The sequence below is a fragment of the Pseudoalteromonas sp. NC201 genome (assembly GCF_002850255.1).
Classification (GTDB): Bacteria; Pseudomonadota; Gammaproteobacteria; order Enterobacterales; family Alteromonadaceae; genus Pseudoalteromonas.
The window spans coordinates 4053185-4110855 of record NZ_CP022522.1; the positions used below are offsets into that span (position 1 = coordinate 4053185).

General features: G+C 41.3%; 47 protein-coding genes (2 of these 47 running past the window's edge). 12 read left to right on the forward strand and 35 right to left on the reverse strand.

The window, feature by feature from the left end; all coding sequences use genetic code 11:
• From PNC201_RS17695 to PNC201_RS17710, 4 genes are all read left to right on the forward strand, one after another.
• Nucleotides 1-1217, forward strand: partial view of a LysM peptidoglycan-binding domain-containing protein gene (locus tag PNC201_RS17695; RefSeq protein ID WP_102057795.1) — the 3' portion only. Its footprint begins 70 nt before the window's first position; only the last 1217 of its 1287 coding nucleotides appear in the window; its start codon lies beyond the left edge, outside the window; the stop codon is at nt 1215-1217.
• A 23-nt stretch (nt 1218-1240) separates the two neighbouring features.
• Nucleotides 1241-1987 carry a hypothetical protein gene (locus tag PNC201_RS17700; RefSeq protein WP_010606979.1) on the forward strand — a complete coding sequence of 249 codons (747 nt, stop codon included), beginning with the start codon at nt 1241-1243 and terminating at the stop codon, nt 1985-1987.
• Nucleotides 1951-2607, forward strand: a complete 657-nt coding sequence (locus tag PNC201_RS17705) for a hypothetical protein (protein ID WP_199539668.1) — start codon at nt 1951-1953, stop codon at nt 2605-2607. The genes PNC201_RS17700 and PNC201_RS17705 overlap by 37 nt, the downstream gene beginning before the upstream one ends.
• 415 nt (nt 2608-3022) lie before the next feature.
• Entirely contained in the window at nt 3023-3310 is a 288-nt protein-coding gene (locus PNC201_RS17710; RefSeq protein WP_158299136.1) for a hypothetical protein, read from the forward strand.
• Between the two features lie 235 nt (nt 3311-3545).
• Here the strand turns inward: PNC201_RS17710 and thpR are convergent, their stop codons facing one another.
• The 3 genes from thpR to PNC201_RS17725 all read right to left on the reverse strand — a co-directional run bounded on the left by thpR (nt 3546) and on the right by PNC201_RS17725 (nt 5845).
• Complete coding sequence (thpR, locus tag PNC201_RS17715; RefSeq protein WP_010606982.1) at nt 3546-4064, reverse strand: RNA 2',3'-cyclic phosphodiesterase; 519 nt, start codon at nt 4062-4064, stop codon at nt 3546-3548.
• Between the two features lie 20 nt (nt 4065-4084).
• On the reverse strand, nt 4085-4807 hold the full coding sequence (locus tag PNC201_RS17720; protein WP_102057797.1) for a helix-turn-helix domain-containing protein: 723 nt from the start codon (nt 4805-4807) through the stop codon (nt 4085-4087).
• Nucleotides 4808-4978: 171 nt separating this feature from the next.
• Nucleotides 4979-5845: a helix-turn-helix domain-containing protein gene (locus PNC201_RS17725; RefSeq protein ID WP_010606984.1), complete on the reverse strand. Its 867-nt coding sequence runs from the start codon at nt 5843-5845 to the stop codon at nt 4979-4981.
• Nucleotides 5846-6129: 284 nt separating this feature from the next.
• Here PNC201_RS17725 and PNC201_RS17730 point away from each other — a divergent pair, with 284 nt between their 5' ends.
• The 6 genes from PNC201_RS17730 to PNC201_RS23415 all read left to right on the forward strand — a co-directional run bounded on the left by PNC201_RS17730 (nt 6130) and on the right by PNC201_RS23415 (nt 15522).
• A complete protein-coding gene (locus PNC201_RS17730; protein ID WP_102057798.1) occupies nt 6130-8784 on the forward strand; it encodes a TonB-dependent receptor in 2655 nt (884 codons plus the stop codon).
• A 58-nt stretch (nt 8785-8842) separates the two neighbouring features.
• On the forward strand, nt 8843-10330 hold the full coding sequence (locus tag PNC201_RS17735) for a tryptophan halogenase family protein (RefSeq protein WP_233525191.1): 1488 nt from the start codon (nt 8843-8845) through the stop codon (nt 10328-10330).
• Nucleotides 10331-10436: 106 nt separating this feature from the next.
• Nucleotides 10437-11702 (forward strand): MFS transporter, encoded by a 1266-nt coding sequence (locus PNC201_RS17740; protein WP_102057800.1) that lies wholly within the window; start codon nt 10437-10439, stop codon nt 11700-11702.
• A gap of 6 nt (nt 11703-11708) precedes the next feature.
• Nucleotides 11709-12584, forward strand: coding sequence for an ROK family protein (locus PNC201_RS17745; RefSeq protein ID WP_102057801.1), 876 nt, complete (start codon nt 11709-11711; stop codon nt 12582-12584).
• Complete coding sequence (locus PNC201_RS17750; RefSeq protein WP_102057802.1) at nt 12574-15120, forward strand: family 20 glycosylhydrolase; 2547 nt, start codon at nt 12574-12576, stop codon at nt 15118-15120. The genes PNC201_RS17745 and PNC201_RS17750 overlap by 11 nt, the downstream gene beginning before the upstream one ends.
• Before the next feature lie 228 nt (nt 15121-15348).
• A complete protein-coding gene (locus tag PNC201_RS23415) occupies nt 15349-15522 on the forward strand; it encodes a hypothetical protein (RefSeq protein WP_199539669.1) in 174 nt (57 codons plus the stop codon).
• A gap of 49 nt (nt 15523-15571) precedes the next feature.
• Here PNC201_RS23415 and PNC201_RS17755 read toward each other — a convergent pair whose 3' ends face one another.
• Nucleotides 15572-16090 (reverse strand): hypothetical protein, encoded by a 519-nt coding sequence (locus PNC201_RS17755; protein ID WP_102057803.1) that lies wholly within the window; start codon nt 16088-16090, stop codon nt 15572-15574.
• A 236-nt stretch (nt 16091-16326) separates the two neighbouring features.
• On the opposite strand from PNC201_RS17755, the gene PNC201_RS17760 reads away from it, so the two are divergent.
• Nucleotides 16327-17892: an NAD(P)-binding domain-containing protein gene (locus PNC201_RS17760; protein WP_102057804.1), complete on the forward strand. Its 1566-nt coding sequence runs from the start codon at nt 16327-16329 to the stop codon at nt 17890-17892.
• A 45-nt stretch (nt 17893-17937) separates the two neighbouring features.
• Here the strand turns inward: PNC201_RS17760 and PNC201_RS17765 are convergent, their stop codons facing one another.
• Nucleotides 17938-21066: a lantibiotic dehydratase gene (locus PNC201_RS17765; RefSeq protein WP_102057805.1), complete on the reverse strand. Its 3129-nt coding sequence runs from the start codon at nt 21064-21066 to the stop codon at nt 17938-17940.
• 9 nt (nt 21067-21075) lie between these two features.
• On the reverse strand, nt 21076-22281 hold the full coding sequence (locus tag PNC201_RS17770; protein ID WP_102057806.1) for a lanthionine synthetase C family protein: 1206 nt from the start codon (nt 22279-22281) through the stop codon (nt 21076-21078).
• A gap of 233 nt (nt 22282-22514) precedes the next feature.
• Between PNC201_RS17770 and PNC201_RS17775 the strand changes: the two genes are divergently transcribed.
• The gene (locus PNC201_RS17775; RefSeq protein ID WP_010606994.1) at nt 22515-22703 is read left to right on the forward strand and encodes a hypothetical protein; all 189 of its coding nucleotides are present in this window, start codon (nt 22515-22517) and stop codon (nt 22701-22703) included.
• Between the two features lie 35 nt (nt 22704-22738).
• On the opposite strand, the gene PNC201_RS17780 is transcribed toward PNC201_RS17775, so the two are convergent.
• The 29 genes from PNC201_RS17780 to atpA form a co-directional block, all read right to left on the reverse strand.
• Nucleotides 22739-24883 (reverse strand): peptidase domain-containing ABC transporter, encoded by a 2145-nt coding sequence (locus PNC201_RS17780; protein ID WP_102057807.1) that lies wholly within the window; start codon nt 24881-24883, stop codon nt 22739-22741.
• Between the two features lie 18 nt (nt 24884-24901).
• Nucleotides 24902-26146 carry an HlyD family secretion protein gene (locus PNC201_RS17785; RefSeq protein ID WP_010607022.1) on the reverse strand — a complete coding sequence of 415 codons (1245 nt, stop codon included), beginning with the start codon at nt 26144-26146 and terminating at the stop codon, nt 24902-24904.
• A gap of 163 nt (nt 26147-26309) precedes the next feature.
• A complete protein-coding gene (gene glmU / locus PNC201_RS17790) occupies nt 26310-27668 on the reverse strand; it encodes a bifunctional UDP-N-acetylglucosamine diphosphorylase/glucosamine-1-phosphate N-acetyltransferase GlmU (protein ID WP_010607024.1) in 1359 nt (452 codons plus the stop codon).
• A gap of 963 nt (nt 27669-28631) precedes the next feature.
• Entirely contained in the window at nt 28632-28775 is a 144-nt protein-coding gene (locus tag PNC201_RS23300; protein WP_157757260.1) for a hypothetical protein, read from the reverse strand.
• Nucleotides 28776-28853: 78 nt separating this feature from the next.
• Nucleotides 28854-29780, reverse strand: a complete 927-nt coding sequence (locus PNC201_RS17795) for an ATP-grasp domain-containing protein (RefSeq protein WP_010607025.1) — start codon at nt 29778-29780, stop codon at nt 28854-28856.
• 44 nt (nt 29781-29824) lie between these two features.
• Complete coding sequence (locus tag PNC201_RS17800; RefSeq protein WP_102057808.1) at nt 29825-32674, reverse strand: insulinase family protein; 2850 nt, start codon at nt 32672-32674, stop codon at nt 29825-29827.
• 39 nt (nt 32675-32713) lie between these two features.
• Entirely contained in the window at nt 32714-34129 is a 1416-nt protein-coding gene (locus tag PNC201_RS17805; protein ID WP_233525192.1) for a radical SAM/SPASM domain-containing protein, read from the reverse strand.
• An 81-nt stretch (nt 34130-34210) separates the two neighbouring features.
• A complete protein-coding gene (locus tag PNC201_RS17810; protein ID WP_010607028.1) occupies nt 34211-34393 on the reverse strand; it encodes a hypothetical protein in 183 nt (60 codons plus the stop codon).
• A gap of 619 nt (nt 34394-35012) precedes the next feature.
• Nucleotides 35013-35576 (reverse strand): hypothetical protein, encoded by a 564-nt coding sequence (locus tag PNC201_RS17815; protein ID WP_010607029.1) that lies wholly within the window; start codon nt 35574-35576, stop codon nt 35013-35015.
• 100 nt (nt 35577-35676) lie between these two features.
• Entirely contained in the window at nt 35677-38613 is a 2937-nt protein-coding gene (locus PNC201_RS17820) for a S8 family peptidase (protein WP_102057810.1), read from the reverse strand.
• Between the two features lie 292 nt (nt 38614-38905).
• Nucleotides 38906-39124: a hypothetical protein gene (locus PNC201_RS17825; RefSeq protein WP_010607031.1), complete on the reverse strand. Its 219-nt coding sequence runs from the start codon at nt 39122-39124 to the stop codon at nt 38906-38908.
• Nucleotides 39125-39251: 127 nt separating this feature from the next.
• Nucleotides 39252-40607 (reverse strand): radical SAM/SPASM domain-containing protein, encoded by a 1356-nt coding sequence (locus PNC201_RS17830; protein WP_010607032.1) that lies wholly within the window; start codon nt 40605-40607, stop codon nt 39252-39254.
• 1331 nt (nt 40608-41938) lie between these two features.
• Nucleotides 41939-42076 (reverse strand): hypothetical protein, encoded by a 138-nt coding sequence (locus PNC201_RS23305; RefSeq protein ID WP_158299137.1) that lies wholly within the window; start codon nt 42074-42076, stop codon nt 41939-41941.
• 1358 nt (nt 42077-43434) lie between these two features.
• Nucleotides 43435-43671, reverse strand: a complete 237-nt coding sequence (locus tag PNC201_RS17835) for a hypothetical protein (RefSeq protein ID WP_102057811.1) — start codon at nt 43669-43671, stop codon at nt 43435-43437.
• 220 nt (nt 43672-43891) lie between these two features.
• Nucleotides 43892-44104, reverse strand: a complete 213-nt coding sequence (locus tag PNC201_RS17840; RefSeq protein ID WP_102057812.1) for a hypothetical protein — start codon at nt 44102-44104, stop codon at nt 43892-43894.
• 14 nt (nt 44105-44118) lie between these two features.
• A complete protein-coding gene (locus PNC201_RS17845) occupies nt 44119-44322 on the reverse strand; it encodes a bacteriocin-like peptide (protein ID WP_088532202.1) in 204 nt (67 codons plus the stop codon).
• A gap of 889 nt (nt 44323-45211) precedes the next feature.
• Nucleotides 45212-45412, reverse strand: a complete 201-nt coding sequence (locus tag PNC201_RS17850) for a hypothetical protein (protein ID WP_102057813.1) — start codon at nt 45410-45412, stop codon at nt 45212-45214.
• A 24-nt stretch (nt 45413-45436) separates the two neighbouring features.
• On the reverse strand, nt 45437-45577 hold the full coding sequence (locus PNC201_RS23310; protein WP_158299138.1) for a hypothetical protein: 141 nt from the start codon (nt 45575-45577) through the stop codon (nt 45437-45439).
• A 301-nt stretch (nt 45578-45878) separates the two neighbouring features.
• Nucleotides 45879-46016 carry a hypothetical protein gene (locus PNC201_RS23315; protein WP_157782772.1) on the reverse strand — a complete coding sequence of 46 codons (138 nt, stop codon included), beginning with the start codon at nt 46014-46016 and terminating at the stop codon, nt 45879-45881.
• Nucleotides 46017-46103: 87 nt separating this feature from the next.
• Nucleotides 46104-48332 (reverse strand): peptidase domain-containing ABC transporter, encoded by a 2229-nt coding sequence (locus PNC201_RS17855; RefSeq protein WP_010604133.1) that lies wholly within the window; start codon nt 48330-48332, stop codon nt 46104-46106.
• Nucleotides 48332-49576 (reverse strand): HlyD family secretion protein, encoded by a 1245-nt coding sequence (locus tag PNC201_RS17860; RefSeq protein WP_010604134.1) that lies wholly within the window; start codon nt 49574-49576, stop codon nt 48332-48334. Before PNC201_RS17860 ends, PNC201_RS17855 begins: the two co-directional genes overlap by 1 nt.
• Entirely contained in the window at nt 49576-49920 is a 345-nt protein-coding gene (locus PNC201_RS17865) for a hypothetical protein (RefSeq protein WP_010604135.1), read from the reverse strand. The genes PNC201_RS17860 and PNC201_RS17865 overlap by 1 nt, the downstream gene beginning before the upstream one ends.
• A gap of 165 nt (nt 49921-50085) precedes the next feature.
• Nucleotides 50086-50598, reverse strand: coding sequence for a hypothetical protein (locus PNC201_RS17870; RefSeq protein ID WP_158299139.1), 513 nt, complete (start codon nt 50596-50598; stop codon nt 50086-50088).
• A gap of 18 nt (nt 50599-50616) precedes the next feature.
• Nucleotides 50617-50793 (reverse strand): hypothetical protein, encoded by a 177-nt coding sequence (locus tag PNC201_RS23320; RefSeq protein WP_157782774.1) that lies wholly within the window; start codon nt 50791-50793, stop codon nt 50617-50619.
• A gap of 217 nt (nt 50794-51010) precedes the next feature.
• Nucleotides 51011-53098 (reverse strand): winged helix-turn-helix domain-containing protein, encoded by a 2088-nt coding sequence (locus tag PNC201_RS17875; RefSeq protein WP_158299140.1) that lies wholly within the window; start codon nt 53096-53098, stop codon nt 51011-51013.
• Between the two features lie 689 nt (nt 53099-53787).
• Nucleotides 53788-54204 (reverse strand): F0F1 ATP synthase subunit epsilon, encoded by a 417-nt coding sequence (locus tag PNC201_RS17880; protein ID WP_102057816.1) that lies wholly within the window; start codon nt 54202-54204, stop codon nt 53788-53790.
• A 13-nt stretch (nt 54205-54217) separates the two neighbouring features.
• Nucleotides 54218-55603, reverse strand: a complete 1386-nt coding sequence (gene atpD / locus PNC201_RS17885) for a F0F1 ATP synthase subunit beta (RefSeq protein ID WP_102057817.1) — start codon at nt 55601-55603, stop codon at nt 54218-54220.
• A gap of 32 nt (nt 55604-55635) precedes the next feature.
• The gene (atpG, locus tag PNC201_RS17890; protein WP_017218545.1) at nt 55636-56496 is read right to left on the reverse strand and encodes a F0F1 ATP synthase subunit gamma; all 861 of its coding nucleotides are present in this window, start codon (nt 56494-56496) and stop codon (nt 55636-55638) included.
• A gap of 52 nt (nt 56497-56548) precedes the next feature.
• Nucleotides 56549-57671: the 3' portion of a F0F1 ATP synthase subunit alpha gene (gene atpA / locus PNC201_RS17895; protein ID WP_010376884.1), read on the reverse strand. The gene runs 419 nt beyond the window's last position; only the last 1123 of its 1542 coding nucleotides appear in the window; the start codon falls outside the window, past its right edge; it ends in the stop codon at nt 56549-56551.

The following is a 57671-nucleotide window of genomic DNA, read 5'->3' on the forward strand; positions in this document are numbered from 1 at the left end:
CTCAACAGGATGAACCAACGCCAGATAACTCCGTGCGAACTGGTGTAAATAAACCAAAAAATACAGTCAAAGACGAAGCTAAAACGGTGGTTAAAACGCCATATGATCCGCTCGCAATTGATGATTTATGGCTCCGCATTAAAGATCAGCTCAGCTTTGCCGATTCCGATGATAAGCGTGTAAAACAACGGATTGATTGGTATCTCAGGCATCCAAACTATATGGATACCATCAGTGAACGTGCAGCGCCGCTACTTTATTACTTAGTAGAAGAAGTCGAAAAGCGCGATATGCCAATAGAGCTTGCATTGATGCCGCTAATTGAAAGCGACTTTAATACCCAGGCCTACTCTCACAAGCATGCTTCGGGTTTGTGGCAACTCACACCGCTGATTGCAAAACATTATGATGCCAAGATCAACGCTTGGTATGACGGCCGCCAAGATATCGTAGACTCGACCCGTGTCGCATTGGACTTTTTGCAATACCTCCACAAACGTTTTGATGGTGATTGGTATCATGCCATTGCCGCCTATAACACAGGTGAAGGTAGAGTGCTTGCAGCCATTGAACGAAATAAAAAAGCAGGTAAACCAACTGACTTTTTCCATTTGAAGCTACCGCGCCAAACAAGTCACTACGTACCAAAGCTACTTGCGGCATCACAACTGCTAAAGCATGACTTAATGAAGTTTCCTAAGATCCCTAATCGTTCGTTAATCAGCGTTATAAAACTCGAACAACAAGCTATTTTATCTGATCTTAAAGGTTGGAAAGAAGTCGAGGTATTAAATCCAGGCTATGCACGTTTTCCTGCATTACTCGGCGGCCCTGAGCATATTGTAGTCCCCACAGCGCGCGTATCAGAGTGGCAAACCATGCTCACACACTTACCAAAAATGCCCGCGAATACATGGCAACATTATACTATCCGACGTGGAGACTCTCTTAGCACCATTGCAAAGCGCTACTCGCTAACTGTCGCCGAATTAAAAGCCTTTAATCAGTTAAAGAGTGACCGTATTCGTGCAGGAAAAAAGCTAATTTTGCCCATTTTGGCAGACAAACAACTGGACTATCAGATCAAACACGGCGATAGTTTATGGCGCATTGCGAAACAATTTAATGTCAGTGTCGCTAAGCTAAAGCAATGGAATCAGCTTTCGACAGATAGACTGAAAATTGGCGATACGTTACTCGTATTTCTGTCGCCCTAGGGCGTAATATCAGTTGGATAAATATGTCAGAACATAATAATAACTCACACTCTGAAGATTTGACCGAAGAGAAACGCACTGAGCGCCTAAACCCATCTCCACATAATTCAAGACAAGCGAGAGGGACATTTAAACTCTCTCGCTCTAAAATGAACACCATTTTAGCCCTGTGTGCGATGTTTATTTCCGCAGCGTCGTTTTACGCCACCTACCTGCAAGCAAAGGCTGCTCAGGAGCAAGTTTCCGCAGCCGAAAAGCAGCTAAAAACTGAAACCTGGCCATGGCTACAATTCAGCTATAGCAACTTTGATTTAGACTCCACTCAAGCAACGATTAGAGTCGATATTCGCAATTCAGGAACCGGACCTGCCATAATCCACTACATTAAGTACGAGTTTGATGGCGAAAATTACTTTGATGTTACCGAACTGATGGACGCTTGTTGCAACCTTAACGCCTATCAAGCAGCGCTTAGTGATGCTCAAGACGAAGAATCAAATATCAATTATCTAAAAAAGTTTGGCTGGTATGTTTCCAGTGCGCCACAAAAGATTTTGCTGGCAGATGGCGACACTTTCAACATTTTTACCATGCCAAAAAGCAATTTTAATCGTGGATTATGGGACAAAATTGATGCCCATAAGTCGGTTTTTAAGGCAGAGGCCTGCTACTGTTCTATACTAAAACAGTGCTATACCACGAACGAAAAAGCAGTGATCACTGAGGTACCTAGTTGTTCAACGACACCGATAAATTCTACCAAAGAGTAATACAGCACTTATTGCAATTTGAGGGTGAGGTACTGCACTTGTACTTAGATGTGAATGCCAATCCGACGATTGGTGTTGGTTTTCATATGCAAAGTGTTGAACAATTTTGCCAATTACCGATGCGAGATAGGCGTTCCAAACGCTCTGCCACCCTACAACAAAAGCGCGATGAATACCGTAACATTAAGGGAAAACCCAGCGGCTATAAAGCTTCTTGGTATGCGCAATATACCGAGCTTACCTTGCCACCAAAGGCATCTAAAAAATACCTTGTAGAGCAAATCAAAGAGTTTGAACAGTACCTCATTCATTTTCTCGCCAAACAAGAAACTGGCAGCATCCCTTATCAGCTATTACCAACACCCGCTAAGATTGCGCTGTTGGATATGGCTTATAACCTTGGTACCAGTAAGTTATTTTTGGCCTTTCCTAATTTAATTAAAGCCGTCAGCGCACAAGATTGGCACAACGCAAGTAAAGAGTGTAGCCGTCTACATATTAGCCCAGCACGAAACGAAGCCACCAAAAAGCTATTCCTCAAGTGCGAGAAATACAAACGCTATCAACTGACTTGGTTTGAAACTTTGGTTAAAAAGCTAAAGCGTTGGCTACATAGCTAACAAACAATTATAACGATTGGCAAACTGAGTTGTTATCCCTCTATAACATATAAACATAATACACTAATATTATTGAATAAATTTTATTTTCTTGGTTTTTGAACTTGTGAGTTTTTATGCTAACTTGACCAAGTCACATCTAGGATATGTTGGTTTATTGAGTGAGTCTCTGGCGAATACGGATGGCAGTCATAACTACACCTCTTGTATTTCCAGCAAGACCTCTCTGTCATGACGCTCTAGTCGCTACAGATACAGTCTGGTAACAGACCAAGTTAATGGCGCTGGATTTGTTGCTGCCTTTCTAGTTGGCGCAGCTTTGGGTGGATTAGCGAAGAAGCTTTACAATAAATACGCTTCACCTATCGGTCAGCTCCGTGTTCTGGATCTGACCTACTTAGTAGGACACGAAATCATGTTTGAGTTTATTGAGTCTCTGTTACCTGTGTTTTTCGTTTTTATTTACGTAGTACTGCAAGAGAGATGGAAGGAAAAGTGCGACTTACCTTTGAAGCAGCATATATTAATTGTGCTCGCAAAGATAACAATATGCCTAGTTTCTGTTGTGTCATTGGTGTTTATTTTTGGCAGTTGGCTTGGTGCTAGTGAAATACAAATGCTACCAATTGTTGCTATCGGATTCGGCTGCGCCTATGGATTAGCCAGTTATCTACTCGAACCCTTTTACTCTAAGAAAAGCTAAGGCCTGCTACAAACGGGCATAACAGGGGATGTATCAAACATTAGTTCTCAATAAAGCTTTGAAGAATATAGGAACTAAACTGAATGAAGTACATTGCATTATTACTATTATTAGCAACTAACCTCTCGTTATATCTTTATAACGGCGTGCCAAATTATATCTTTGTCTTGCTATTTAGCTGTTTACTTAGCAGTACACTCTATTCTATTTGGAAAAAGCATTCAAAATAGACATTTCAGCTCAAGAAGAAAGACGCTATTGGCTCATAAATCAGGCCATTTTCATTGCGGTGAGAGTGGTATAAGTAGAACTTCTTTACCGTGAGTGAGAAAGGCGCAATTGGCTTATCGATAGTCGGTTCTGGCTTACAATTTCGAAATAGCGTGATATGTGGTGAGAATGGATGCGGATTGTGATAGAGGTCACATTTTTCTCCAAAAGCACGCAATGGATTGGCTAAATCAAGCAAAGCTTGTGGTTTGTGTTCGGGCTTTAAGTAAAAAATGCCATTGTGCTGCCAGTAGCCATAGTCACCAAAGGTGAGTGTAAATTTAGGCACCGATAAACTACTAGCAAAATCACAAAGCTCAGCTACTTGTGACTCCTCCACCATAGCAAGAAACGCCAGTGTAAGATGCCAATTATTCGGCTGAGTATTGGCTTTACTCGCGCTCACACTATCCACCAGCCATTGGCCAATATGCGCTCGAGTGTCGTCATCCATGCCAATACCAAAAAATAATCGTTTTTGCATCTTACACCTATATTGATAATCTAAGGTTTAACTAACCGCTTACCTACTAAAGTTAGCATAACCCCAGCGGAGAGACACAATAAGCCAACAAATTGCAGCCAGGCGTTTTCTACACGCTCACTAAATTTAGGGCCTTGAAAACGATAATGCCTTCTACCATCGGTTACCGATTCGGTATAAGCGCTCCCTTTATAGTCTGAAAAAAATACCGTTTTTTTGTCTAAACGTTTCGCCATGGCAAGCTTAACTTGCTCCACAAATCCAATATCGCTATTCCTACTATGAGGGACAAGGAGAAAGCGCCACTTTCTATATAACTCAACGGGCTCACCGGCTTGCAATACACCTTGAGATTCATATTCAAACAGTTTTTCACTAAAAAATATCTGTTTGTAGCCACTCCAAAATAACCCGACACCGAGAGATACTAGCAAAATAGCTAATATCGCAAGTTGCTTATATTGCTTTTGTTTTGATTGTTGATGTTGCTTATACCAATATTCGATGTCCGGTATTTGGCTTAGTTCTTCACGCTTTCCTTGTGTTGAAAGGGTTTGCATACACTCATCTAAGGATAAATTCAGCGCCGTCAGTAACTTTCTAAATACCTCGTTAGAAGGCACGGATTTGTCGTTTTCTAGTTTAGATAAATAGCTTTGCTCAACACACATTTGCTCAGCTAGCTGGGGTTGGCTTAAGCCTTTTTGTGTGCGGATCTGTTTAATAAAGTGTCCTAGTGTCATCACCGTCATCCTCGTTTATTGTTGTTGCGACCCGGCACATTCTTGGCAATTCTTTGATAAATACCAAGTTGAATATTTAGGAATAAGCATGAATATCATAGCATTACGAAATATTCACTGTTTGAATTGAAGTTTTGATTAAAAAGCACAATAAACAGGCTCACGTCCAGATCAATACAATGCCTTTTGGTGCAGCCGTGCGCGAAACTCACTGGGCGTACACGCCTTCAATGCTTGAAAACGACGATTAAAATTAGAAATATTATTAAAACCACATTGATCCGATATCACACTAATGGGAGAGGCAGAGCTAATTAATAGTTTACAGGCCTTGGCAATACGCAGCTGATTGATAAATTCCGTCACAGTTCGCTCCGTGCGCTTTTTAAAGAAACGGTGAAAGTGATTGGTGCTCATGTGCACTTGCTGTGCAAGCTCATCGGCGCTTAATTTGTCGGTGTAATTATCATAGATATAGGCAATAACCCGGTCGAACTTGTCTTTCGCGGGGTCATGGCGGGCGTCAAAGCGAAAGCCGTTACTGGCTAAATGTTGATAGTTCGATGTCGTCATCCGCGTTAACATTTCAAGCAAAAGCACAAAGCGCATTAACGGCTCGGCATCCGCGATTTGCTCAAACCACTTTTTCGCTTGCCGTGCGACTTCCACAGGAAATTTGACGCCTCGGCGCGCTGCATTTAACAATTCAGATAAGCCGTGTAATTCAGGATGCTGAGCCACTAAAGATTCCAACCAGTGCGCAGGTATTTGTGCAACATGGACAACGTGAGCGGAGTGATCCGGATTCGGTTTTGACTGCCAAGTATGTGGTAAGTCAGGGCCTAGGATAACCAAATCTAAGTCTTCGTAAGGGGCGATATGATCACCCACGTGACATACACCGACACTGTTGAGCGTCAAACAGATCTCATATTCCGGATGATAGTGCCAATTAAAGGGAATTTCGGGCAATTGATACAGGCAATAACGCCATGAACATCCAGGAGATGGTAGTACTTTCTCGTACATCGCGCGCATAGCAATTTCCTTTTACATTAATAAACTTATTTAAAATCGGCATGTTATAAACTTTAAAACAACTACTCGTTACACCTAGTTGCATATCATGCAAATTCAATCACCAACCAATATTAATCTATCGAAATATAGCGACAGCCTGAAGTGCAGTGAAGTATTTTTGTCAAATTACTCTCATTTAAGCGTGAAAAGTATCATTAGTAGATAGAAATATACCGCTTAAAAAACACCCAAGGCGATACCCTAGCTTCTGCCAACAACAAATAGGAACAATGGGCAGAACAATGAAAACAACTAAGTTGAAGCAATTTAAATTGAATAAACTTGCCGCCATCGTGACAGCAAGTACCTTATCACCCCTTTTACTCACCGCTGCACCATCAGCATTAGCCGAAGAACAAAGCGCAAAAGAAAATGTCGAAGTAATTGAAGTAAGAGGCATTCGCCGCTCGCTTGAAGCTTCAATGAACACCAAGCGCTTTGCAGATGGTATTGTTGATGCTATCACCTCGGAAGATATTGGTAAGTTTCCCGACAAAAACATTGGTGATGCGCTACAGCGTATTTCTGGGGTTACAGTCGACCGTAAATATGGTGAAGTAAGTGGTGTTACAATCCGTGGTACCGCGCCCGAGCAATCGCGCATCTTATTGAATGGCCAATCGGTCGCCAGTACCGATTGGTATGATTTGGGTCCATCGACGCGTACTTTTAACATGGAGCTGTTATCAGCAGAGCAAGTATCGGCAGTTAACGTCTACAAAACGCCTGAAGCAAACCTTGAAGAAGGTGCGCTGGGTGGTACAGTGAATCTTGTCACGCGTAAACCACTGGACTTAGATGCACACACTTACATGGTGTCGGCAGAAATGGGCCGCTCTACCTTGTATGATGAAAATGACTTAAGCGGATCGTTTTTAGGTAGTTGGAAGAGTGACGATGAAAAATTTGGTGTGCTCGCAGCATATTCTGTTGAGAACCTGACTTCAGGCCGTCACGTTATTGAGTCCATTGGTGGCTACTATGAATATTTTGCGGCGGATCAAGACACGGGACAAGCATCTACAGTGGGCGCTTGGGCTATCGGCTCGCAAGCATTCAGAGCTGAGCGCGAGCGCACCAGCGCGCAACTTACCGCGCAATTTGCACCAAGCGATAACACCGAGTTTACAGTAGACTACTTTCGCTTTGAGTTTGACAATCCACATGTAAACCATAACTTTCTTACCGTAAGTGCCCGTGGTGCAGGTGCTGTTGATGTACAAAACAACGCAGCGGGCGGTACACAGCGTGCGCGTATTTTGCCAGCTTACGCGAACATTATATACAACCCCACTGTTCGTAACGCCGTAAACATGAAAGTCGATGCCTTAAACTTCAGTGGTAAATACGTCGGTGATACTTTCGAGATTAGCGGTGTTATTGGTCGCTCAACATCTGATGGTGGTACACAGTTTGGTTCCTCAAGTTGGTGGATCCCGGCAACGGATGAGGGTGGAAAAATTGGGGATCCTGCCTTCCCTAATGGTCAAAATAGTACTGATGGCGGCTTTACTTACGATGCCACAGGTCCTTATCAAATTTGGTTTGATTCGCTAGACCCAACCGATGCCTCACAGCTCAAATTTGCTCAGGAATCAAACTTCCAAACTACGGTCCAAGAGCATGAAGTGAGTTATGCACAAGCCGATATCAAGTGGATGCTAGAGCATGATTACTTCAAGAATATCAAAGCGGGTGTGAAGGTTAATAAAAACGAATTTGCACGTATCGCAATACAAAGAAATCCAGCGGATGTTGTTGGTTTTGTCCCTGATGGTAATAGCTTAGCTAACTGGAGTGATGGTATTTTTACCAATCTTCATTCGCAAACGGGCGGGCATATTCTTAATTCATACGCCAAGCTAGATGAAGATAAGTGGTGGGATTTTATCACTGGCAAATATGAGGCGGGTGAATTAATCGAGCAGCAAGATTTTGGTAAAACCTACAATGTCGAAGAAGATATGCTCGCTATCTATGTGCAAAGTGAATTCAGCGGTGAAAACTTCCGCGGTAATATCGGCTTACGCTATGTGGATACAGAACAACAGTCCAGCGGCTATGTTGATAACACGGCCTTCGATGAAACGGTTGACTACGACAACTGGCTACCGAGCATCAACTTCGCTTATGACTACAGCGACGATATTATCATCCGTGCGGCCGCATCTAGCGTTATGTCTCGAGTTAATTATAACGACTTAAAACCAGGTCTAGCGATTGATGCCAACTTTGGTTCTGCCACCGGTGGTAACCCGAATCTTAAACCATATGAAGCTGACCAAGCAGATATTGGTGTCGAATATTACTTTACCGAAGCTTCCTTGTTCTCAGCAGCCGTTTTTGTGAAGAAAATTGACAACGTTGTCTTTTCTACTGAAGCGATTGAATATGTAGACGGATGCGGTACCGACCCTTCTAAGTATGATCAATGCCGAGTCACACGCCCACGTAGTAACGGAGACGGTGACGTAACAGGGATAGAACTGCAGCTTCAACATAGCTTTGATAATGGCTTTGGCTTTATTACTAACTACACCTACGTGGATAGTGAAACCACCACACCAGATAATGCAAAAGAAATGGTGCCGGGAGTATCTGAAAACTCATTCAATGGCTCGCTATTTTTCGAAAACGAGCAGTTCAGTGCACGTATCGCTTATAACTGGCGTAGTGAATGGATTGGCGTCGGTGCAGCACAAGCGGTGCGCAACGATAGCTACCAACAATGGGATGCATCTTTGGTGTGGCATGCAATGGAAAATCTGGATGTCAGCTTAGAGGGTGTAAACCTGACCAATGAGGTTATTCAATCTTACGACACCAACTACAACTTAACGCAGAACACCATTGAATTTGGTACGCGTTATTACCTTGGCGTCAGCTATAAGTTCTAACCTCGGAGCCCCAGTCGCTTGCGGCTGGGGTCATTTGCCTATGAAAACTCATTTGCCTATGAAAACAATACAGTCACTCACCATCCTTGGTGGCGGTACCGCCGGTTGGATGTGCGCAGCCTACCTTGCTAAGCATCAACCCAATTTATCGGTCACGGTGATTGAGTCATCGAGTATTGGCAGAATTGGCGTTGGCGAAGGCTCAACGCCACATTTGCAGCTTTTTATGCAAAGCCTTGGTGTGAAAGAACGCGATTGGATGCCCGCATGCCAAGCAAGCTATAAAACCGGGATCTATTTTGATAACTGGAATGGCGACAATGGCAGCTATTTCCATCCCTTCTTCTCTGAAATGGATGCAAAAACAGCGGAAGTTTACTTTGTCAACGCCAACGCCAGACGTCGTGGTAGCGAATATATAGATAAGCCCGAACATTACTTCTTAGCCGCAGTGCTGGCCGACAAGCAACAAGCACCTCAGCCACAGCGTCCATTACCAAGGGCGCTTGAGTACGGCTATCACTTTGATGCGCAAAAACTCGCGGATTGGTTAAGGGCATATAGCTTAGCGCGAGGCGTAAAACATATTCAAAGTACGGTAAGTAGCGTACAGCATCACGCCAAAGAAATTATTGCACTGACACTTGAGTCAGGTGAGCAGGTGAAAAGCGATTTTTACGTCGATGCCTCAGGGTTTAACGCCCTACTGATAGAGAAAACGCTCGAAGTGCCCTTTATTTCCTTTGCAGATCAGTTACTCAATGATTCAGCTGTCGCGATTGCCGGCGCTAAAATCAACCCGCTACCTTCAAGTACTTCTGCTATCGCGATGCCGTGCGGCTGGCGCTGGCAGATCCCGCTACAAGGCAGAACCGGACATGGTTACGTGTACAGCAGCGCACATACCACTCCCGAAGAGGCTGAAGCTCAACTGCGCCAAGCCGCGCAACTCGATAAAGGACAAGCCAAACATCTCACCATGAAAGTGGGCATGATGGCACGCAGTGTTGAAGGCAATGTGTTTGCTATTGGCCTCGCACAGAGCTTTATTGAACCACTCGAAGCCACTGCGCTGATGGTCACAGGTTATAGCATTGAGTTATTAAATAGGCTGCTTTCGCAACAGCTCGAGGCACAAGCCATCAATCAACAACTGTCAGAGCTGGTGCTCGGTATTAAAGAGTATGTACTGGCACATTACGCCACCAGCAAGCGCGCAGATTCACCGTATTGGCAAGATGCAAAAGTCGCGGCACTGAGCTTAAACGAGCTCGATGAGCTGCTCACACACTGGCGTAGCGGTGGTGATTTTGATGCTTGGCTCAACCAACACAGGAAGCACTCACCCTACATTCGTCCCAGTTGGTATTGTTTACTTGGCGGCATGGATCATCGCGATAGCACCTGCCAAATGCCCTTTGATCAAGCACCACAGCATATCGAACAGGCGGCCAAGGCCTATCTAACGAAGCTTAGTGATGAGCATTTTACTGCCCATACAACGGTACTGGAACAATTACAGCGAGCACAAGCGTTCCGTGCATAACCCAATTGCGGGTGGTGGTGAGATTCCCCTTGATCTTTTTGTTTGTCTGCCCACAAGCGAGATCGCCACGCCATCACCCGCTCTCTAATGAAGGTGGAAATACAACATGAAAAAAAGCTACCTAGTGATTGCCTTAGTATTGGCAACCTTTTTTACGGTGTCCTTTATCACCAATATTTTAGGCGCGATTTTTCCAGCATTAATAGAAAGTTACAACATAGGTCTAACGCTTGCGGGGTTTTTCCCGTTCGCCTTTTTTATCGCTTACGGTGTGATGTCCATTCCGGCGGGACTGCTAGTTCAGCGTTTTGGAGAAAAAACCGTTATGCAGCTCGCATTTACCCTTGCTGCAATTGGCGCAACGACCTTTGTGCTAATGCCAACGTTTGCCATTGCCATGGTTGCGTTGTTTATGCTCGGCTGTGCCATGGCACTACTGCAAGTGGCTATCAATCCACTATTACGCGCTAGCGGTGGTTCAGAACACTTTGCCGTGCTTTCGGTGTTTGCGCAGTTGATGTTTGGTGCTGCAGCAACACTCGCGCCTCTGGTGTATAGCAAACTACAGTCTCAAGTCACCACCGCAGAGGGATTTGGCGGAGCGCTGTCTGGTGTTATCCCAGCAGATAAAACCTGGCTAAGTATCTATGCGGTATTCGCAATCCTAAGCGTCGTGATGCTATTACTCTCGCAATTTACACCATTTAACGCGGTACCGGAGCAGAAAAAGCAGCAGCTGAGCTGGTCACAAAGTATCGGTTTTTTTAAAGATAGAACCGTATTGAAATTTTTTGCCGCCATCGCCGCTTATGTTGCGCTAGAACAAGGCGTCGCAAACCTTATTTCCGTGTTTTTACAGCAATATCATGGCCTAGACCCAGCCACCGAAGGCGCAAAAGTGGTGAGCGAATTCTGGTTATGCCTAACCTTAGGCTGTTTACTTGGACTGGCACTACTTAAACTCATTGATGCGCAAAAGCTTCTGATTTTATTCAGCTCCGGCGCCGCTATCGCGCTCCTAAGTGCGTTATTCGGTAGCACTACGGTGGCGCTTATTGCTTTTCCAATTGTGGGATTCTTCCTCTCCATTATGTGGTCGGTCATCTTTGCTCTGGCATTAAATTCATTCAAAACCGGCCATGGCGCAATCACAGGGATTTTATGTACCGGGATCATTGGCGGTGCTTTTATGTCTCCCATCATAGGTTTTGCGGCTGAATTGAGTAACAACTTACAACTTGCTGCCCTGCTGTTACTACTGCCACTTAGCTATATTCTGAGTGTTGGTGTATGGGCTAATCCTTTGATTAAAAATAAAACTTTTGGCAATAGTCAAAAGACGCTGTCTCAACCTCTAAATGAAAATAGTTAAATTACGATGAATCACTCTTTGTTATGTATTGACTTGGGAGGCACCAAAGCGCTTGTAGCTTCGGTTGTGCACACTCAGGTCGAGCAGGTACGCCAGTATGCGGTGCCTAGTCAGGCCAACTTAGACCAAGTTAATGCCTTTGTTATCCGTTTAATCGAAGAAAACCTAACGACCGAAACAACTGGTATTGCGATTGGCGTACCAAGCACACTAGATGTGTGCAGCGGCACCGTGCTGACAACACAAAATATTCCTCATTGGCAAAATGTGCCTCTGAAACGGTTGTTAGAACAGCACTTTTCATTGCCCGTTGTTGTCCATAATGACGCAAACTGCTTTGCATTTGGTGAATACTTATATGGTGGCCACCATGCCAACAACCTAATTGGCGTATGCCTTGGCACAGGCATTGGTGCCGGTTTTGTGTTTAACGGTAATTTATATACGGGTAACCATAGTGCTGCAGGAGAGCTAGGAAATTTAAGCTATCTTGATGGAATTATTGAAGATTATGCGTCAGGACAGTTCTTTGGGCGACAAGGAATTGAAGGGAGGTGGTTGGCCGAACAAGCACGCAGTGGCGACCCATTTGCACTACAACAATTTGAGACTTTTGGCAGTCACGTTGGTCATGCACTCGCGCAAGTAGTCATGGTGCTGAATCCAGATGTCATTGTACTTGGCGGCTCCGTGACGCATTCATATGACTATTTTAACGCTGCACTTGAAGCCAAGATGCAGCAGTTGCTTGGCAATGCTTTATATCAATCCGTTCGTGTCATTCCAAGCACCTTAAATCACGCGCCACTTTTAGGGGCATACGGATTGTTTCAACACAATAAAATTAACCATGATAACAAGGAACTAGCCAATGAAGTTTAATCGGCTTATGGCCCTACTTTTTGGGGTGTCGTCACCCCTTTATGCGCTCGACCAAACCGCTGTAAACTGGTTGGGCCAAAATCTTGATGTAAAGTACACCTTGCTTGATAGCAAGCCAAGCACCTGCCCCAAGGCACAGCAAAAGTGTTATTACTCAGAGCTGAGTTTTAGCGTAGCTACAGAAAATACCAAGGCAAATAATGACTTTGCTATCTTTTTTAGCCAACTGATGCCGATTTACCATGTTGAGGGCGATAACTTTGCCATCACCCATATCAATGGTGATATTCACAAAATCACGCCTGCAGCAGGGTTTAGTGGGTTTTCAAGTACTCCCACTACCGTGCGCTTTTATACCAAGGACTCTCAGGTTACACGCTCGGAGTTTATGCCAAATTATGTTGTAACGGACGCGCAGCTTAAGCTCACCCCACAAGTGATCAAAAGCACGCAAACCCAGCGCGATAACGACACAGGACTTGAGCTACAACCTTATCTGACGCCATTTGATACGCTCAACCAGCTGCAAACCAGCAGTAAAGATGACACCCCGTGGATGGGCAGCGAATACTTATATCAACATCAAGTGCAGCCAACACTTGATGCTGCAATTGGGCTGATACCAAAACCTAAACAACTGACAGTGCTGTCCGATAAACGACTCAATCTAGCAGCCGGTATTAATCTGCAACTTTCAGGTATTTCAGCTGATGCTATCGCCATGGCACAACAGCGACTCAATACCCTTGGGGTAAAAAGCACCAAGGACGGGCTTGTAGTTAATGTCGCTGTAAAGTCAAATAAGCAATCAAGTCCACATTATCAACTGACGGTCGCCGAAAATAATATCTCAATCCAAGCCAATAACAGCGCCGCTGCATTTTATGCGCTACAAAGCCTTGCAGGACTGTTGGATATTAATGATTTGAGTATTCCCATGGTGGATATTATTGATACACCAAGGTATGACTTTCGTGGTTTACACGTCGATGTTGCCCGCAACTTCCGCTCCAAAGCCTTTATTTTACAAACCATTGAACAGATGGCAGCGTATAAACTAAATAAATTGCACCTCCATTTAGCGGATGATGAAGGTTGGCGCTTAGCCATCGACGGTCTTGATGAACTCACCTCAGTCGGTGCTTATCGCTGCTTTGATTTGACCGAAACTCGCTGCCTATTGCCGCAATTAGGCGCTGGGAATGATAAAAACGCGCAAGTGAATGGCTTTTACTCTGCAGAGGATTATATTGAGATCCTGCGCTATGGCAAGGCGCATCATATCGAGGTGTTACCCTCATTAGATATGCCTGGTCACTCACGCGCTGCAATCATCGCCATGGAGGCGCGATATAAAAAGCTGATGGCACAAGGCAAACCAGAGGATGCGCAGCAATATCGATTAGTAGAAGCTGCTGACAAGACGCGTTACAGCTCCATTCAGCATTACAACGACAACACGCTAAATGTCTGTATTGCAAACACTTATACCTTTATCGACAAAGTATTAAGCGAAGTAAAAGTGCTGCATGACCGTGCAGGTGTACCACTCAACACTTACCATATAGGTGCAGATGAAACCGCAGGTGCTTGGCTAGAATCGCCGGCTTGTAAAAAATTGCGCTCAAGCGTGAAAGATTTTACCAACTTTAACGGTTACTTCATTGAACGGATCGCAAAGCTGCTAGATAAGAAAGGAATACAGGTTGCAGGGTGGAGCGACGGTTTAGGTGATGTACGTGCTGCAAATATGCCAGCAAACGTACAGAGCAATGCTTGGGCGACATTAAGCGAAAACGGGCACGCGGTCGCGCATCGCTTCGCCAATCAGGGCTGGCAGGTGGTCTTGTCTAGCCCTGATGTAACCTACTTTGACTTTCCATATCAATCTCACCCAGAAGAGCGTGGTAATCACTGGGCAAGCCGTGCTATCGAAAGCAAGAAGATGTTTGAATTTATGCCAGACAACCTTCCTGCGCATGCAGAGATCTGGAAAAATACCAATAACCACGCCTACATAGCCAACGACAGCGACTCATCACTAAACAAAGGGGTTAAGTTTGCCGGGCTCCAAGGGCACTTATGGAGTGAAATGCTGCGCAGTGATGCACAAGCCGAATACATGCTTTATCCAAGGCTATTGGCCCTTGCAGAGCGTGCATGGCACCATGCCGAGTGGGAATTACCCTACCAAGCCGGTCGTATATACAGCCAGTCTAGCGGATATTTTACGGCTAAGTTACAAGCGCAACGTGAAGCTGATTGGCAACGATTCGTGGCTATTTTGGGCAATCAAGAGCTACCTAAATTAGCACAAGCCGGAATTGAATTTCGCATTCCCGTCGTTGCCGCAAAACAGCTATCTGGAGCAAAGCTCGACGCTTTTACCGCCATTCCGGGTTTTGTTATCGAAGCACAGCTTGAAAACGGCAATTGGGTGACCTTCAATACTTCACTAAGCAACGTACTTGCACTTAGGGCAGCTCGGTTAGGCTCCGAGCGCAAGGGAAGATCGCTAAGTTTAGACAAAAAGTAGGCCTAACTGGTTTTTAACGCTGAGTACTTTATTAGGTACTTGGCGTTTTCATTGTTGCCAAATATCCCATCACATAATCATTCGAAAGCAAAATGTTGAAAAAGTAAGCAATATGTTTTAGCTTGGCAATTGTGTTTCTTTTTTGTTCGAAAAAATCGAAACAAATTAGTTCGCGTTAATCCACTTTTGTAGCTCAATCTGAGCATCTAGTTTAGAAGGAATACTGAAATGAAATTATCGTTAAACAAAAAGAAAATCAAAGCCCTATCTGCTGACAAACAAACAGTACCTGCAGTAATGACTCCACAAATTGCAGGCGGCGCGCTTCGCTTCAGCCAAGACAGGCTAACGCATTGTGTTGCCAATACGTGTGGTCGCCACACTTGCCCTGATATTTACTAATCAAGAGTAAATATCACAGTTCAGTGCCTCATTGGAGGCACTTTAAGGCTTACTTAAATTTAACCTCTTTCTCACTTTTCGTGTAAACACGCGACTCAGGTTGAGTCCACTCGCCGTTTTTCAAATATTGTGTTGACACCGTAAATTGACCACTCTCAAATTTACTGGTTGATTTCACCTTTGTAATGCCATCTTTGTTATTAATGACATCTTCGTATGCCACAAACTCGGTCTGGCTCAGGACTTCCATCGTTCCTTGGGTGTAAAACCCTGCCGTCGTAAAATAGTAAAACACTAGACTGTTTTTACTTTTATCCCAGAAAATTAATGACTCTCCGCCGTACATGCCATCGTTGATTGAATGTAAGGTACGAACAGCCGTGCCATTTAAAGCCCGCTCCCAGTGACTCACATCCTGCATCTTTGGTTTACCTGTAGCTACATCAAAGTCCGATTGCCAAGTACCGAGATAAGGTGTAAACACCGAGAGTTCTTCATTTAATTTTTCATTAGCCCAAGATAGCGTGCTGAATACCGCCAATATGGCGAGCCCGAATTTTTTCATCATTTTTATTTCCGTTGATTGTGTCTCAGTCAGTATAAATCTTCATGCACAGGTTGCGTACTTAAGGTGAACCAGTCATCCCACCATTGGTAAAAAAACATTGCAAATACACAATTAATACACATTTTAAAACAACAATTACACAACAAATTAATATCATAACTGCAATAGGGAAAGCGGGGAACCTTACCCTGTCAGAGTAGTTGTTGCAGCACCAACACCAACAAGGAACAACGAACATGCTTGATTATCTTATTATTGGCGCAGGCCCTGCGGGGGTCCAAACTGCTTATCATCTAAAACAAAATGACTTGTCCTACCTTATGTTGGAGTCAGGCCAGCGCGCAGGATGTTTTTTCGAAACATTCCCAATTCACCGAAAACTGATTTCAATTAATAAAGTATATACTGGTTCGACAAACCCTGAGTTCAACTTACGACACGACTGGAACTCAATTTTAACTGATGACTACAGCCTAAACTTTTCAAGCTTTGACCAAAACTTTTTCCCAAGTGCAGATAATTTAGTCAAATATCTCAATCATTATGTCGACCAAAATCAGCTAAATGTTGCTTATAACCAACATGTTAAGTCCATCGAAAAAATTGCTGGGCACTTTGTAGTAACTACAACAAGTAATGATCAATATGAAGCGTCTCGCGTTATCGTTAGTACAGGCGTCCCTAAACCTTATATTCCAAAGATCGAGGGAATTGAGTTAGTGACGCAATACTCTGACTTAAATATTGATTTGGCCCCGTTTGCAAACAAGCGCGTACTTATTCTCGGTAAAGGAAACTCCGCTTTCGAAACGGCTGATCACCTTATTCCTGCTACAAGTCTAATCCATGTTTGTAGTCCAAATCCTTTAGATATGGCATGGAAGACGCACTATGTTGGCGACCTACGTGCCGTAAACAATAATATTTTAGATACTTATCAGCTTAAATCTCAAAATGCTATCTTAGACGCCGACATTAAGTTAATTGAGAAACGAGACGACCGCTTTATCGTGCACTTTAGTTATGCCCACGCAAATGGAGAGCAAGAAACCATAGAGTATGACGAGATCATTTGTTGTACAGGGTTTGCCATGGATAGCAGCGTTTTTGCCGATAGCGCAAAACCCGATTTAATGATTGAGGGCCGCTTCCCGTCTCTAGATTGCAGCTTTGAATCCATTAATGTGAAAGGTCTTTACTTTGCAGGCACGCTCACTCAATCCACCAAATATCGTAAGTCAACTTCAGGCTTTATTCATGGTTTTAGATACAATAGCCGCGCTTTAGTCGAGATGTTAAAGCAAAAACATCACGATACCGCGCTTGCATGCGATCAACACCTTGGCACACCAGAAGCAATTAGCAGCGCAATCCTCAGCCGTATCAATGAGACTAGCGCGCTATGGCAGCAACATGGCTTTATGGTGGATGCCGTCACAGTATCTGAGACCGGTATGGCCCAGTATTACAAGCACCTACCGAGTCCATACCTCCATGCTCACCTAGGTGATCACTATCATTTGCAGATAGCATTAGATTTTGGTGCGCCAATTGAAGGTGACCCGTTCAACCAGGTTCGGGTGCATAAAGACAACGCGACTGACGCGGAATTAAGTAAATTCTTACACCCCATCATTGAACTTTGCTATCAAGGTGAGGTGATAGAAACTCATCATATTATTGAGGACTTAGAAGCGGATTGGACTGACATAGAAGCGCACGTTAAACCACTTCAACAATTCATTGAGCGAGTACTGCCACAGCTTGCTGGTGAAAAAATGCAAAATAAAGCATCAGCATAGCTCATAAATGAAAAAGGTTGGCAATCAAGCCAACCTTTTCATACTCTACAAGGCTTTAGATTCAGAAAAGTATTTTCGTCTCAACATATCATGAATAACAAATTCTTGCTCTCGACCATAGGCTTTAAACATACGGTTGTTATGCATGTGTAAAAGAGAGCCCAGCAATGATTGTGTACTCAGGTTAAGCGAACCTGACTTTTCTAACGTCAGAATTTCCTTCACCACTGGCTCAGCCTGCATTTGCCAACCTTCTAACAGTGCAAGTATAGCTTGCTGAGCCTCATCACATTGCGCTAAGCTCGCAATATTAAGCTTGGTAAAGTCATCATCGAGCTGAGTTTGGTGATCGCGATAACGATTGCCGAGCTGCTTTCTCAGCGCACTACTCTCATTAAATTCTTTACCAAACCCTGCGCGCAATGAAGAGATTAGCGATAGCTTTTGTTCAGCATCATAGCTAAATAACGTTAGCAATCGATTAGTAAAAGCTAACGCGACGCGCCAACGGACATCTTCACCAAACTCTGCGACAAGCTGGCAACTTTTTGCAATAAGCTCACTGTCAAACATAAATAAGCTTTCAATCAAAGCCATAGACTGCGGACCGCCGTAACGCTCAACCTCTCGCTCATAAGTCATTAATTCAACTTTATGTAGCTGAGAGCTCTCTATCATAGGTGACAACAGCTGATTAAGTTTCGGCAATAGCTCTCCACAAAGTACTTCTGGCTTGCCTTGGAAGCGTAAGCGTAGATGCCAGTCAGGATCGCCATAACGAATAAAGAACCACTTATCGAATAATGCGCTATTTTCCTCAATAAGCGGCAATAACTGCTCATAAAGCAGCTGCTCAACAATAGTATTACCTGAATATATTTTTAAGCTAAGCCACTCGGAACCAGCACTAAAACGCCGAGAGATTGGTGTAGCCGTAATATTTTCTAACGGCTTTTCAATGTAGTGCGTGTGAGAAGCTGCACTCTCATTAAGTAAAGGAACAATGATTTCATTAGTATAATGACGACCCTGTGTATCTGTTACTCGTGGTGCAAATTGAGATGCCAACACTTCACTGAGCTCAACCGTATGACGGCCTTTGGTTTCCATCAACAAAACTTCTACCATCGCACTTTGGCTCAAACTCAAAGTTAGCACATTATCACCTGCAGCAAAGCTCACCCAATCGTCTAACAAATACTTATCTTTGAGTTGTTGAAGCTTATTTTCTTCGATGCTCTGATTAACCAGCAACGCCTCAAGCTCTTTGCGCTCAATACGCCATGTTTTCTCATGCAGAATCAGGTTATCTAACATGATACGTGGTACATAGGTTGCGTTTCTTAAGCTCGAGGGCAGTGAAAACTTGGGCGTTTCACTTTCTTGATGTTGCAACATACAAAGGAATTTATAAGCACTCAAGCTTCTGGCAGAGAAGTTATGCGCACTGGATAAGCGAGGAATAATGCGCTTATCTAACCGCTTACTCCAGAGTTTAACCTGCTGGCTTTCGACCCAAACGTATAAATCACTTAGCGGGATCTGGTATTCAGGGTCAAGTGAACTGTCCGCCATGAAGACGATTTCGTATTGTCGTAAATGTGGCCTCGCAATTACGTTACCGGGTCTTCCTTCGGGCATATGTACAATTTCAGCGAAGATAACGTCTTCACTGTGACTATGTTCTTGCTCTAAATGATGAATAACCGATTCTTTTAATGTTTCATCAAGGTGACAGAAGCGACCCAAAAGATTGGCCGCAGACGGCCCGTAACAACCGTTGAACTTAAATACGGGATTAGACTTTTCGTCCTCAAATAAACTCAACATTACAGCCATTGAACGTGGCAAGTTAAGTTCTACTTTATCCTTAACTCTTTGTTTCAACTCACTACTGGTAAGAGCCACACAGCTTGTACCTAAATTGCTTGGCAATGTAACTGCCTGCTCAATAATGTGATCCAGTTCAGTATATTCAGGGGAACTAGATTGACCGCTATTCGCTCGACCCAACTGCAAACCACCCACAAGAGGGGCATCATAACCAGTTTCTGTTGAGACACTGATACCCGACTCATCATCCAATACCATGTCCAAAGGCACAAATTGTCCTTCAAATCGCGCGTTAAACTTAGAAATAAAATTTTCAAGTGGATTCTGCTTAGTGCTGCGATTCAAACTCGCAATCAATTGCAGCTGCTTGTTCACTCTCGCAACTTCTTGTCGTGACATTTCGCAATGCAAAAACGCGCGATAAGTATCCGATTGAAACAGTTTGTTTTCTTGAACTTTTACTGGTAATTCAGAGAGGTAATTAAAAATGGTTTGATATTCTTCAGGCGTTGCATGTCCCTTTTCATCCATAATAGCAAGGTCATTAACTGCTTGCTCCACCTTAGTATAAATCTCTGCTGGCGCGATGGTTTTCAGTGCTTTAATTAGCGCGATGTCGGGGCTATCACCGGTAAGAGGTAGCGGAATATCAGGAATTAACACCCCTTCGCTAATGAGCTCTTCTAGATAGGCGCTAACTTCATCATATTCAGCTTCGTTATAGCGGTGACAAAATTGCTCAATTAGCTGAGAAAAGCTGAGCTTTTGCTTCGCAAGCTCCAACATAGTGATGAAGTATTCATCACTATCGACTGCACTTAGGCGATATTGCATCGAGTCATCAGAAAGGTAAGTTTCTATATAACGACACTGATCTGCTATGAAGTAATGGGAAGGATTTGGTAAATAGGACAAACTATCCGATTTTGCTTCCGTTTCGGCTAAATGAGAGCGAACAGCTGACAATAGAAACATATCTAAACGAGTTTTGCGGGAATCATGCTCTGCGTTATCACTCACAAGTCGAGTTTCTGAGCCAATTTTACCCGTGTGGATCCCCGAAAAAAGACCAAAAGGTGTAGGACGAGATGACATCCGAATTAAATATCTCAGCAGTGCTAAAGCAACTTTTTTACCTTGTTTAGAGTTTGGCTTTTCGCGCCACTGTTCCAAGCGTTCGAGCAACGAAGGACTTGCAACATAAAGGGCTTCCACCACACCAGGTGTGGCGAGCCAGGCACTCAGCATAGCATTAGTATCTTGTTGATTGAACAAGGTTTCAATCGGCAGCTTTGGTGTCCTTAATACAAAAAAGGAATCTGTTGATATTTTAGCTGACATAGTCACTCCTTAACTCATTAGCAAACAATCAACCCAATCTAGGTTGTCATCTAACACGCCAATTAAAGCAAGGCCGATACCAGAATAACCCATTAAAAAGCTATGATCTTCCTGATGTGCCTTTTCCAGACCGTTATATGAATATAAGGCCTCTAATCCACGCTCTTGGTACTGATTTAAACCGTAGTCAAGCCAAGTTAAAGCGGCGCCCTGTAACTTAGGATGAGGCATGATTTGGTTGAGCAGTTGATAAATGGTGACTAACCCAAAAAATCCATGACAAAGTCCAGCATCGTTAATATGGCCTTGTGTTGCATCTCTATCGACGTTAAACAAAGCGATTTCCAATGCCTGCTCAACATACCTTGGCTTATCAAGCGCATGCCCAGCTCTTGCAAGTGTCAACGCAATAGTTAAGTCACCATAGCACCAGCCTAACCGAGAATGGTGCCCATCTCCTGCACATGATCCAAAGCACGCCTTCTTATCCTCTGCATGACTTTGTTGTTCAAGCAGCCAATCACAGCCCGCAACGACCAGTTTTTGCGCCCGCAGCTTTACCTTTTGATCCTGAAGCGCGGGAAGAAGTGCGGCAATAATGCCAGGTACGCCATGCGCTAGTCCCAAATTAAACTCATGACTTTCCGTATCTTCTTTATCGAAACGATATACGGATTGTTTTGGCTGAGACCAAGCGATCTGCTGATCACTCAACTCTACAGCAACCGATTCATAACCCGTCACTAACCGATCAAATAATGTGCTTTGTTTAGTTCTCTTTGCGCGACGTGAGATATAGGGTGAATAACCAGCTAGGCCGAGCACCATTTCAATTTCTCCCGTCCAAGGAGTAAAATCAAGTGCCGTTGCAAAGAAGTGATCTATCTCCTCCAGCAACTCAGGGTCATAATCTTCGTCGTCATACTGGTTAAAATATTCAAGCACCCACGCCTGCCCAGCTAACCCTGAACTCAGTTCCGGGGTTTGTTCCGCCAATTCGTTTTGGAGCTTATCTAGCGCCAGATGAAATTTTTCCTCATCGACCCAAGCATCATTAAAGTTCGCCGCTCGAAATAAAAACAATAAGTGCCCAGCAAGACCACTGAGCAAACCATTACGGTCTAGCATTTCTAGGTCTGACTCTACCTGCTTAGCCAGCTTTTCTACCATAGCCAGGATGAGTTCTTTTTTTTCTATATCTAATGGCATTAGCATACTTATCCTTGTTCAAATTCTGTTTTTAATTTTGTCTTCACTACAGGTAAGTTAACCTTTTGTTCAGTCAAACTCAAACTTTGACACACAAGAAATACAGATAAACACAAAACAAACAAAGAATTGACATTCACCCTAACTAGAACTAGTTTTTTTGTACGCCCTTTGAGTTTGGGGGGTTAAAAGGATTGAAATAAAGGATTGTTATTAACCGCAAAAGTAAGGAACAACAAATGAAATTAGCACTAAACAAAAAGTGTATAAAAGCGCTTTCCAACGACAGCAAATCTATTCCAGCGAATATGACACCTCAGATTGCTGGTGGTAAATCTCCTGCAGCAGCCTTATTCACTGATCGCTACGGTGACTGTTGGACAGGTCGTAACCGCTCTTGCCGTGAGCACACCTGTCAGATCCCATAAAGATACATATCAAGCGAGCTCTGTGCTCGCTTTATTTATTCTGAATCAGATGTTGACGTTTGCTCCTCACCCTCACTATGCATCGGCTTTTTGAGCTTGATTTCTCTGTCAGCCGAGGCGATAGTTTCTTTACGGTGCGCAATGATCACACGGGTAATTTTCAACCGCGATACCGCTTCATTGATATCTTCTTCCAGCCCCGTATCAAGGTGGCTTGTTGCTTCATCCATAAACAGAATCTTAGGGTCTTTATACAGAGCACGCGCCAAGATGATCCGCTGCTTTTGACCACCGGATAAGCTCGACCCCATATCACCAATCAGGCTGTCATAGCCCATTGGCATATCGCTAATATCATCATGGATAGCTGCTAATTGAGCACAATGCACCACTTTTTCCATATTGATTGGTGAATCAAAAAAGGCAATATTATCAGCCACAGTACCGGATAGGAGCTCATCGTCTTGCATCACCGCAGCTATCTGCTGACGATACTGTCTTGCACCAACTTGGCTAAGAGATATGCCATCCACCAAAACTTCACCACTGGATGGTTTATTTAGCCCCAGCATTAACTTAAGTAACGTCGACTTACCACAACCAGAAGGCCCTGTGATTGCTACTGACTCACCCGCATTGATTGTTAAGTTTAGTTTTTCAATAACATTTGGTGTTGCATCAGAATACGCAAAGGAAACATTCTTCACCTCTATTTTGCCTTCAATATTCAGTTTACGATATTGATCAGGTTGCAACTCTTCTTTGTCTGTTAAAGCAATATCGGCAATGCGGTCAAAATGTAGACCCAGCATTTTAAACTCTATGAGTTTCTCGATTAGGTTAGCGGTTTTATCCATAAATTGACGCTTGTAAGACATAAAAGCAAACAGCATCCCTGTGCTAAATCCACCAGCAATAACGAGATGTGCAGCTAAATAAACGACGATGATATTCTCAACACCAAACAGTGCTCGGTTAATCGCGTCATAACCAATTTTAAAATTGCCCAAGCGGATATTGTGGTTAATCGCACTAGCGTAGCGATTTTGCCACTGCCCTTCTCGCTTAACCTCTGAACCAAACAATTTAATCGTCTGAATTCCGCGTACCGTTTCCATAAAGTTGGAGTTTTCTTCAGCGCGCGCCATAATTTCCTGCTCACTGATATTGCGAAATGGTTTATACATAGCAATTCGGATAATCGCGTAAGCAATAACGGCGATAACTACGACGGCAGATAGCATGGGGCTATAGAAGAAGATCATCGCTAGAGTGATTATCGCCATTAAACCGTCAATGATGGCTTCGATTACTCCTGTTGTAAGTAGCTGCTTTACTTGCTGAAGAGAGCCAAACCGTGAAACAACATCCCCCATATGGCGCTTTTCAAAATAGGTAATGGGTAGACGTACTAAATGGTGAAAGAGATTAGCTCCCAACTGAATATTCATTTGATTGCCAAAATGCAGTAACGTAAAGCCCCGCAGTGCATTGGTGGCTATCTCAAACAATAGTACTAAAAAGAATCCAACCGCAAGCACAGTAAGTAATGAGGTATCCCCGGTTAGTATGACATCGTCTATCACCAATTGGATATAATATGGTGCAGCAAGCGTAAACACTTGCAGCAAAATAGAAAGCATAAAAATAAGCAGTAACGAACGTTTTAAGCCAGTGATACGGCTCCAGAAGTCAGCAAATCTAAGACTCGCTTTTTGCTCTTTCTTTTCGAACTCCTTTGTTGGAGTCAGCTCCAGTGCCACTCCTGTAAAGTGTTTAGAAGCCTCTTCCATCGTATAGGTTTTTTCACCACTGGCTGGATCATGGATCACAATACGTTTTTCGTTGGCCTTTTTCAGTACCACAAAGTGATTCATGTTCCAATGTAAAATAGCCGGAGTTTGCAGTGCATCAAGATCTTCAAGTTCAATCCGAAGTGGTCTTGAGGTTAAATGAAGTTTTTCAGCAAAGTGCATAATATCGAGCAGCGTACAGCCCTCGATTGAAATACTAAAGCGCTGTCTCAGACGCGTTAAGTCAGTATGGTAACCGTGATATCCAGCAACCATAGCAAGGCTCGCAAGACCACACTCAGCAGCCTCCGATTGAATGATCACAGGTAAAGATTTCCGTGACCAAAACTCTAACTTGCTGGCCGCGCCTTCGTGTTCCATTTCCATATCAACCCTTTTTACTTCTTATAACTGACCTTTAATGCTAAATACTGGGTCAAATAACCAGCGCAACAAGGACCTTTCTTCGACCACAATATCGGCATCCAAAGTCATACCAGCCCGCAAAGCGGTGTCTTTACCATATGCTTTGACAGCTTGTTCGTCTAACTCAACCACGACTCGATAAGCGGGCTCTTGAATAATACCAGGCATATTGGTTTCTTCGGGCAAAATAACGCTGTTACTAAGCTCCACAATTTTCCCTTTGTAAATACCAAACTTTTCGTAGGGAAACGCATGATAGCGCAATTTAGTTTCCTGACCTTCTTTGATAAAACCAAAAGCTGAAGTTGGTATATAAACAATAGCTTGCATATCACTATGCTCAGGGATAAGGGTCAGTAAATGCTGCCCCATGGAAACATTTTTACCAAGCTTAGCAAGCAATCCTGTGACTATACCTGATTGGGTAGCACGGACTTCACCAAGTCGTTCCTGCTCAATGGACGAGATTTGGATCAGTAGATCAGCTTGTTGTGATTGCAGCTGAGAAATTCGGTTTTGGTGTTCAATTGGCAATTTAGCTAATTGATTTTTGATGTTTTTAAGCTGCGATTCTAGCGCTATACGCTCTGAGCGAATTGAAGAAGCTTGCTGCTTTAGTGAAAGCAAAGTGTCTTTTTGGCGCTGTAATTCAAGTTCAGAAATATACCCAGTGCCTTTTAAGGTTGCAATTTGTGATACCAAATCTTGATTGAGTAGCAGCCGCTCTTGGAACGTGGCCGCTTGGCTCTCAAGCTCTTTTAGCTTTTCTCTTGCGGTGGTTTCTTGTTGCTGCAGCTCTTCTATATCAAGTTGGTACTGTCCACGCAGTTGCTCTATCTGCTGTAGTAAGTTCTTTTGTTGAAAGCGATATTGATTCAATAATGCTTGATTTAACTCAGTGGCTTCGGTGCTATGTTTTGCGGATGCAATACGCAGTAAAGGTTGTCCTGCAGCGACCTGCTCCCCTTCTTTGACCAACACTTCGGACACCACACCTTGTTGCATTGCAGCAACGCGCAGTAGCCCACCACTGGGTTCAATAACGCCAGATACTCTTTCCTTTCTGGTATAGCTACCACTTGATAGAAACACGATGCTTAAAATCACAACCGTTAAAATGAGTAACCCCAGTGTTTTAAATACAGGTGGTTGGATTAAGCTAATTGTGCCCTCTAAGCGATGCTGCTTATGCTCAAACACCTCACGGCGAAATAAATTTTCCATAGCACTTATTGGGTAATATTATTGTTAATATTTTTTTATTGAAAATACAATGTACCACGGGCGGTAACAGAAAGGAATGAAATAAGGCAAGTCATAACTTGCCCTACTAAAAGTTAGAGAAATTTAAACCTATCTCTATGAAAGTAATAATGAAATAACATTACTACTTTTTAATTGGGCGTTGCCAGCCATCTAAGTTGCGCTGCTTTCCACGCGCTACTGCTAGCTGCTCATCTTTTACAGTTGACGTAATAACAGAGCCCGCACCAATCGTTGCCGTGCTACCGATCTCAACAGGTGCAACTAGTGATGAATTTGAGCCGATAAAAGCATTGTCTCCAATGATGGTTTTTGACTTATTAACGCCGTCGTAATTACAAGTAATGGTACCAGCACCAATATTCACTTTTTCACCTATTTCGGCATCACCGAGGTAAGTTAAGTGATTAGCTTTTGATCCTTTACCTAGGCGCGACTTCTTCATCTCTACAAAGTTACCAATATGAGAGTCTTCTTCCATTATCGCCCCAGGACGCAGGCGAGCAAATGGACCTAAAGTGCATTTATCAGCGACCAGTGCATCTTCGATAAGGGTATTGGCTTTAATTACAACACCATTACCGATTTTACAGTTTTTAAGTACGCAGTTTGGGCCAATGACGACATCATCGCCAATTTCAACATGACCTTCAAATATCACGTTAACATCAATCTGAACATCTTCGCCGGTCGTTACTTGACCACGGACATCAATACGAGCAGGATCCGCTAGACTTGCACCGTTAACCATCAAAGCTTCTGCTTGCCAAGCCTGATAGGCACGCTCTAAAGCAGCAAGCTGCACACGGTTGTTCGCACCTTCAACTTCCATTTCGTCATCAGGCTGTGCAGAAGTAATCTCTATCCCTTCACTGTGCGCCATAGCAACGATGTCAGTGAGATAGTATTCACCTTGTGCATTATTATTAGATAACTGTCCAAGCCATTTCTTTAGAAGCCCACCATTTGCCGCCATTATGCCTGTATTGATTTCGGTAATAGCAAGTTGCTCAGCAGACGCATCTTTTTGCTCCACAATACCAACTAATTTGCCGTTTTCACGTAACATACGGCCGTAGCCCGTTGGATTTGCTAAATCGACAGTGAGTACAGCAAGGCCATTATCTGGCGTCACATTTAGTAAACGCTGTAACGTGCTCTTTTTTGTCAGTGGAACATCACCATAGAGGATTAAAACTTTATCTTCATCTCCAATATGCTCTTTCGCAACCGCAACCGCGTGACCAGTACCTAATTGCTCAGCTTGATGAACCCAATTTACTTCGTTATGTGCCAAAGCAGTTTTTAATTGCTGCGCACCATGTCCGAATACTAAATTGGTCGATTGCGCCCCAAGAGACACCGCATTATCGATGACATGCTGCACCATTGGCTTTCCTGCAATAGGGTGAAGTACTTTTGGCAGTTTTGAGCGCATGCGGGTACCTTTACCCGCAGCCAGAATAATTGTATTTAATGGCATGAACACAGGATCCTTTTTCTTGTGTCAGTTAAACAGGTGTACTTTTCTATACTTACGCCTTTAACGCCATCACTTCTATGTGCATCGCGATACCTAAAATTAGCAGGCAGATAAGTACTTACTCAGTACAAATTTTGCAATATTGTAGCGGGGATTGTTCAGAAACGTAAGAGAGTATCCGGCTGAAAAAGAAACTATTGATAATGAGAGTGTTTATCCGCACACAGCTTTTTATCCGGTATCGAGAGCGTTCCTTTCAATGGGCAGCGAACAGCTCATCAACCTACACCAGCCACATATAGATGAATCTCAAACACTGTGCGCCAATTATAGTGATCCCATGATATGCATGACAACTAAGCTGACGGAAACACTGAAGATAATGAAAGAGCTCAAAAATAGCTATACAACGGTTTCGTAGGTAGAGTTACCAAAAGCATAGAGCTAATACATTGCCGGATAAGATAAACTTCACAACTCAACGGCAATTTTAGTTTTTGTAAATCTCAGGTTCGTTAAAAACAATTAACTCACTCATCTTCGGATGAAAAAACAAATATCGAGAATAGAATACCAAAACTGCCAAAAATTGAGACATAAAAGTCAAAGTCTCTTTCAAAGAAAAGAGTAAAAAGTAAGTAGAAAACATTAAAAGAGACCACAGAAAATAGAATCTTTAACAAATAACTCGAGTTCAATATCTAACCCCTCGTGTTATAAAGACAGCAAAACTATTGCTGGTCTTGGTCACGGTCTCAATCACCAGAATTTCCACTTGTAGAATGACTTGGGTTTTTATTTTGCTGCGCCATAACAATAATTTATTGATTTATATAAACTTTACCATTTTTAGTCACGCTAACTACGGTTTCATTTAAAAATCCAAAAAATAATAGTTTTAAAGACTGCTTACTTAAAAAGTATAAAAAAAGAGCCAAAGCGTACACTCTGGCTCTTTTTTAATTACATATCTTTAAAGAAATCAGGTGGAATGATACCGCCACCTTCAACACAACCAGCAGGCTGCGTCTCTTTCTTCAGATCTTTAATAGGTAAACCACCGTTTACTTTCTTTTGCTGCGCTTTATTTAATGAAAATGGATGCATAGTTTTCTCCTTATTACATCTACAAGTAAGTTTTGATACGAGAGGGCCGCCACCCGATTTATACCAAAACAGTTAAAATTATTTATTTTTACTTTCTGTCATCGCATCTATCAGCCATTTTGTGATTGGCACTTCAGTGCGTTCTTCTACACCGAGAAACATCGGTGAGGGATTAGCTTCAAGGAAATAGTACTCACCAGTCGCCGTTCGTCTCCAGTCAATCGCGGTCCAGTTAAGTTGCAACGCTTTCGTTACGGCGATCGCTTGGCTCTTTATACTTAAAGGCGTATTGACCAATCGCATACTTGCAAGATCATCTTCTCTAAAATCAACACTGTTGCTGTCAATTGCAACTGAAGCAACTCTGCCATCAACCACAAATGTACGTACATTTGTGCCTTCAATATACTCTTGCACAGTGATGGGTGACTTTTGCAGAGCAACGAGAGCATGCTCTGGGTCAATATGCTGAGCAGTTAGCCATTCCGTATATGCACCGCCATAAACTGGTTTGAATATCGCTTTATCAAAAGCCTTATATGCCGCTTGGATCGCTTGAAGCTCATTACCGATATAAGTACTAGGCACCAGGCAGCCGAGCTCTTTTACTCTGGCCAACTGCCTCGGTTTCTCCAAATGATATTGATATGCCGCCCAGCTATTAAACCAGCGAGTATTATTGTTTAACTGCATCCAAGTGCGGATAGTAGCCATGCTGTCCTGTGCTGCTAAGCTATCCAAACTGCCCACATTCTCACGTGTCGATTCATCACTCACCCCAGAAAAATTTCGCCAGTACACAGCCTCAATATCATCAAGAGAAATCTGTGTTCCACAGGCAAGGCTTATCGAATGTTTATTATCTACGAAATCAAAACTCAACTGACACTTTGACGGAAAATCATGTGATTGAAAATGGTATACCTCATCTCGACAGCGCTTTAACTGTTGAAACATATGCTGGGTATGAGCATCTTCAACTTGTCCCATAACAATAATTGCCATTTTTACTCTAAGCCTCGCAATACTGGCCTGCGTTACAGCAGAATTTATTCTTCAAATTCAAAGTATTCACTATTAGAATTCGGGCCTTTAATTTGAAGCAATTGCACTTCACCCTGATAGTCAATTAATAATTGCTGATAGGCTTGAATAATTTGTGACTTATTCACACGCTTCAGATAATGTATCAGCTCATCTCGAGAACTAAAATCGAGCCTACCACTCAACCAATCTTCGAAGTAACGCTGAGATTCAATAAATACATTTTCAGGCTGCTTTTCTAAACTGACAAGCAATCCATCTTTAACAACCTCAAACTCCTTCTCATCCATTTTTTCAAGTCCTTGATAAAATGACATAATGAAATTATCAAACTCGGACTTAATCTTTGGTAACGAGGTATTTGCACTTTCAATAAATAAACTGAAAGCAGGATAATCATGTACCTTAAACGCTTTACTCCCTACCGCATAAGCCATTTGCTTTTCAGTTCTCAAAGTATTGAATATTGAGCTATTAAAAAACTGGTTCAACACCATAAGCGCAGCATACGTGGGCGCGGATTTTTCGGCGTAAATATAACTCTCTCTATAATAAACGTTATCCAGTGAAGAGCGCTGTTTATCATTCGTCATATAACCTTTTTGAGGAGCATATTTGGTTGTAATCTGTGGCTTTTGGGTCTGGGATGTTGGACCAAAAGTTTCTCTTACTTTATACGCAAGACTTTGCACATCAACTTGGTCATAACCACCAAATGCAAATATATCGATGTAAGTGTTACTTACTAACTTATTGTGAAAACTAGCTAATTCCTTGGTATTAACTTGCTTAAGTTGTGCGATAACCTGCTCTGTTGTCCACAACATCGCTTCAGTCTTAACTTGTCGACCAAAATGCAGTTCCGACTGGTACGCAAGCGGCAATTTATCTAGATTTTCTAAAGATTCTAAATACAACTTTTTCGCAGCTTCAAGTCTAGATTCCGAAATTTCCATGCCGGTAATTTCTTTAAAAAGCTGCTCAGCATAATAATCTTGCTTTCCTGTTTTCCCTGAGAGAGTGATCGCTAAATTTCCTTGCGCATTCTGCATCGCCATCAGGTTTATCTGATGCCTTTGTTGAGCACGAGTCCCCAACCTTTGCAGCTCTCTTATCATCATCACATTTAACAAGTTCAGCATTGTGTGATTTTTCACATCTTGATTAAGTATTGCACTTTCAATGGATATACCTAAAACGCCCTGACGCTGTGTAAAATGTTCACTATTTTTCAACCAAGCACTAATACCCTTTGATGCAACAACTTGGCTAGGTAGCTCGTTACTTTGCTTAACAAGCTGTGTAGCAACCTCTTCTTCTACAGAAGGCGAATGCAACTTAAAGTTCAACCCTGAATCTGCATAACTGTTTTTCGCCGAATCGGACAAAGGAGCAACATGGTAGCTACCTTGTGCATATTGCAAAGAAGTGCCCGTTTTTTCATCGTCGCTAATGTGCCATATTCTGGCTTTCTCTAAGGTGAGATTAGATAAACTTTCGCGGATGACTGCTGAATTAAAACCTTTAAAATAAGTATCAAAATGAAGGATATCGCGAGCAGGTACAGTTTGCATCATACGACTAAACTGCATTGCCAAATGAAGCGCGGGAGGCTTTTGGTAGCTCTCAAATTGACCACTAAGCATTTGTTTTAGCTCAGCGGCATATCCTTCAGTTATCCCAGTTTCCTTAATGAGTTCAACGTAATCAAAAAATGCTGCGACTATTTTTTCCTGATGCATCTTGCCTTTTTCAGTCAACATAAATTGTACCAGCGCAGTACCCTCAAGGCCGTAGCTATTGGGTATCAACATAGGTAGCATCATTTCAATTAACCCTTGCTCAGTCAGCGTAGCAGCCAAGGACCCCGGTTCTTGAGAAGCCAATAACATTTGAATGTACGCATTTGGCTTAAATTGCCAATTAGCAAAGTTTGAAGACAATGGAAACTGTAATAGTAATAGATCGGTAGCAACTTTGGTTTGGAGCTTGATTTCTTGGCCTAGCGTAGCTTCTGTAAATACCGGTGTTGAGATAATTGGGGGTTCAACCTGTAAGTTTTTTATTTTTGCAAAGTGCTTTTTGGCTAACGATTTTAATTCGCCAGTCGACTCCCCTCCCACTAGCGTCACTGTCATTAAGTTTGCAGAGTAATACTGCTTGTAAAAGTTAGCCATCGCTGCATAGAGGTCATTCTTATTTGATTTACTCTTTAATGAAGCTTTATTGCCTGCACCGAACTTTCTAATTGGATGCTCTGGATTAACGGTTACGGCGGCCGTACGGTTAATCACGAAGCTATCTTGTTGCCTCAATCGTTGCCACTCTTGATCTACTGCATTGATTTCATTATCAATATTTTCTTTATCAAAAAGAGGATTAACGATTGCATCACTAAGCATCGTCAATGCAGTATCAAATTTATCTTGCGGTAAACTAAAGAAGTAACTCGTCATTTGCAATTCAGTGGCGGCATTATATTGTCCGCCATGCTTGCTAATAAAATCCTTCAATGCATTTGGCTTAGGGTAAGCCTTAGATCCCTGAAAGATCATATGTTCCAGAAAGTGCGCCAGCCCTTGATAAGATTCAGGGTCATGATATTGGCCAACACCAACCGTCAGACTTACAGCAGCTTCTGAAATACTGGGGTCTGAGACAACCACAACTCGTAGGCCATTTTCCAATACGAGCTCATCATAACTTCTGTCATCTTGCACACTTTTGATAAATTGAGACTGTGCAATATCAGATGGTACAGCAGAAGTCAGTTGCGTTATCGTAGTATTTTTTTGTGCTGTAGCATTAAGAGAAAGTAATGCCAAAGCGACTAAAGACAATCTGTTGTTAAACATAACTCACATACCTCTAAAATTTATCGGTGTTATAATTACTTAGGCTGGCACAGCGCTAGACATCAGTGCTTCTCGTTTGGTTTTATCGAACCAAGGAGATTCCTCTTTAGGTACAATACCTGAGTCAACGTATTGCTTCATAACAAGGCCCCTTTCAGTAAACAAACGCCTGACCAAATTGGGGTCCGCTTCAAGCCAATTTTCAGGAAATTGCGCCTGTGCTAAGCTGAATACAGAAGTATCCTGTGGATCTAAAGGTTTGAAATCTTCAACAACTAAATCAAATACCCCATGATCAAATGGGTCTCCAGACGCTTTTTCTCGAATGAAAAACCTTTCTTGTTTACCTCTTACTGCCATCTTTACAGCTCTGTGGTGGCAATATGGGTTATTTCCACGCTTGCCAAAGAATACATGAGAGGTCCAGTTACAACCGCCACGACAAACCTTTGCAAATTCGCAGGTTGCACACTCTCCCCAAAGGTGTTTGGTCGCATCTTCAGGTTTATTAATATCGTTGAATCTAAGCTCATCAGTATTTTCATAGATATCGCGTAGTGAACGCTCTCTAATGTTACCGCCAGTGTATGCATTTGTTGGTAATGAAGGACAGCCCTTAATGCTCCCATCAGCTTCTATACCGAGTGTATTCTGGCCGGCTCCACAACCTCTATAAAAAGCCCATTCAGAATGAGTGGATTTATTATCTCGAAGCTGACGTTCATAAGGTCCAAAGTAACCAATGTTATTGCCTGCTTGCACAGCTAAGCCATCACGCCTACCTCTAACAGATAGAAAGTTAATTAGAGGGAAAACGTCAAGTAACTCATTCGGCTGTAATAGCATTTCATCATTATCTGCAGCATTACCCATAGGTACTGTTAGCTGCAATTGCCATGCTCTAGCCCCCACATCTACAAGTTTCTGGTAAAGCAAAGGCAGTTGCTTTGCCGAATAACGATTTATCTGAGTATTACAACCAACATTAATTCCTACGTTGGTCAATCGTTCAATTGTCAGGAAACATTGCTTCCAAGCTCCAACTTTTCCTCGGAGCAAATCATGTTCTTTTTCTAATCCATCAATAGAAACAGAAACTGTTGAAATACCAGCCTGCTTCATACGTTTAGCTGTTCCTTCAGAAATACCAAAGCCGCCAGTTGTCATTGATGCTTTCATACCCAAGCGGGTAATTTCAGCAGCTATCATCAACCAGTCTGGGCGCATAAAGGCTTCACCACCAATCAGTGAAACTTCCTTAATGCCTAGGTCAGCCATTTGATGGACCAAATCTAATGCTTCTGTTGTGGAGAGTTCATTTACTCTGCTGTCTCCTGCTCGCGAGCCACAATGACTACACGCTAAATTACATTTCAACGTAATTTCCCATACTGCATAAGTTTGGCGTGCTTCTTTTTTTATTTTTATTCCTGCACTATCCATATTGACTGACATATTTTTAACCCCTAGTAGCTCAAGTCTTATTGGTGGCGCATAACGCGCCACCAACACAATCACGATCTATTCGAAACGTTCTTAGAACTTTTCAAATGGAGGATCGATGATTACGCCGTATAACGGCTGAGGGCAAACCCACCAGTCACAAGGTGGTAATTTGTCATCACCAGGGAATTTGATAGGTGATAGACCACCTTCTACTTTTACAAGTAGTTCTTTTGCTTCGGTAACATCTTGCATATTTTGATGTAAGTCTTTCATTTTATTATCCTAATTTATTTTTAAAAAATAACATGTAGTTTGATTACCAAGTTTGAAGCTTCAAATGGAAGGCATCGCTAGATCTTCCAACCAACACAGAACCACTGTCCTTTTGTGGCGCTGAGATTGATACTATCTCGCTTTTTTTGGTAATCGATTTTCAGACAAAGTGGAGAAGTAGAGTTGAGTACAGCCACCTGCCAGACCGACTTAAAGTTGCAAAGTGTGAAAGGTAAATAACACATCTCTTCAATTCGGTATGGCTCAATATTGTTGCTAAAAAAGTTTTAAATCAAACAAAGGAAAAAAACAACTTAACTATAATTATCATAACTTTAAGCACCAACATTATGGCCAAATAAGAGTATATTATTGGTTTGATATTGATATTCAGCTAATGTAAAAATCAAACTAAACACTTTGACAGATGAGAGACAGTTGATGAGCCCCCCTTAATCATTCAGTGTCTATAACATGAGCGTACGGCCTAGAGAGATAAAATGATGATGGCCATTCAAAAGTATGACCTACTAAGATCAACAGTCGTGTGATGCGAAAGGAGTTTGGAAAAGTTTATGAATAATCTCGTAAGAGTGATGCTTACTATGTTTGGTACACTTCAATCCCAAGGCGAAACTCCGAGATCTAATCGGTGTTTTTTAATCACTTGAAGAAATGCTGCCAATTGCGATTCTGCTAGTCTCCAACATATACCCTTACTTAGATATTTATCCCTGCGTTGGTCTTTGTCCTGGCAATGTAAGCCAAATAAAGATGGCTCATGTTCATCTTGAAACACCAATAAGCTATCAAGGCTTTCAAAATCGATCGTTTTGTCTCGCAAAAACAGATAAGAAATCACAATCGTGCAATTCTTGACATCTAAAACCAACTTATTTTGAATCGTAACCAACAAGTAAAATCCAGCCGAGACCATAAAAGTGACACAGTATAAGCTAAACCAAAAAAGTATTTTAGGGTTACTGAGAAGTTCAGACTTAAACGCCGACGCTGCGCTCTGCGGTGAGTATATCCCCTCCGACATCCAAGCTGATATGCCGAAAAAAACGGCTAATGCAAATAATAGACGAGATACTTTAATTGAAAAGTAAAATTGCGTAGTGTTTACTTCATCTACCAGTGTAGACTCCCCTCGGGGAGAGGTTTGTATGTGATCGTCCACGATTGATGTTCCCTTTACTGCTATTTTTAAGTTGATATTACTGCAAACTATGGAAAATATGCAGCCACAAAATAACTAGCATTCCATGGCTGCTTGCCGATTACTGCTTACTCTTAATTAGTCCTACCGGACCGCTATGAGTTGTCGCTGTAAATTGTAAGCTTGGAGTTTCTAAATGGATTACCAACCCTAAACTAGCGGCAGAGATAGATTCATCCGAATTGACTCGACCATCCGCGTTAAGATCTTGCCAAACCATTAGACGGTCAAAATTGCTATCTAATGCGTCTATCTTCAAGTCGCGATTGCTATCTAATAGCAATAAAGTATCCAACTGAGTATCTGCATGACCAAAATGCACTTCATTAACACTGTCGAGCTCGCCGCTTCCGTTAAAGTCTATGAATAACATTCCGTCACTTTGACCTAAGGAAATCTCTCTGTCTGCTTGCGCGGACTGCCAGCGAACACCATTGTTATCTAGATCAAGCATAACAATGTACGTGTTATCAAGCAGATCGATGCTTCTCAGATGCTCTCGACATAACATATCGGGCCTAGTTACCCGCTGATAACCGCAGCGCATGTCATTGAGTATTTCATTTCCTTTATTCACGACTTTTTGATAATAGCTAGCAGCAGTCATCGCATCCTTGACATACGTATCGTAAACAAAATTTTCAACAGCTGTTTCAACACTATTACCAGCCGCGTAGCTGAACCCAACAGAGACTGCAGCCTTGCCAACAGCAACTACAGGGTTTTTACCTAACATTCGACCAACAGCATCGATCGTTTTACCAGTTTTAACGGCAACCACAAATGCAAGTGCCTCAGCTAACGCTTCTTGACCCTCACCATTCCAAGCGTGACTAAAGCCTTGTACGCCACTGTTGAGCCTATCGGCGAGTTTACCTAAGTTTTGAAGCATTCCATTGACTTGTTTATAGGCTGAACTATTTGGGTCTAGGCCATTTAATATTTGCTTTAGCTTCAACTGGAATTGCGCGACAACGTTAGTAATATCGCCTGCATCTTCTTTAAATTGTTTAGCTTCTTTCTCTTTTTGACTATTTTGATTACTTGATGATGAGCCGCCACCTCCGCCTCCGCCGTCAGAAAAACCTGAACCACCACCATAACCCCAGCTAATGAAGCCACCAAATCCGCCACCAGAATTACCTCCACCACAAGCTAGTGTGTAGCTTTCACATGAATAAACCACTGTGATTCGTTCTATTTCTGATAACTGGTAACCAGAACTGGCATAGTCACTATCGAAGTCTGCGGTATAACTAGGTTGAGTTTTATCGCACTCACCGATATAGCTCCACGCTTCATAATCACCATCGGAGAATAAAGGGTTTTGATTTTTTGACCAATAGCTCGCTTCATAAACAAAGCGGCCGAAAGCAACACGCTCCCCTTGTGTATACGCGCGATTACTATACCAAGAAGCAGGACAGTGATTTACACCTTGCTCCGGTAACTCAATCTCGCCATTTAATACTTGGTTTGCTTTATAAAAGTCGACTAATCCAAAACCAAATTTACCATCTCTGCCCTGTTGTCCCAGGTCTTCGGCACTGCCAAATAACGCTTGAATTAGCGTTTCTCTATCCACATTAGGGTTAGCTGATTTGAGCTTGGCTATACCAGCACTTACAATGGCTGCTGCTTGTGATGTGCCGGATAAAACAGCATACTCAGACTGATTTACATCAACCTGTAAATCGAATGTCTCTGAACTTCCGTGTGTTAACGTCAAGTTTGGAATAAGTAGAGTCGGGAAGCTTGTACTAAAATCGATCTTGCTAATGGTAGTATCTGCAATACCAACATCATAAGTAAATACTATCCCACTACCGTTAGCATCAGCGCATGTGTCTGTAGCATCTTTTAACCACTGCTTGCTTTCAGGGGATAGAGCATATTGTGTATCATGCTCATCCAATAGCGTTTTAGGCAGCGCTACCAAGCAATTTTCCACTAAGCTCAATTCATTTGGAAAGTCCTGAGTACCATTATCAATCTGAACAAAGTGCAGTTTATTTCCTACCTTATTGCTCACCGCAGTCACTCGATTACGATTCGTCATTGTCGAACGAATATTCACACCGGGCGCAACTAGATCAATACTGGCATTCTCAGCGGAAAAATATGCAAGATCCGTATTTTCATCGATCGCGCCAACGGCAATCACATTTCGATAAGCCGCTGGAAACGCTAGGTAGTCACCTTTATCTGATTGAGGTATCCCGTGATTTCCCGCAGCAGCAACAAAAATAATGTCTCTGTCATAGGCAAGTCTATCGATCACATCTCGAGTAGCAGATGAAAAGTATGGACTACTAAGCGACATATTAATCACTTGAGCACCTGAATTTGCACATTGCTCTATGGCACTAATTAGGTCTGAATCGCGGATAATAGAATTCTCACCATTAGCCGATCGTAGTAATTTTCGTACTTCAACGGATATTTCACCGTTCGCAAAAACAGGATCGGTAAGTAGTCCAGCGAGGTGAGTTCCGTGTCCAATCGCATCTTGATACCAGAAGCCTGCATACTCACTACTCAGCCCTGAAAATAACTGTGAGCTCAATTGGGAATGATTAAGTTGAACACCTGAATCGATCAGACACACTTTCGTTGTACCAACGGTCTGAACCTCCAGTTTAGAAAGCTTTGTTAACTGTTGCCAGTTAAGCTGATTTTGCGATTTATCACCCGCATTATGAGAAAGTAATTGAGGGAAATGATACCTATGATTTCCCTCAATCCGCAGTAAACCACCTTGATTAAGTGATTCTACAAGTAGAGAGTCAAGTTCATTCTGGGTAACGGTGAGAGAAGCATAAGTACGGATACCATCTGAAGATAACAGCGTTGACCGCGCAACAAATGCTGAGGGTAAATTTCCCTGAGTGTAGCTCACAACAATAGGTGTTGTATTCTCATCGGCTCCAGATGCATATATGTGCCCTACGGGCAAAAGTGCCAATAATAAACTTTGTGCAAGTTTACTAAATTTCATCTTCTATTCCTTTTTTATTATCTTTTTCAAAGTATTGAAGGGTTTATTCTATTTCCTATTCCACCATATGAAGTATTCAGCTAATAATTGAGAGACGCTTATTGGACAGTCGCTTGTTAAGTAGTCGTTGTGATTAAATCAAAAGACTAGAGCGCACGATTTGTCCAGAGCACTATCAACTAGTTAAGAAAGCCTAATGCTATTGCTGATGAAAATTTGTGACCCTAGTAAACAGTTGGGGTATGAGGTAACAAAGAGGCAAAAGAAATCTCTTCCGCCCCTTAAGCATTGCTTATTTCAAAGAGTACTTAGCTAAATCATATGGTGGGATCCAGATACCGTAAGACATTTGAAACGGAGGCTTTACTGGGTCAATAGGGTCTGGAATAACACGAGGAAAATCCCAAGGAACAGGTGTTAAGCCATTATCATGCAGTGTGCCACCTTCGACTAACTCAAGTAACTCGGCTGCATTATTCAGCTCTTGCATATCGTAGTTTTTATTTCTCATTTTATTTTCCTTATTACATTTATTGATAGAGCTTGTACTCTCGAGAGTATACTTTGCGGTAAACCGCTAAGTTTTGGTGCCTCTATCATTTACACCTAGAAGTCTGCCGCCACAGACTTTTATTCACTCACACAGCTTTAGCTAAACCTAACGCTCTGTATTGATGAATTGCATTTAATTTCTCGCTATTTAATCGCTCTCTCAGATTAGAGTCTGTCGCCAACCAAGAAGGAGGAAAATTTATACCCTGAATAGTGAAGCGATTTACGTTGTCATTAGATGTCGCAGAGATTGATTCTTCATAGATTTCGAATACACCGTGATCAAACGGGATACCTGAAGCCGCAACGCGCTGCTGAAAGCGCTCACGTAAACCGCTGGCGGCTAAAGTTAATGCTCGATGATGGCAATAAGGATTATTTCCTCGCTTTCCAAAAAATACATGAGCAGTCCAATTGCAACCAGCTCGGCACAGTTTCGCGTATTTACATCCCTTACAATTACCCCACAAATGTGCAATCGACGCATCGTCCATTTCTTGACTATTAAAATTCAGTTCTGGTGCATTTTCATAAATATCCTTCAATGTACGTTCCCTGATGTTACCCCCTGTATATTCTTCGCTCGGCAATGATGGACATCCCTTGATCTTGCCATCAGCTTCAATGCCGATAGCTCCTTGTCCTGCAACGCAACCGGTATAAAACGAGTACTTACTCTCTTGCATAAAAGTCCCTCTAAGCAAACGTTCATAAGGACCAAAATAACCAACATTATTACCAGGTTGAATTATGAGATCGTCTTTTCTGCCACGAACTGACAGCAACCCCAATAATGGATACAGATCGAGTAATTCATAAGGCTGCATCAACATCTCATTATTATCAGCCGCATTCCCCATTGGCACGGCCAATTGGATTCGCCAGTTTTTGACGCCGACATCAATTAATTTTTCGTACAATAAAGGAAGGTCCTTTGCGCTTTTTCTTGTTACTGTAGTATTTACTCCAGTATGTACTCCCAAATCTTTAAATTGAGATAATGTGGTGAAGCATTGGCTCCACGAATCAGACTTGCCACGAATACTATTATGCTCATCTTCAAGACCATCAATAGAAACTGAGACTGCTTCAATGCCCGCTTGAGCCATGCGCTTTGCGGTTCCTCTGGAAATGCCGTAACCTCCAGTCGTCATGGTGACTCTCATACCTTTATTTTTTATTTCTGACGCAATCATCAACCAATCAGGACGTAGATAAGCTTCGCCACCTATTAAGGTCACTTCCTTTACGCCTAGATCAGCCATCTGTTTGATTAAATCAAACGCTTCCGTAGTCGACAGCTCATCAGCTCGTTTATCACCCGCACGAGAACCACAATGACTACAGGCTAAGTTACACTTTAAGGTAATTTCCCACACAGCATAGGTGCTCCGATCATACTCTCGAACCTTCACACCAGCGTTTTCTAATGTATTTGTCATGCCTTATGCCCCATTTCAAACACGCCAAATGTCATAGCGTCTCAAACTTAGGTCCAATCATGTCAGTCAAAAATTTGTAAGGCAAATTACAATAAATAAATTTATTGTTTAAAAACAAAAGGATAAAAATAGCTTCTCAAAAAATAAGAGTTTGATAAAAATTAGCGGGATTTTTAGCTCTGTTTTCATTAAGTAATAATGAAGCAGGTTAACGCTTGAGAGATTAAGCACTCGAATTCAGATGATGGTATACGACCTCTGATGAAGCGGTTAAAAAGCAAACTGCTTACAGGTAATCCCACGGTGGGATCACATCATCTTTCAACAATGCATTGAGTAAAAAGCGATTTGTCAGAAAGCAAGCAACAAAATAATGGGTGCAGCCGTGAATAAGTGCATATTACTTATGCATTAAGCGCTGATAAATTACTAAAGAAACCAAACAGAAATGGCCAGAGCTTGCTGACTTAGTTGCAATTGATGGCCAAACAACAAGAATTGATACACACTTTTATCTATCCCCGTCCCTGAAGATGCGCAAATAATGCAACAAGAAGAAATTCTCCACCATTGGTACATAGAAAGTCAGCAACATTAGGTGCTAGGCTTGACGACGAATTCAGAGAGAAACTCTTCTAGAGTTAGTTTTGTTAAAAAATATGCTCTCACCTCAAGTAATCAATGCTAGAGAAGCGTTCTAACAATGTATCAACTTGCATAAATAGTCTGCTTATCTTAAAAAGCTCTGTAAAAGCATAGTCTTATGTCAAGATCAGAGCGGGATCGAACTAATAAAGTATTAAATTTAGATTATTTAACGTTAATTTTAAAAAACCGAAAATAGCGAGTGCTAATATCACCATACCTTCAATATAGTCTTCTTCAAGAATCAGCCTCACAGCTAACAAAACCGTCATAACTTCGATTAAAAATAAAGAGCGACTCCACCAGCTCTTGCTAGGTAGATCAAAGGAAAAGTCCAGTCGGGAAAATTTCTTTTATAGGTGTTTTCACCCTTCTTAAAGGTATAAAATTATCATTTTCATCAATTACCTTTATATCAACAGAAAAAATCTGGATAAAATAGTATTTTCAAACCCTCTAGGTGTTGTAATATTTAATTCATTATTCACCCCAACGTATCCTACTCATTTCTTAGACGATAAATTTCACCTCCATTAAAAAATAAAAAATGAAGCACCACCAAACCAATGATTCTCCAACATATAATAATCATCTCCATACTTAAATAGCATCTTAATGAAATTTAATAATCACATAAAAATGGTCCGCAACCTCGAAAAATCGAGGCTGTGAACACTAATTTAAAATTAATCAATTGCTATAGCTAGCCTGTAGACGGCATAAGCAAACTTAGCTTTAGATATCACATACGAACCTGCCATAACTGCCAACGGAACAGCACCACCATTTACTTGACCAACTTCATTTGCATTTAACTTGTACATTTTACACTCCATAATTTAATGATTTTTAATTTGAAGAATCACCATTTAAATTTCAAATGATAGACTTACAAACATAAATTTATGATAAATTAAAAATTATACTTCCCCAACAAAACTTCCCCTAATTATAGAGCTGACCTTAAAAATATAAAAACTTCATTGAAAAACTTAAAACATATAAAAACATAAAAATCATTCACCCATAAACGGATAAACATAATTAACTTTAGCCCACAAAGCCAAATTAAAGCTCTACTTTTCTTATCAATCAGTAATTAGTCGAACTAAAAAAGTAATCAGAACCTCTTATGCTTTAAATTCAATTCTCGTTATTTCCTATCATCTTTAAATCGCTCACTGTCAACTTTCACCAAAAACAATAATTACAGTGAAAAGGGGAAGTGAAAATTCGTCCTGCGACAAACTCTAATTTCAAAAAGTATCACGGTCAAATCTGACAAAAGAACATAAAACCTTAAAAAACAACAAGATAATAAAACAATAACAAAGTTATAACCTTTAAATAATAGTAGAGAATTTAAAATCCGTGACGCAAAAAGATCAAGCTTAAAGACTCGGACGCATAACATTACGCTACTGAACCAGGCTATCGGCTCTACATCGCCAATACAACGCATTGATAGTGAGTAGATTTTAATGTCGTTTATTTATTAACCCCACCTTGAAACCTTTGCTTGAAAGGTTATCATAATAGATGTTAAAGGTTTTATTTAAGCTCCTAATATAATAACTAAATCACTAAATCACTAAATCACTAAATCACTAAATCACTAAATCACTAAATTCAAATTATTTAATATTAACCTTTAAAAACCTAACAATATCGAGCATTAATATCAACACAGCTTTAATATAACTTCATTTAACAACCAGAAACACAGCTAACAAAAGCGTAATAACTTCGATTAAAAATAGAGTTCGACCCCACCAGCTCTTGCTAGGTAAATTAAAGGAAAAGCCTAGTAGGGGAAAATATCTTTTGTAGGTTTTTTACTCTTCTTAAAGGTATAAAACTTTAATTTTCATCAATTCTTCCCAATACCAAAAGAAGTTAAAATTAATTAACAAAACTCCTTTGAAAGCTTGAGACTCAAACTTTAGGCTATTTTCAGGGTTGATACGTTATTGAAAATTAATAGAATATTACCTTACTTCAGGTTAAACTGTTTGAAAGAAAAAATTAATGAGGGGTTGAAGCGACCTAAGTAGATGTATGAAAATATTATGTCTGCTACGATTGTTCGCCAGCTAGAGCGATATCATAGTTCCAAAGAGGTAATCGTTATTTTTTACAATCATTGAATAAAAAACCTCAATCCAAAACAAATATAAAAACATTAACTAAAATTTATAGTCACAAAAAAACCTTTTTCAACTAAGGAATCATTCAACTCACTATTTTTAATTTCACTTTTAATACCAAAAAAGTAATCAACATCAACATCTTCCATCGCATCTTTAAATTCTATATTAACTTTTCTATCAGAAACATCTAAAGATTTTATTTCTCTACACTTGAACCTCCTAACAAAAGGAAATGTATAACAATATAGCTCATTATTTTTTACTCTCATAGGGACTCTCCCCCTATAAAATACAAATAAGAATATAAAAATGAAAAGAAACAATTGGACAGAGTAATTGATGATACCACTATCCGAAACTGAAAGCCTCAAAATTGGTATTAAGAAAATTGTTAATGTTATTAATAAATTACACAAGAAAAAGCTCAAATTTCTACCCCTACATAAATTTATAAACGTTGGGGCTTATTAAGCCCCAACACTCAGCTTTTTAGTAGCAAGCATAAGCACCGACGATCATGCCAAATGAACCGCCTAGCGAGCTACCACCAATAGCACCTGGGCCAGCTCCAAAACCAAAACCGCCAAAGAATCCAGCAGCACCACCAACAGCACCACCAAGAAGCGCGCCACCAGCAGCAAATTTACCCATGCAGTCGCCGCCTGAAACTTCTTTACACTCGTTAAGTTTAATTTCTAACATTATCATTTTCCCTATTATTTAAGACAAACAGCAGTGCCAAAAGTTACACCGATATTGAATCCCCACATAGCTCCACCGGCCATACCAACAGGGCCTGAGATACCACCGCCAATAAAGCCACCAAGAGTACCTAAGGCACCAAAGCCAGTAACACATGCGGCCTCAGCAAACCCAGCACCTTTAACTTCAATGATCTGATTTTTATTAATTTCTTTCATCTTTCTTCTCACATTAATTAAAACTTAAATTTCCAGCTACCAATTCCGCCAAAGCAGGTAGCCCTTAAAAAGGAGTGAATTAAATATTCAACTCAAACCGAACTTTAGATATAAAAAATAAATAAGTCAAATTATAAAAATACAATTTAACCTTAAAAAACATAAGCATAGTTTAGAATTATAAATTGATAACATTTAAATCATAAAAAATCAGTAATAAGATACCAGCCGTACCTATAAAGGGTTGGAAAAATCTCCTAAGAACTCTCTGAAACTCGAGAAATTCAACTTTTGGAATTTTTCATGATGACCTTTATTACAATGATACACTGTCGGAATATTAAAAATTCATAGACAAAGTGTCTGATATAGAAAATTGAGGCAAACGAGAATAAGGTGGTATAAATATGATGTTTTATATCTCATATCTATTAAAAATTTAAGATAGGGTCATACATAGGACAGCCAAGGAGGTTTGCGTAATTTTAAAGTAAAACCTGAATCTCAAATAGTATCGTGGAACCTCCGAAACTGCTAAGAAATTGTAGGCAGACTGAGATATTTAATATCAGTTACTGAAAACTCGCGGGGAATTTTCAAGGTATAAGGGATTAGATAAACCCATTTAGAATGGTCAAATGAATATTCCGTATACACAAATTAAGACTCAACTGTTAGACTTAACGATGAACTATAAAAACATTTAGCCACCCAAGTTTTATAATTAATGTTTTTAAGCAGTGTGATTGTTAATTTAGGGGTTAGGGGTTAGGGGTTAGGGGTTATTTTCCATTTTTATTTGTAAAAAACATCAATTAAATTTTACGGTCAAAAGTTTTCTCACCATCTATTTATTAGGGCGCTCTAAACGACCGCCCCAATAAAAATATTAAAGAAGAGGATCTGAATAATAATGCAGGTCAGAGCCTCTGTAAGTTCCAGGATAACTCATAGGTGAGCGAAAGCCGGAATTACTATTCCACTGATCTATAGTTCTATACATCGCCACCCCTGATACAGCAATCCTAGGTAAAGACCATAGAATACCACCATCTACGTTTTTAACGTCGTTAATTTTTAGTTCTTTCATTTTTAATTCCTTATTAAGTTTTAATTATCTCATCTTTCTTTCATGCGCCCATTTAGCGGACTGATAAACACTATAAACTAGAGCTATATCTTTCAAAACAAAAATAGCTAAAGGAGCTAAACCACCATTTACTAACTTCGTTTGAACTTCATTAATTTCTCTCATCTTTTCCTCACATTATTTATTTTTAAAAAATTAAACTTCCATCCCGCCAGAAGTGGAAGTTCCAAAGCGGGTCAGCAAGACCCACATACAAAATATACATTTACAAACAAAAAAAATCAAGTGAAAATAAAATAATACAACCACAAAAACCATTATTAAAATATAAATAACAAAAAACTATACATTATAAAAATGACACAACTAAAACATACATAATCGCTGATACCACTATCAACATTTCAAACTCCAAAAGTTCATCAATAGTAAATAAAACCCCATAAAAGGGGTTTTTAGTTTCACCTTAAAAATAAGTCGTGATATCGATAGGCCCTAAGCATGGGTCTGAAGGATAAAACGGCCCTTGATACCTTGGCGCTGTTGTAGGCAGGGAAGTACTGCCGCCATAAATTTTTTCTAATTGATATGTTAATTCAATCATTTCTCGTACCTTTTGATTAGTTTTGTTCATTTTATTTTCCTTATTACCTCAAGCTCCCGAGTGAGAGTGATTACTCGAAATCGTTTACTAGCTCAGAACAAATTCTCCACCAGCAGAAGTATCTGTATAAGGCTCATTTTCAATATTTAACTTACACACAGGTGCTTGTGTTGATTCACCCATAGGCATTTTCCTAGCCTCATAAATATCCTTATCCACCTCAACAGCTTCACCGTATCGAAGCTCGATCACACGATCAGCACTGGCTATGGTTTCAGGGCGGTGAGCGATAATGATACGAGTTATATCTAAAGACTTAACTGCAGTATTAACTGCATATTCAAGCTTGGTATCAAGATTACTCGTAGCCTCATCCATAAATAAAATTTTAGGTTTGCGATATAACGCACGAGCTAATAGTAGGCGCTGAATTTGACCACCAGATAGTGCAGCTCCCATGTCACCAACCAGCGTGTTATAACCCATAGTCATATTAGCAATATCTTTATCTATAGCTGCAACCTGAGCAGCCCACTCTACTTGCTTCATATCTAACTGCGGATCAAAAAATGAGATGTTATCGGCTATTGATCCAGATAGTAGCTGATCATCTTGCATTACTCCGGCTATTTGAGAGCGATAGCTACCTAAACCTAATTGACGAATATCTTGATTATCAACCAATACCTTTCCATCATCAGGCTCAAAAAGTCCAAGCATAATTTTTGCGAGCGTTGTTTTACCACAACCAGAAGGGCCTATTATTGCAACAGATTCACCAGCTTCAATTTGCAAATTAAGTGATTTAAAAATAGGTGCGTCTTTTTGATTATATTTATAGGCAATATTTTGTAGCTCAATCTTTCCCGTTAATGGAGAGCCTGATATTTTTCGCTCAATATCTTGTTCTTTATCTGTGAGTGTAATATCACCTAAGCGATTGAAGTGCAGGTTCAGCATTTTAAATTCAATGGCTTTCTCAACAAGACCTGCCATTTTTTCTACGAACTGTCTTTTATATGCCATAAAGGCAAATAACATCCCTACCGTTAGGTCGCCATCCATCACTAATAAAGCAGCAAAATAGATAACCAGTACGTTTTCAACGCCAAAAATAACTTTATTTACTGCTTCATACCCGATATTTAAATGTCCAACGCGTATACCTGCGTTCAGACTATCCGCATATTTATTATGCCAAACACTTTGTCTTTGTACTTCACGACCAAATAGCTTTATCGTTTGTATTCCGCGAATGGTTTCCATGAAGTTAGATTGCTCTTTTGCAGAATTCACAATGACTTCTTCCGACATTTGCCTCAATGGTCGGTACATTGCAATTCTGAAAATGGCATATAACACAATGGCAACTAGCACTACGAAGCTCAATTTGGGGCTGTAAATAAAAATCATCACTAGTGTGGCAATTGCCATAATACCATCGATGATAACTTCAATTACTCCCTGAGTTAGTAGGTCTTTCACTTGTTGTAATGAGCCAAAACGCGAAACCACATCACCAATATGGCGCTTTTCAAAGTACTTTAAAGGTAAGCGTATTAAATGATAAAACAGGTTGGAGCCAAGCTGTATACTCATCAAGTTTCCAAAGTGTAATAGCAAAACACTCCGAACGGCACCAGTTATCATTTCAATTAGCATAAGAAGGCCAAAGCCTATCGCCAATATCGCGAGTAAGTTCTTGTCGTAGCTGAGCACAACTTCGTCGACAACTAACTGCATATAGTAAGGACTTGCAATCGCGAACGCCTGGAGTAATACCGATAAAATAAACACTTTACCAAGTGTTGATTTCATCCCAGTCACCTTGCTCCAAAAGTCAGATAACTTCAAGTTTACTCTCGTATCCTCAGAGCGAAACTCCTCTGTTGGATTTAGCTCTAAAGCAACACCAGTAAAATGCTTAGAAAACTCGCTTAATGTATATTTTCGTAAACCAACTCCAGGGTCATGTATTTCGACTCCGCGACTTGAAACTTTTTTTAATACCACAAAGTGGTTCATATCCCAATGTAAAATGCAGGGGGTCTTGAGCTTAGGTAGATGCTCTAAGTCTAGCCGTAGTGCTCTTGTGCTAAACTTTAACTTATCAGCAATCTGCATCAACTCTTCTAAATTTGCTCCTTTGAGCGATATTTCGTGTTCACGTCTAAGCGAAGTGAGATCGGTTTTATGACCATGGTATGCCGCTACCATAGCTAAGCTAGCTAAACCACATTCAGCGGCTTCAGTTTGCAAGATCACAGGTAGACGCTTATTGCCACTAAATCTCAATAAATGCATAGGATTTTCCATTACAACGCTCCTTTGATGCTGTAAATTGGTTCAAATAACCACTCAAATAATGAGCGACTATCAACCATAATGTCGGCTTCTAGTAACATTCCAGCTTGGAGCGGAACTGTCGCGCCATAGGCATTAGCAGACTGAGATTTAAGACTTACAACTACTTGATATACCGGTTCTCGCAAAGATACAGGGGCATTTGCTTCATTAGGTAATAAAATTGATTTAGAAACTGTATTAATATGCCCTTCATATATGCCAAAGCGCTGATATGGAAATGCTTGGTAACGGATCCGAGTAAGCTGCTCGGGTTTTACAAAGCCATAAGCTCTCGTTGGCACAAACAAAATAGCTTCCAACTCCGCATTATGCGGCAAGACAGTCATTATGGGAGTTTGTCCATTTGCAACCATCCCCGGTTTAACAAGTAGATTGCTAACTTTGCCATCCATTTGGCTCAGTATATTGTAGCTCTGCTGGCCTTGTGCTTGTCTGATTTGTTGGTTGATACTTGCGAGTTGTGACTGAAGGCTTACTTGTTTTTCTCGATGATCTATAGGTAACTGCGCTAGCTCATATTGAAGTTGACTCATCTGTTCTCTTTGACTGGATAGCCGCGACAACAGCTCTTCTTGCTGCTGAGTAATTGCTAATAAGTTGTCTTTTTGAGTCTTTAAGTCATTACCTGAGGCAAACCCCTTTGTGATAAGTGCTTCTGTATTTTTGACTCGCTCATCGCTAAGCGCTACTCGCTCGGATAGTAGTCGTAACTGGTTTTTAGCCTTTTCTAGCTGAATTGATAAACTTGCGATCTGAGACTCAAGTTTATCCTGATTCATATCTCTCAACTTTATTTGATTCGCAAGATTTTCTTGCAATAGCTGCTTTTGCTTTTCCAACTCAGTGACAATCGCGGCATTCATGTCTGCACCAGAAGTCAGTACCCGCTCCATACGAATCGTTGCGAGCACTTCACCTTTCTTAACAGACTGACCTTCTTCTACCAGGACCCTATCAACTACCCCTGTGCCGAGCGGATAAATTTTGCTAACCCCCTGAGTTGGTCTCAGGTAACCAGAAACCACTTCTTTTCTGTGGTACTCTCCTAGGAATAAATAAGCGCAACCTATAACTACGATAAGTACAATTACACCTAGTATCCAGTTGAATGACATATGAGTCGCGAGGGTAACTTCACCATCTAGTTTATGCCCTTGATGTAATAACGCTTCTTTTCTGAATAAGTCAGACATTATGCCACCTTATTGTCAGGCAACGCTGCAGAGTTAAAAATTCTCCATTCGTCGTTATCACGCGTCATCATGTGAACGTTGCTTGATACCTGAACAACTTCATTACCTTCAATTGTCGCTTCAAACCTTAAGCTATCTCGCACAATTAATAGGTCAGGTTGCTTTGAGATAAGCTCAACACCTTGTAATGAAAGTTTGAACTTAAATTGCTGTCTCATACCAGAAAACTGCTGATAATTTGCTTCAATAAGTGGAGAGTTACTACAATAAAATTGCGCTAAGTTATCTAACTCACCATTACATATTAGTTCGTAGTAATTATTAAAGTATTCTTCTAACGTCATTTTTAGTGCCTATTCAAACTAATAAAGTGGTTTGATAATGCCTATAGTTCACTTACATTTCAAACAAGCAAAAAAACAAAAATAACCATAACTAACAACAAGTTGACTCAAAGCATTATGAAAGGATATGGATATTATTTGATAATATTAGGGTTGTTTTGAAGGCTAGTCGGCAGACGTATTACATGGTGCAAGCGCTAAATAAACTGGTTTTCCACTTAAGCTTGAGTGCATGTTTATTTCATCTTCACTTGATTTCCAAAAAAATATATTCGATCGAGTGTGATAAAACTGAACCGCAAAACCAGTACTTTCATCATCTGTACAAATAAAATAATCTACAGAGATGTCAGGGTACGTTTTGGACTGTTCAAATATCATGTACCCGTAACTTGCATTGGGTGTGATCTTGAGTATTCTCTTGCCAGTAGTGAGTTGAGGCGTATCTTTAAGCGCGTACTGTATGATTCCGCTGGAGTGTGAAAAGAAAGGCTTAAAATGGCTATCAGTCGAGAGGTACTCAAATAGTACCTCTTCCTTATGAACGGGTCCTTGTTCAATTTGATTGCGTATTGACTTCACTCCCCCTCCGGCCAAAATGTATTCCACTGGCTGAGGGATAAAAGTTAACTCTTTAATAAGTATAACATTGGTTAAAAGCCAAACAGCACGCATCAATCGAGCGACCCTTTTAGCTTACATAAAATGCTTTGTGGTTTTATCGTCCATACCACAGGCCATGCTGTCCTGATTACACATCACGCTGTAGGTCAATAGCTCCTTTACTATTTCATTAGTACCAGCACCATTAACGCTAGATGCTTGTGATTTAGTTAGTTGCTTTAGTTGCTTTTTTTTAATTGAAAGTTTCATTTTTTTATTCCGTTTTATTGTAGAGCAAGGTCTAGCATAGCTATAAATCAAAAACTTGCTATTAGCAAAACCTTAGGAAAGCTAATTTGAATATTAGGATAAGTATCTCAATAAGTTTGACTGGATAAATTAGATCCCCTAGACTAAGTTTTCCTTATTACATCTGCATTTCTCGCATATGTACCAGCCCGAGGCACCGCCATGCTCTCGGGCTTTTTTATTTGTTCTCAAAGACCGTGATTGCATTTTGCTTACGTGTGATAGCAAAAGTTAGATAACTGCCATCATTATCGATTAGCCTCATATTTAACAGATTTCCTTGTTCACTAGGATCGTAGGACTTTAGTTCATTTTGCGATAAAGCTTCGGGGTCAAACTCCATTAGCTTTTTACCGTCAAAGTAAATTAACTCTGCTCCAAATAATGTAAAGTTGGGGAAAAATGGTTCAACGTAGGTGCTTTGCCCAGTAAATGCTCCCTCTTCGAGATCGTATAGCCGTACCTCTCTGAAAAAATTCTGCGTAATACACTTTGACTCTGTAAAGCAGGTAAACCAAAGAACATCTCTTATCGGCAGTAGGCGTTGCTTTCCAGTCATACTGTCTATAAGAAGCGCTCTATTTATCTTGCCCTTTTGTACCACTACAGCTATCTGAGAATCATTAGACGCTTCAATCTCAACCACTTTCTCATCAAATGAGAATTCATTGACTAACTTACCAGTGAGGTCAAACACCTTGATATCTTTATCTAATCTTATATAAATCAATGAATTACTTTTATTCACCTTAACCCGATAAGCAAACTCATCTAACTGTACTTGGCGAATAACACGGCCTTGCTTGTCTAAAAAACTAAGTAAATGCTCATTAATATGATCAACATTGGAAATAACAACAAATTGATCCATATTTTCCAATGCTGCGGCATCTCTGGCCCCTGCAATATCCAGCTGCTTGACAAGATCTTTTGAATACAGTGTAGTTACCACTTCAAAGTCTTTTTGTTGCGCCAAATATTTATCTTTTGCTACACGCCAAATATTCCTATACTCGACTGATGAGTTATTTTTGATGTTCTCAACTTCAACTCCCAGATCGATGTCAAATGCTTTGACACTTTGGGACAGTAAATCAAACCAATATAGCTGGTTATCAACAATCGTAAAGTTGTTTACGACTCCTGTAATGGTTGCTACCTGGACTAGGTTACTGCCTTCAACATCGGTATAAAAAACTTCTGTAAACTCACTTTGCATCCGTTTGAAATACACTCGTCCGTTACTGGAGTCATAATGCAGTAATTGATCGCCAAATGAACTTGCGTTTGGAGAAGATATTCTAAACTCAAGCTCTCTTTTTCTATCGAAAATATAAAGTGCAGCAGTATGGCTCTTTTCACGAAAGCCTAGCTTGTCATAGAGTAGATAACGATTATCAACTTCTAATAGGTTGCGAATTTGCTTATCACATCCCATTACTTTTTGCGCATCAGTTTCCTTCAAATAATCAATACGCCATATGGCACAAGCACCATCTGCAGTTTTCTCTCTGTAGAATAGGTGCGAAAGAGAAGTAGAAAAACCTAAAGGCTCTACACTGCTGTCAGGAAAAGTAAATTTCTTTGCATCATCGTGTTTCATCGAACGAACAACAATAGATTTACTCGTGTCAGATTCCGACAAATAAGCATAATAATTGCTGTCAGGGTGCAATATTAAATAACTGTAATATGCCTCTTGCCAAGTGATAGCTCGCTCCTCAAAACTATCAAATGAATGCTCTTTAAAAGCGCTGAACGCTTGATTCTCATTTTTTTTAGCAGGGAGGAAATAAAGCATTGATAGCGTGATTGCTACAACAAGAAGCATTAAGCCAATTAGTATTGTGGAGTAATTTTTTTTAGATTTTTTAGTGGGTGGTGGGGTTACTTCTGGATTACTAGACTGGCCGCCATCTTCAAAAAGAACAATTTCTCTATCTACCGCTAAGCTATAACCTTTACGGTAGTGAGTCTTAATAATAACGCCTTTGAACTTTTCTGACTTTAGCAGTTTTCTGAGTTCAGAGATCGCTCTATTTATTGCGTTATCATCAACATAATGCTGACACCAAACGTCATCAATTAAGTCTTGTCTAGTTATAATCTGATCGATGTTAAGTAACAAATAGCAAAGAATCTTATAAAGCAGTGGCTCTAATTCTCTACTTTCGTCACCATCAGTGATTGTTTGCTTTTTGGGATCTAAAGTCCATTGAGCAAACTTAACAAATTGGACTGTTCTAGTGAAATTTACTTCTTTCATCACTTTTCCGTGCTTTACCTCATCCATGAAGCCTGCGAGTTTCCATTATCGAGAAGACAATACCTATTCTAAGATAACAAAGTTATTTTTCAATAAATACGAACAATTAAAGTAGCATAAAATATAACTTTACCAACCACATTTAACCTAAAACTTAACGTTAAAAACAATAAGTTCAAGGGAATACGCTCACTTATACCCATTACAAATACAAAAGACAATATCGAACCATTATTTCTTTTTTATCATGTAAAAAATGTTATTTTTCCTGGATATTTCAAAGTTCAGAGTACCAATAAAAAATAGAATATAAAAACAGAAAGTTACAGCCCATTCTATATAAAAAGAAGCAAGTGATGCTGTTCAATGCTTGAACAACTCTCGATACCTATTTGCATCGATGCATGCATAACAAATCTTCCTAGTATGGGAATGTCTATAAAGCTTTACACGTTGTCAGCTAGAAATAGTGTGAAGAAATAACTTAGCAGATCCGCTCTCACACCCGACTACTACCTCAGTATCTACGTACCGCAAGGCAAAATTAAGCCATTTAATTGATTTAAATGGCATGGTATATCCGCCCTAAAATTTAATAATAGCTAGATAGCAAGCCCTTAGTTCTTTACCTGTACGCATAAAAAAACCCACGCGATGCGTGGGTTTCCAATAACCAGATAGGTGGTTGCTTATTTGCGCAGCTGGCGAATAACGCGTAGTTGAGCAAGGGCTTCTTCTAGTTGTACTGCAGCTTGTTGGTAATCCAACTCACCGCTAGTACCAGAAGCCATTTGCGCTTGCGCTTCACGTTTAGCTTCTTCAGCAGCTTGCTCGTCAAGCTCTTCCGCACGAATAGCAACGTCCGCTAGAACAGTTACTGTTTGTGGTTGAACTTCAAGCGTACCGCCTGCAACGTAGATAACTTCTTCTGAGCTATCCGCTTTAACCAAACGTACCATACCAGGTTTTAGGCCAGTCAGTAGTGGCGCGTGGCCTGGATGAATACCAAGCTCGCCTTCTCTACCTGTCACTTGGATAGTAGTCACAGCGCCAGAGAACAAGCTCTGCTCTGCACTTACTACATCAAGGTGTACTGTCATTGCCATAACAACCTCCTAATTACATGTTTTTAGCTTTATCAACTGCTTCGTCGATTGAGCCAACCATGTAGAATGCCTGCTCAGGCATATCATCGAAATCACCGTTTAGGATGCCCTTAAAGCCAGAGATTGTGTCTTTAAGAGATACGTATTTACCAGGTGCACCTGTAAATACCTCAGCAACGAAGAACGGCTGAGATAGGAAACGCTGGATCTTACGTGCACGAGATACAACTTGCTTATCTTCGTCAGATAGCTCGTCCATACCTAGAATTGCGATGATGTCTTTCAGCTCTTTATAACGCTGTAAAACTGTTTGAACGCCACGTGCAGTGTCGTAGTGCTCTTGACCGATAACTTGTGGGTCAAGCTGACGTGAAGTTGAATCTAGAGGGTCTACCGCAGGGTAGATACCTAGAGACGCGATATCACGAGAAAGTACTACTGTCGCATCTAAGTGAGCAAACGTTGTTGCTGGAGATGGGTCAGTCAAGTCATCCGCAGGTACGTATACCGCTTGGATTGAAGTGATTGAACCTGTCTTAGTTGATGCGATACGCTCCTGTAGAACACCCATTTCTTCAGCTAGTGTAGGCTGGTAACCTACTGCTGAAGGCATACGACCTAGAAGTGCTGATACTTCAGTACCTGCTAGTGTATAACGGTAGATGTTATCTACGAAGAATAGTACGTCACGACCTTCGTCACGGAACTTCTCAGCCATTGTTAGACCAGTTAGTGCAACACGTAGACGGTTACCCGGTGGCTCGTTCATCTGACCATATACTAGTGATACTTTGTCTAGTACGTTTGAGTCATTCATCTCATGGTAGAAGTCATTACCCTCACGAGTACGCTCACCAACACCTGCGAATACTGAGTAACCGCTGTGCTCGATTGCGATGTTACGGATAAGTTCCATCATGTTTACGGTTTTACCTACACCCGCACCACCGAATAGACCAACTTTACCACCTTTAGCGAATGGACATACAAGGTCGATAACCTTGATACCAGTCTCTAGAAGTTCAACTGAGCTGCTCTGCTCTTCGTATGATGGTGCTGCACGGTGAATAGACCAACGCTCTTCTTCACCGATAGGACCCGCTTCGTCAATCGCGTCACCAAGTACGTTCATGATACGACCTAGTGTTGCTGTACCAACTGGAACCTTAATTGGCTCAGCTGTACCTTGTACTGGAGTACCACGACGTAGACCGTCAGTACTACCTAGTGCGATACCACGTACCACACCGCCACCTAGCTGCTGTTGCACTTCTAGTGTCAAACCAGCTAAGTCGCCTTCTGTAACTTTTAGTGCGTCATATACGGCTGGCACGTTGTCTTGTGGAAACTCGATGTCCACAACGGCGCCGATAATTTGGACGACCTTACCTAAACTCATGTCTATTCCTCTTATTAAACTTTGCCGAAGCGTTACACGGCAGCCGAACCGCTCACAATCTCACTGATTTCTTGTGTGATTGCGGCTTGACGTGCCTTGTTGTATACCAGCTGTAGCTCATCAATCAGGCCACCTGCGTTATCAGTTGCGGCTTTCATCGCAACCATACGGGCAGCTTGCTCAGAGGCAGCATTCTCAACTACGCCTTGGTAAACCTGAGACTCAATAAAGCGCACAATTAGTGTCTCTAAAATCGCCTCTGGGCTTGGCTCATATAAGTAATCCCAAGCGTGAGCTGATACTTCTTCTTCAGCTTTTGGCAAAGGTAATAACTGATCGATAACAGGCTCTTGTTTCATTGTGTTGACAAACTTGTTGTACACAACGAATAAGCGGTCAATTTTGCCTTCTTCGTATGCATCTAGCATTACTTTTACAGGACCAATTACGTCCTGTATTGAAGGTGTATCTCCCAGCCCTGCCTTTTTGGCTTCAAGCGAACCACCAAAACGTTTAAAGAAACCAGCAGCTTTGCTACCTAGTGTTGCGAACGACGCCTCAACACCCTTTTCTTTCCACGCTTTCACGTCTTTCGCTACACGCTTAAACTCGTTTGAGTTTAAGCCACCACAAAGACCACGGTCTGTAGAGATAACGATATAACCAACTCGTTTCACATCACGCTCTTCTAGGAACGGGTGATGGAAATCAAGATTAGCCTGAGCAACACGACCGATCACTTTGCGTAAGTTCTCAGCGTATGGACGACTAGACGCTACGCGTTCTTGTGCCTTCTTCATTTTAGAAGCGGCAACCATCTCCATTGCGCTGGTGATCTTTTGAGTATTCTTGATACTCCCGATCTTGCTTTTTATCTCTTTTCCGCTGGCCATGACTCTCTCTCCGAATCTCGGTGAGTAGTTACCTACTCACCTTAATAACACATTACCAAGTTTGCGTAGACTTGAACTTCTCAAGAAGCTCTTTAAGCTGCGCTTCGATCTCGGCGTTGTAGTTACCAGTTTCATTGATTTGAGCCATTAGCTCTGCGTACTCGCTCTTAGCAAATGCGATTAGGCTTGCTTCGAAATCAAGGATCTTATTGATTTCGATATCTTTTAGGAAGCCTTTCTCTACTGCAAATAGCGATAATGACATATCAGCAACAGACATCGGTGCGTACTGTTTCTGCTTCATTAGCTCTGTTACACGCTCACCGTGTTCAAGCTGTGCACGTGTTGCATCATCAAGGTCAGAAGCGAACTGAGAGAACGCCGCTAGTTCACGGTACTGAGCTAGCGCTAGACGGATACCACCACCTAGTTTCTTAACAATCTTAGTTTGAGCTGCACCACCTACACGAGATACCGAGATACCAGCGTTAACCGCTGGACGGATACCTGCGTTGAACAAGTCAGTTTCTAAGAAGATCTGACCGTCAGTGATTGAGATAACGTTGGTAGGTACGAATGCAGAAACGTCACCACCTTGAGTTTCAATGATTGGCAATGCCGTCAATGAACCTGTTTTACCTTTCACTTCACCATTTGTGAACTTCTCAACGTAGTCAGCGTTTACACGAGACGCACGCTCTAGAAGACGTGAGTGAAGATAGAAAACGTCACCAGGGTATGCTTCACGGCCTGGTGGACGCTTAAGTAGTAGTGAGATTTGACGGTAAGCAACAGCTTGCTTAGACAAATCATCATATACGATTAGTGCATCTTCACCGCGGTCACGGAAGTATTCACCCATAGTACAACCAGAGAACGGCGCTAGGAATTGTAGCGCTGCAGATTCTGATGCAGAAGCAACTACTACGATAGTGTTTGCAAGCGCACCGTGCTCTTCTAGTTTACGTACTACGTTAGCAATTGTTGACGCTTTTTGACCAACCGCTACGTACACACACTTAACGCCTGTGTCTTTTTGGTTGATGATAGCATCGATTGCTAGTGCTGTTTTACCAGTCTGACGGTCACCGATCACAAGCTCACGCTGACCACGACCAACTGGGATCATCGCATCGATAGACTTATAACCAGTTTGTACTGGCTCATCTACTGAT

What these genes read in the sequence shown, in the direction of transcription:
- PNC201_RS17805 (WP_233525192.1), bottom strand. Translation starts at nt 34,129, where the DNA reads ATGTCAGTCAATATGGATAGTGCAGGAATAAAAATAAAAAAAGAAGCA.
- PNC201_RS17780 (WP_102057807.1), bottom strand. Translation starts at nt 24,883, where the DNA reads ATGGAAATGGAACACGAAGGCGCGGCCAGCAAGTTAGAGTTTTGGTCA.
- atpD (WP_102057817.1), bottom strand. Translation starts at nt 55,603, where the DNA reads ATGAGTTTAGGTAAGGTCGTCCAAATTATCGGCGCCGTTGTGGACATC.
- PNC201_RS17840 (WP_102057812.1), bottom strand. Translation starts at nt 44,104, where the DNA reads ATGTTAGAAATTAAACTTAACGAGTGTAAAGAAGTTTCAGGCGGCGAC.
- PNC201_RS23315 (WP_157782772.1), bottom strand. Translation starts at nt 46,016, where the DNA reads ATGATTGAATTAACATATCAATTAGAAAAAATTTATGGCGGCAGTACT.
- PNC201_RS17860 (WP_010604134.1), bottom strand. Translation starts at nt 49,576, where the DNA reads ATGTCTGACTTATTCAGAAAAGAAGCGTTATTACATCAAGGGCATAAA.
- PNC201_RS17830 (WP_010607032.1), bottom strand. Translation starts at nt 40,607, where the DNA reads ATGACAAATACATTAGAAAACGCTGGTGTGAAGGTTCGAGAGTATGAT.
- thpR (WP_010606982.1), bottom strand. Translation starts at nt 4,064, where the DNA reads ATGCAAAAACGATTATTTTTTGGTATTGGCATGGATGACGACACTCGA.
- PNC201_RS17745 (WP_102057801.1), top strand. Translation starts at nt 11,709, where the DNA reads ATGAATCACTCTTTGTTATGTATTGACTTGGGAGGCACCAAAGCGCTT.
- PNC201_RS17875 (WP_158299140.1), bottom strand. Translation starts at nt 53,098, where the DNA reads ATGAAAGAAGTAAATTTCACTAGAACAGTCCAATTTGTTAAGTTTGCT.
- PNC201_RS17795 (WP_010607025.1), bottom strand. Translation starts at nt 29,780, where the DNA reads ATGGCAATTATTGTTATGGGACAAGTTGAAGATGCTCATACCCAGCAT.
- PNC201_RS17865 (WP_010604135.1), bottom strand. Translation starts at nt 49,920, where the DNA reads ATGACGTTAGAAGAATACTTTAATAATTACTACGAACTAATATGTAAT.
- PNC201_RS17855 (WP_010604133.1), bottom strand. Translation starts at nt 48,332, where the DNA reads ATGGAAAATCCTATGCATTTATTGAGATTTAGTGGCAATAAGCGTCTA.
- atpG (WP_017218545.1), bottom strand. Translation starts at nt 56,496, where the DNA reads ATGGCCAGCGGAAAAGAGATAAAAAGCAAGATCGGGAGTATCAAGAAT.
- PNC201_RS23310 (WP_158299138.1), bottom strand. Translation starts at nt 45,577, where the DNA reads ATGAGAGAAATTAATGAAGTTCAAACGAAGTTAGTAAATGGTGGTTTA.
- PNC201_RS17845 (WP_088532202.1), bottom strand. Translation starts at nt 44,322, where the DNA reads ATGAAAGAAATTAATAAAAATCAGATCATTGAAGTTAAAGGTGCTGGG.
- PNC201_RS17880 (WP_102057816.1), bottom strand. Translation starts at nt 54,204, where the DNA reads ATGGCAATGACAGTACACCTTGATGTAGTAAGTGCAGAGCAGAGCTTG.
- PNC201_RS17835 (WP_102057811.1), bottom strand. Translation starts at nt 43,671, where the DNA reads ATGAGAGTAAAAAATAATGAGCTATATTGTTATACATTTCCTTTTGTT.
- PNC201_RS17770 (WP_102057806.1), bottom strand. Translation starts at nt 22,281, where the DNA reads ATGCTAATGCCATTAGATATAGAAAAAAAAGAACTCATCCTGGCTATG.
- PNC201_RS17775 (WP_010606994.1), top strand. Translation starts at nt 22,515, where the DNA reads ATGAAATTAGCACTAAACAAAAAGTGTATAAAAGCGCTTTCCAACGAC.
- PNC201_RS17730 (WP_102057798.1), top strand. Translation starts at nt 6,130, where the DNA reads ATGAAAACAACTAAGTTGAAGCAATTTAAATTGAATAAACTTGCCGCC.
- PNC201_RS17820 (WP_102057810.1), bottom strand. Translation starts at nt 38,613, where the DNA reads ATGAAATTTAGTAAACTTGCACAAAGTTTATTATTGGCACTTTTGCCC.
- PNC201_RS17785 (WP_010607022.1), bottom strand. Translation starts at nt 26,146, where the DNA reads ATGGAAAATTTATTTCGCCGTGAGGTGTTTGAGCATAAGCAGCATCGC.
- PNC201_RS17735 (WP_233525191.1), top strand. Translation starts at nt 8,843, where the DNA reads ATGAAAACAATACAGTCACTCACCATCCTTGGTGGCGGTACCGCCGGT.
- PNC201_RS17800 (WP_102057808.1), bottom strand. Translation starts at nt 32,674, where the DNA reads ATGTTTAACAACAGATTGTCTTTAGTCGCTTTGGCATTACTTTCTCTT.
- PNC201_RS17760 (WP_102057804.1), top strand. Translation starts at nt 16,327, where the DNA reads ATGCTTGATTATCTTATTATTGGCGCAGGCCCTGCGGGGGTCCAAACT.
- PNC201_RS17700 (WP_010606979.1), top strand. Translation starts at nt 1,241, where the DNA reads ATGTCAGAACATAATAATAACTCACACTCTGAAGATTTGACCGAAGAG.
- PNC201_RS17825 (WP_010607031.1), bottom strand. Translation starts at nt 39,124, where the DNA reads ATGAGAAATAAAAACTACGATATGCAAGAGCTGAATAATGCAGCCGAG.
- PNC201_RS17765 (WP_102057805.1), bottom strand. Translation starts at nt 21,066, where the DNA reads ATGTCAGCTAAAATATCAACAGATTCCTTTTTTGTATTAAGGACACCA.
- PNC201_RS17810 (WP_010607028.1), bottom strand. Translation starts at nt 34,393, where the DNA reads ATGAAAGACTTACATCAAAATATGCAAGATGTTACCGAAGCAAAAGAA.
- PNC201_RS23320 (WP_157782774.1), bottom strand. Translation starts at nt 50,793, where the DNA reads ATGAAACTTTCAATTAAAAAAAAGCAACTAAAGCAACTAACTAAATCA.
- PNC201_RS17740 (WP_102057800.1), top strand. Translation starts at nt 10,437, where the DNA reads ATGAAAAAAAGCTACCTAGTGATTGCCTTAGTATTGGCAACCTTTTTT.
- PNC201_RS23305 (WP_158299137.1), bottom strand. Translation starts at nt 42,076, where the DNA reads ATGTACAAGTTAAATGCAAATGAAGTTGGTCAAGTAAATGGTGGTGCT.
- PNC201_RS23415 (WP_199539669.1), top strand. Translation starts at nt 15,349, where the DNA reads ATGAAATTATCGTTAAACAAAAAGAAAATCAAAGCCCTATCTGCTGAC.
- PNC201_RS17755 (WP_102057803.1), bottom strand. Translation starts at nt 16,090, where the DNA reads ATGATGAAAAAATTCGGGCTCGCCATATTGGCGGTATTCAGCACGCTA.
- PNC201_RS17720 (WP_102057797.1), bottom strand. Translation starts at nt 4,807, where the DNA reads ATGACACTAGGACACTTTATTAAACAGATCCGCACACAAAAAGGCTTA.
- PNC201_RS17750 (WP_102057802.1), top strand. Translation starts at nt 12,574, where the DNA reads ATGAAGTTTAATCGGCTTATGGCCCTACTTTTTGGGGTGTCGTCACCC.
- PNC201_RS23300 (WP_157757260.1), bottom strand. Translation starts at nt 28,775, where the DNA reads ATGCATCCATTTTCATTAAATAAAGCGCAGCAAAAGAAAGTAAACGGT.
- glmU (WP_010607024.1), bottom strand. Translation starts at nt 27,668, where the DNA reads ATGCCATTAAATACAATTATTCTGGCTGCGGGTAAAGGTACCCGCATG.
- PNC201_RS17850 (WP_102057813.1), bottom strand. Translation starts at nt 45,412, where the DNA reads ATGAAAGAACTAAAAATTAACGACGTTAAAAACGTAGATGGTGGTATT.
- PNC201_RS17725 (WP_010606984.1), bottom strand. Translation starts at nt 5,845, where the DNA reads ATGCGCGCGATGTACGAGAAAGTACTACCATCTCCTGGATGTTCATGG.
- PNC201_RS17710 (WP_158299136.1), top strand. Translation starts at nt 3,023, where the DNA reads ATGTTTGAGTTTATTGAGTCTCTGTTACCTGTGTTTTTCGTTTTTATT.